We start from the raw sequence: 57,671 nt of genomic DNA, 5'->3' as shown, positions 1-57,671 counted from the left end.
GTGCCCGGCGGCACCGGCAACTCCGGCTACAAGATGCTGTGGGGCGACCGCCCCTGGAGCGAGTCCCTGAAGGCGATCCTGACCGACTACGGCATCGGCGGCAGCGCCCGGCTGCGCCGCCTGGACCTGGCCCGCCTCGCCGAGACCCGCAACCACGTGTATCTGGGGGCCTGTTCGGGTGTGATCGCCGACGCGCTGCTCACCGCCCGGGACCTGCCGCTGACCGGGCGGGAGCGCTACGCCCGCGCCTTCGCCGACACGGCCGCCGGCTACCCGCCGTACCCGGGCCGGGTCACCGTCGACGGCCGCGTGGTGCACGAGGGCCCCACGGTCCTCGCCAACGTCGGCGGCGGGCGCTACCGCGGCGGCCGGTTCCTGGTCCTGCCCGACTCGCTGCTCGACGACGGACTGCTCGACGTCTGTGTGATCGGCGGCGCCGTCCCGGCGGCCGAGGTACCCGAACTGACCCTCACCGCACGGCACATGGACCACCCGGCGACCGTCTACGCCCGCGGGCGCACGATCACCGTCGAGCGCACCGACGGCCGCCGCCTCCCGCTGGAACACGACGGCGAGTACCAGCACGGCATCGGCGCCACCGCCACCTTCGAGGTGCTCCCCGGAGCCCTGCCGGTATGGGCGCCCGCCACCCCCTGAACCACCTGTCCGAAGAACCGAAGAAGCACGTCACCTGAGGAGATCGCCCGCATGAGCGACCTGACCACCACCGTCACCCGCTACCTCGACATCTGGAACGAGGCCGACGCCGACAAGCGCGCCGCGGCCATCGCCGAGCTGTTCACCGCCGACGCCCCGTACATCGACCCGCTCGTCGCGGTCGAGGGCCACGAGGGCTTCGGAGCCGTGGTGGCCGGCGCCCGCGACCAGTTCAAGGGCCTCGGCTTCGAGCTGCACGGCACCGTCGACGCCCACCACCAGCAGGCCCGCTTCCAGTGGGGCCTGGTGACGGAGCCGGGCGCCGAACCGGTCGCCATCGGCTTCGACGTCCTCGTCACCGACGAGGAGGGCAGGATCAAGGCCGTCTACGGCTTCCTGGACAAGGTCCCGGCCGCGTAACACCGCCCACGCACCCGCGGGAGCACCGGACGCGACGGTGCTCCCGCGGCCGCGTTCCCCTGGACGTCCAGCCGCACGCACGGAAGGTGTACCGCCATGACCGCCGTCCTAGCGGAGAGCGTCGCCCGGGCGCTGTGCGCCGACTGGGCCGAGCAGGCCCGCACCCCGCCCCGGGCCGCCCGCGGCCGCACCCCCGCCGACACCCCGCTGCGGGAACTCTCGCACTGGGCCGCGACCCTGCGCCCGCAGGACATCCCGTGCCGGGTGCTGAAGCTCGCCGCGAGCCAGGTGCTGTCGCAGATCTCCTCCATCCGCGCCGGCCTCCAACACCCGCTCGGCAGACGGCTGGTGGCTGCCTTCGGGCACCCCATGCAGCGCGATCCACGGCAGGCGGCCGGCGTCTTCGCCGCGCTCGGCTCCTGGCTCAACCTGGACGACACCGCGTACGCCGGACACCTGTCGAACTCCACGGTCGCCGTCCCGCTCGCCTTCGCCTACGCCCGTCAGCTGGACGGGCTCTCGCTGCTCACCGCGGTGGTCGCGGCCAACGAGTGCGCGGCCCGGATCACCGCCTCCGCCACCCTCGGACCCCTGCGCGGCCAGAGCGCCGTACACACCCATCTGGCCGGCGCGGTGGCCGGCCGGCTGCACTGCGACCGGGCTCCGGCGACCCTGTTCGAGAACGCCTTCGGGCTGGCCTTCGCGATGCCCAACTGGCCGCTGATGCGGGCCTTCCTGGCCAGCGACGCCCGGCTGTTCAACACCTTCACCCCGGTGCGCACCGCGATGGACGCCTGCGACGCCGCGTACGCGGGGCTGCGCGGGGCGCCGGACATCATGGAGCACAGCGACGGCTTCCTGGCCCGCTTCGCGACCGTGCCGCTGCCCCAGGCGGTGGCCAAGGGGCTCGGCCGCCGCTGGCACACGGACACCCTGTCCTTCAAGATGCACCCGGGCGGCCCCGGCATCGACGCGGCCGTCGACTGCGCGGCCGAGATCCACCGGGAACTCGGCGCCGTACGGCCGCGCGACGTGGCCGAGGTGGTGGTCGAGGCGTCCCTGTACACACTGTTCGCGGGGGAGCGGGCCGCCCGGTACGTGACCGGCCCCGGCTCCCCGCTGGGCGCGCTGGTCCTGGACGTGCCCTACCCGGTCGCCACCACCCTGCTCACCGGCGGATTCGGCGTGGACGACTTCTCCCCGCCGTATCTGGACGACCCCGACCGCTGGGCGCTGGCCAAGCGGATCCGGCTGGAGCACGACACGGAGATGACCCGCGAACTCTTCCTGTCCGACGCGCCGTTCGGGGAAGCGGTGCGCGAGGCGGGGGAGCGGGCCGTGCCGTGGCTGCGCGGCTTCGGCGGCGACGAACTGGTGGATCTGGTGGGCGTGCTGGAGAGCGACGGCCGGGATTTCTCCCGGTCCACGAAGGCGACCGGCGCCCGGGTCACGGTACGGCTGACGGACGGCCGTACGGTCTCGCGCACCCGGCTGATCCCGGTCGGCGCCGCAGGTCCGGAGACCCGGGCCGGCCATGCCGAGCTGGTGCGGGAGAAGTTCCTGTCGGTGGGCGGCGCCCAGGAGGTCGCCGACACCGTGGACCGGCTGCACCGGATGCGTCCGCACGCGGTACGCCGCTGGGTCGAGACGGCGTTCCTGGACTGAGGGAACGGCCACGGCACCTCGACGGCCGACGGCACCACCGTCACTTCACCAGGACCCGCCGGCCCGCCGTACCACCGCTCCCTCCACCGGCCGGCGCAGCGCCGCCACGAACTTGTACCGCGACCCCCGGTACACCGACCGCACCCACTCCACCGGTGTCCCCTCGGCGTCCCGCGAATGCCGGGACAGCAACAGCATCGGCAACCCCACGTCCGTGGCGAGCAACTGCGCCTCGCGCGGGGTCGACAGCGAGGTCTCGATGGTCTCGTCGGCCTCCGCGAGATGGACGCCGTACACCTCGGCGAGCGCGGTGTAGAGCGAGGGGTACGTGGTCAGGGAGGCGCGCAGACCGGGAAAGCGGCGCACGGAGAGATGGGTGGTCTCGATCGCCATGGGGTCGCCGCTGGCCAGCCGCAGCCGCTCGATGCGCAGCACCCGTTCGCCGATCCCGATGCCGAGCAGGCCCGCGAGCCGCTCGTCGGCCGGTACCTCCCCGATGTCCAGCACCTGTGAGGCGGGCGTGAGTCCCTGCGCCCGCATGTCCTCGGTGTGCGAGGTGAGCTGGAGCGTGCGGTACAGCTTGGGCTGGGCGACGAAGGTGCCCTTGCCCTGGATCCGGTCGAGGCGGCCCTCGCCGACCAGTTCCTGCAGCGCCTGCCGGACGGTGGTCCGTGAGGTGTCGAAGCGGACGGCGAGCAGCCGCTCGGCCGGCATGGCCGAGCCGGGCTGCAGTTCCTCGGCCATGGCGAGCAGCCGCTGTTTGATCCGGTAGTACTTCGGCACGCGCGCGGTGCGGCCGGACGCCCCTCTGTGCGGCTGGGCGCTGCTGACGTCGGTGGTCATGCCTGCCTTCCCGGCTGTGTCGACGGTCTCCCGTTATAGCGACCAACTGCCCTATGGTCTAGTCCAACTCGCTACCGCCGGCGCGGTCCAGCCGGATGCCCGGGCGAAAGGGGAGGATCCGGACGGACGCACTCCGGTGACGTTCTCGTAACGGCCGGAATCGCCTTCCGGGGCCACCCTTGACACCCCGAAAGGTCTAGGCCAAGCTCCACCGTACTGGTCTACACCATTAGTGGCCAGGTCCCGAGCCCTACGTGCAACAGCGTCGTACGCAGGTCACCGCCGAGGGCGTGGGGGGTTAGAGGCATCCCTGAGGAGGGTGGCGTGAAGCGCAAGCTCGCTGCCGCGATCGTGATCGCGGGCATGATGGTCTCCGTTGCGGCGTGTGGCGGAAACAGCGGCAAGGACGCGGGACCGGGCAGCTGGAAGGGCCAGACGCTGACGGTCTGGACCATGGACGGCTCCGCGCCGCCACAGTGGACCAAGGACGTCCAGGCCGCCTTCGAGAAGAAGACCGGCGCGAAGGTCAAGTTCGAGATCCAGAAGTGGGACGGGATCCAGCAGAAGATCACCACCGCCCTCTCCGAGGACAACCCGCCGGACGTCCTGGAGGTCGGCAACACCCAGACCCCCGCCTACGCGGCCACCGGCGGTCTCGCCGACCTCGCCGACGTCAAGAAGGAGACCGGTGCCGACTGGACTCCGTCGGTCTCCCAGTCCTCCGTGTTCGAGGGCAAGCAGTACGCCGCCCCCTGGTACTTCGCCAACCGCGTCGTCATCTACAACAAGGCGATCTGGGCGAAGGCCGGCATCACGTCCACCCCGAAGACCCGCGACGAGTTCTTCAAGGACCTCGACACCATCGGCAAGAAGACCGACGCCGAGCCGCTCTATCTGCCGGGCCAGAACTGGTACTTCCTCGACGGCCTGATCATCGGCCAGGGCGGCGAGCTGGTGAAGAAGCAGGGCGGCAAGTACGTCTCCAGCCTCGCCGACCCGAAGGTCTCCGCCGCCATGGAGATCTACAAGAAGTACGCCTCCTACTCCAAGGCCCCCAAGGACAAGGACGAGGCCACCCCGCAGCAGGCCACGATCTTCGCCAAGGGCAAGACCGGCGCCATCATCGGCATGGGCTGGGAGGCCGGGACCGCCATCCAGACCAACAAGTCCATCGAGAAGGACCTCGGCTACTTCACCATCCCGGGCGCGACGGCCGACAAGCCCGAGGGCGTCTTCCTCGGCGGCTCCAACCTCGCCGTCGCCCAGAACAGCAAGAAGCAGTCCCTGGCCAAGGAGTTCCTGAAGGTCGCCCTGTCCGACCAGTACGAGGGTGAACTGGCCAAGCTCAACGGCATCGTCCCCAACAAGACGTCCCTGCAGAGCAACCTCAAGGGCAACGCCGCCGCCGAGGCCGCCGCGCCCGCCGCAGCGGGCGGCGGCACCACCCCGCTGATCCCGGAGTGGGCCGCGGTGGAGAACACCCCGAATCCGATCAAGTCCTACATGACCGCGGTGCTCACCGGCAAGGACCCGGCGGCGGCCGCCAAGGACGTCGAGGGTGAGATCAACAAGCGCCTGGCCCAGCAGAACTGATGACCCGCCGGGGGCGCCACGACGGGCGCCCCCGGCTCCGTGTCCCGTCCGCACGTACGGCACACGGAGTTCGTACGGCCACGGAAGAGATGGCAATTGATGTCAGTGCAGACCGAAGGCACGGACACGGCCGGGGAGCCCGCTGTCCGCAAGGCCCGGATACCGGGGCCGCCGCGGGGTGCGGACCGTGACTCCGGGTCCCCGTCCCGCCGCGGCGTTGCCGCCCCCTACCTGCTCCTGCTGCCCGCACTGCTGGCCACGGTGGTCCTGCTCGGCTGGCCCCTGGTCAAGAACGGCATGCTGTCGTTCCAGAACCTCAACCCGCGGCAGCTCATCCAGCACCTCACCGAGTGGAACGGCGTCGACAACTACAAGGAGGTCCTGACCGGTTCGGACTTCTGGAAGGTCGTCGAGCGCTCGGTCTTCTTCACCGCCGCCAACGTGGTCCTGATCATGGCGTTCGGCACCCTGATCGGGCTGCTGCTGGCCCGCCTCGGCAAGAAGATGCGGCTCACGCTCCTGGTGGGCCTCGTCCTCGCCTGGGCCATGCCCTACATCGCGGCCACCACCGTCTACCAGTGGCTGTTCGCCCAGCGCTTCGGCGTCGTCAACTGGGTCCTGGACAAGCTGGGTTGGCACTCCATGGCCGACTACAACTGGATGGGCAGCCAGTTCTCCACCTTCTCCGTGATCGTCCTGCTCATCGTGTGGCAGTCGGTCCCGTTCGTCGCGATCAACCTGTACGCCGCCACCACTACCATCCCCAAGGAGCTGTACGAGGCCGCCGCCCTGGACGGCGCCGGCGCCTGGCAGAGCTTCACCTCCGTGACCCTGCCCTTTCTGCGGCCGTTCCTCTACTCCACGACCTTCCTTGAGGTCATCTGGGTCTTCAAGGCGTTCCCGCAGGTCTTCGCCATCAACGAGGGCGGCCCCGACCGCCTCACCGAGACCCTGCCGATCTACGCCTATGTCGAGGGCGTCGGCAACCAGCACTTCGGAGTCGGCGCGGCGATCTCCTTCCTGACCATCCTGGCGCTGCTCGTCATCACCTCGTACTACCTGCGCATGGTGCTCAAGCAAGAGGAGGACGAGCTGTGAAGCGCTCGCTCTTCGGCCGTATCTGGCCCAACGCGACCGCCGTCATCCTCTTCGCCGGCTTCGTGTTCCCCGTCTACTGGATGTTCGCGACGGCCTTCAAGCCCACCAACGACATCATCTCCGAGAACCCGGTGTGGTTCCCGACGAACGTCACCTTCAGCCACTTCACGAGGGCGGTCCACGCCGACCACTTCTGGACGCTGGTCCTCAACTCGGTCACCGTCACGGTCTGTTCGGTGCTGGTCTCGCTCGTCATCGCCCTGTTCGCCGCGTTCGCGCTGGCGCGGATGCGGTTCCGGGGGCGACGCGGGCTCATCGTGACCTTCATGCTGGCGCAGATGGCCCCCTGGGAGGTCATGATCATCGCCATCTACATGATCGTCCGTGACAACGACATGCTCAACAGCCTGGTCCCGCTCACCGTCTTCTACACGATGATGGTGCTGCCCCTCACCATCCTGACGCTGCGCGGCTACGTCGCCGCCGTGCCGAAGGAGCTGGAGGAGTCGGCGATGGTCGACGGCTGCACCCGTATGCAGGCCTTCCGCAAGGTGATCTTCCCGCTGCTGGCGCCCGGCCTCATGGCCACCTCGCTGTTCGGGTTCATCACCGCATGGAACGAGTTCCCGCTCGTCCTGATCCTCAACAAGGACATCGAGAAGCAGACGCTGCCGCTGTGGCTGTCGCAGTTCCAGACCGCCTTCGGCGACGACTGGGGCGCCACGATGGCCGCCTCGTCCCTGTTCGCGCTGCCCATCCTGATCCTCTTCATCTTCCTGCAACGCAAGGCTGTCAGCGGTCTGACCGACGGCGCCGTGAAGGGATGACGCCCCGATGACCACACTCGCCACCACCGCGTCCGACAGCGGAGGCGCCGCGGGCGGCACCCTCACCCGCGACGCCCTCGCGGTCCTCCAGCCCGGGTTCGACGGCACCACCGCGCCCGACTGGGTGCGCCGCCGCCTCGGTGAGGGACTCGCCTCCGTCGCCCTGTTCGGCCGCAACGTCATCACCGAGGAGCAAGTCACCACGCTCACCGCGCAGTTGCGGGCCGAGCGGGAAGACCTGCTCGTCGCCATCGACGAGGAGAGCGGCGACGTCACCCGCCTCGACGTGCGCACCGGCTCCTCCTTCCCCGGCAACCACGCCCTCGGCGCCGTGGACGACCCCGACCTCACCCGCGCCGTCTCCCGCGAGCTGGGCCGGCGCCTGGCCGCCTGCGGCGTCAACTTCGACTGGGCGCCCTCCGCCGACGTCAACGCCAACCCCGACAACCCCGTCATCGGCGTCCGCTCCTTCGGCGCGAGCACCGATCTGGTCGCCCGGCACACCGCCGCCTGGGTGGAGGGCCTCCAGTCCACCGGCGTAGCGGCCTGCACCAAGCACTTCCCGGGCCACGGCGACACCAACGTCGACTCCCACCACGCCGTACCCCGCATCGACGTCGACGCCGACACCCTCTACGCCCGCGAACTCCCGCCGTTCCGTGCGGCCATCGCCGTCGGCACCCGGGCGATCATGAGCGCGCACATCCTCGTGCCCGCCCTCGACCCGGACCGCCCCGGCACCCTGTCCCGCCGCATCCTCACCGAGCTGCTGCGTGACGAACTCGGCTACCAGGGCCTGATCGTCACCGACGGCATGGAGATGCGCGCGATCTCCGGCACCTACGGCCTGGCGAACGGCGTGGTCCTCGCGATCGCGGCCGGCGCCGACGCCATCTGCGTCGGTGGCGGACTGTGCGACGAGGGTACGGTCCTGGGGCTCAGGGACGCGCTCGTGGCCGCCGTACGCTCCGGCGAACTGCCCGAGGAACGGCTCGCCGACGCGGCTGCCCGGGTGCGCGACCTGGCCCGCTGGACCGCCCAGGCGCACAGCGGGGTGGACACCGAGCCGCAGCCGGAGATCGGCCTGGTCGCGGCCCGCCGCGCGCTGCGGGTGACCCGGTCCGGCGCCGCCGCACCGCTCACCGCACCGGTCCATGTCGCCCAGTTCGAGCCGGCCCGCAACATCGCCGTCGGCGACCAGACCCCTTGGGGCGTCGCCGCCGAGCTGGAGCGGCTGCTGCCCGGCACCGAATCCGCCTCCTTCTCCGGCGAGGGAGCCGGTGAAGCGGCACTCGCCGCCTTGCGGGGCCGCCGGATCGTCGCCGTGGTCCGCGACGAGCACCGGCACCCCTGGATGGGCGCCGCCCTCGACACCCTGCTCACCGCCCGCCCCGACACCGTCGTCGTGGAGATGGGCCTGCCGCAGGCCGCCCCGCGCGGCGCCCTGCACATCGCCACCTACGGCGCCGCCCGAGTCTGCTCGGTGGCGGCCGCCGAGGCGGTCGTAGCGGGCTGACCCACGGGCCCATCGGCCGCCCGCCGGCGCGGGCGGCCCACTCGACCTTGCTCTTTTCCCGGATCCCAACCGCCCTTGTGTTCCAGAGGAATCGCATGCAAACGCCCCACCCCTTCCTCCACCGAGCCGCCTCCACACGCCCCTACTTCAGCGCCGACGGCGAGACCTACCTCGCCCCGCCCCCCTGCGCGACCTCGCGAAGTCCCACCCCCTGCGGGTGCTGTCCGAAGCGGACTTCGCCTTCTGGCAGACATACGGCTACGTCGTCGTCCGTGAGGCCATAACCCCAGGCGAGGCCAAGCAACTCCTCGACTTCGCCTGGCAGTTCCAGGGCCTCGACCCGGACCGCCCCGAAACCTGGTACGAGGAGCCGGAGTTCCGCTCCGAACTCGACCAGCACCTGTTCATCTACGGCTTCGTCGAGGCCTACCATCACCAGCTCCTCTGGGACAGCCGCCAGACGCAGCGGGTCTACGACGCCTTCGTGGACGTCTGGGACTGCGAGGAGCTGTGGGTCACCCTGGACCGGCTCAACCTCAACCCGCCCAACATACGCACCCGTTCCCGCTCCCTGATCGAACCCACCGACGACGGCTTCGACATCGAACTGCACTGGGACGTCGACACCACTCTCGCCGTCCTGCCGCAGCGCGTGCAGGGCATCATCGCCCTGGGCGACACCCGGCCCGAGCTCGGCGGCTTCCAGTGCGCGCCGGAGCTCTTCCGCCGCTTCGAGGAGTGGCGCGTGACCCAGCCGTCCGGCCGCGACCCCGTCCGGCCCGGCACCGACCGGGCCGAATTCCCGGTGATCCGCCCCGACCTCCAGGCCGGCGACCTGCTCATCTTCAACGGGCTGCTGGCGCACGGCGTCGCACCGAACCTCTCTGACAACGGTGTCCGAGCCGTCCAGTACCTGTCGATGATGCCCGCCCTGGAGGAGCACACCGCCCTGCGCGACTCCCGCGTCGAATCCTGGCGCACCCTCGCCACCCCCGAGTGGAACGCCACCCTCCTCGGCGACGCCCGTGAGCCCGAGGCCGACCGCTACGGCCCCGCCACGCTCACCCCACTCGGCCGGAGACTGCTCGGACTGGACTCCTGGGCCGCCATCGCGGAAGAGGCACAGTGAACCGCATCTGCCTCTGCCTGCCCACCAACCGGGCCTGCTCCGCCGCCATCGCCGCCCTCCACGCCGAGGCCGCCTATGCCACCGACCGCTTCGGCGTCGACGTCCAGCTCCTGATCCTCGATTCCTCCGACGACCGCACCCGCGGCGGACACGCCCGGACCGTCGCCGCCCTGCAACCGGTCCCGCACGTGACCGTCCACCACCTCGACGAGTACGCCCAACGCATCTTCCTGCTCCGGACGATCGAACGTGCGGGCCTGCCCGACCCCGACCGGCTGCTCCGCCTGATGCTCCCGCCCACCGTCTCCTACGGCGCCTGCACCAACCGCGCCTTCCTGCTGGCCGCCGCCCTCGGCTGCACCTCGCTGCACCGCCGGGACTCCGACAGCGCCTACCAATTCCAAGCCGGGCAACCGGTGTTCCCGGTCCACCACGAGCTGCCCCACCTCGGCCGTCCCGCCAACGAAGCGGCCGGCGCGGTCACCCGCACCGACCTCCCCCCGGAGCTGCGGCAACGCCCGGTCTCCCTCGCCGGAGCCTCCTTCATCGGTGAACTCTCCGTGGACATAGGGGAGATACAGCGGCTGGACGAGGGTGTGTACCACGACGTGGTCAGCCTGTGGGCACCCGTCGACTGGCCGGAGGAACGCAAACGGCGGCTGGTCGAGGAGTCCTTCACCGGCGCGGGCACGGCACCCTTCACCGAAGACCACTCCACCCTCACCCTGGTCGACCCCATGCGTGTCGACATGTGCAACATCGCCTTCGACCGCGCGGTGTACGAGCGGATCCCCCTGCCACCCGCCACCGACACCATCGGCAGCGACTACTTCCTCCTCCACCTGATCCACGACGCCCGCCTCCCCGGCATTCTCCACAACCGCCACATCGAGAACTTCCACACCCCCGAACGCCGTACCGGCACTGGATTCCCCGCCTATCAGCGGCGGTTCGTGAAGTTCCTGCTGTCGATGCTCTACTTCCACGACGTCTACGGCCGCATGGCCACCGAAGGCACCGGTCTGCTGGACGAGCGGCATCAGATACGGGCGGGCCGGATCGTGGAGCTCCTGAGGGAGAGCACGGCCCTGGACCGCACCGAGAACGTCTGGCGCCTGGACCGGATAGACACCGCGTACCGCAAGCTCGGCGGTCGCTACGCCGAATTCGGCGACCGACTCGCCGATGAACGAGGCCGGTTACTGGACGAGGCCGAGTCGGACATCGAGGCGTTCGCGGACTTGGCAGAGGCATGGTCCACGCTTGTCGAGGCGGCTCGGGCATGAGCGCCCCGAAGAGGCGCGGGGAACGGCGCGAGCAGCCACCACGAACCCGCACCGGACCACTCGGCGCAGCTCTCACCACAGAACTCGCCTCAGCCGACACCGACCGCATCATCTACGACCTCACCGGCATAGAGCACCAATACGACGCGCTGCTGAGTGAGTTGCCCGGAACCCACATCCGCTTCGCCCTCAAGGCCTGCCCCGTCGACGAGGTCCTGCGCACCCTCGCAGCCCGCGGCGCCGGCTTCGACGCCGCCGGCCCCGCCGAAATCACCCAAGCCCTCAACGCCGGCGCGCAGCCAACCCGCATCCACTACGGCAACACCGTCAAGTCCGACCAGGACATCGCCGAAGCCCACCGCCTGGGTGTCCGTACCTTCGCCACCGACAGCGTCGAGGACGTCACCGCCATCGCCGCGCACGCGCCCCGCGCCAGGGTGTTCTGCCGTCTCGCCACCAGCGGCGAGGGCGCGCTGTGGGGCCTGAACCGCAAGTTCGGCTGCGCTCCCGACGACGCCGTCCGTGTGCTGGCCACGGCTCGCGCGGCCGGTCTCACCCCGGCCGGCCTGTCCGTGCACGTCGGCTCCCAGCAGATGACCGCGGAGGGCTGGCAGCAGGCCCTCGACACCCTCGCCGAGACGCTGACGGCGCTGGCCGGGCGGGGGATCGTACCCGACCACGTCAACCTCGGCGGCGGCCTGCCCGCGCTCGGTTACCAGGACCGGCACGGCAACCCGCTCGACCCGCCCCTCGACAAGATCTTCACCGTGCTCCGCGAGGGCATGGACCATCTGCGCGCCCTCACCTCCGCCCCGCTCGCCTTCGTCATGGAACCCGGCCGCCATCTGGTCGCCGACCACGGCGCCGTACGCGCCCACGTCTCCCGGCTGACCCGCCGCCGCCAACCGGACGGAACCGAGGTCCACTGGCTCTACCTGAGCTGCGGCAAGTTCAACGGCCTGTACGAAATGGACCAGTTGACGCACCGGATGGTCTTCCCGGACCGCCCCGGAGCACAGGAGTACGTCTCCGCCGTCGTCGCCGGCCCCACCTGCGACAGCGACGACACCTACGGCGACGGCCGGCACCCGGTGCGCGTCCCCGCGTCCCTCACCTCCGGCGACCCGGTCTGGATCCTCTCCGCCGGCGCCTACGCCACCAGCTATATGACCCAGGGCTTCAACGGCATCCGCCCGCTGCCGTGCGTCTGCGTACGCGGCCAGGAAGGACAGCACTGACATGCGAGACCTCATACGGGCCGTCACCGAGGCCGACTGGCCCCAGGTCGCGGCCCTGGAGGCCGAGGCGTACGCGGACACCTCGCTCACCGAGGGCGAGGCCGCGCTGCGCTCCCGGGCCGCGGCGGGCACCTGCTTCGTCCTGGACCGCGACGGCCGGATCGCGGGCTATGCACTGGCCCTGCCCTACCCGAGGTTCCACTACCCCGACCTGACCCGGGCCGAGCTGACGGTCCACCGCTCCGCCAACCTCCATCTGCACGACCTCGTCATCGCTGCGCCTCTACGGCGCAGAGGGCTGGGCACCCGGCTGGTCGGCCACCTGAAGGACGCGGCCCGCAGCCGCGGCTTCGAGACCATGTCGCTGATCGCGGTCGCCGGCAAGGAACCGTTCTGGCGGGCCAACGGCTACCGCCCGCATCACGAGGCGCGGCTGCCCGCCGGTTACGGCAGCGGCGCGGTGTACATGTCGGCGCGGCTGGTCGCACTGTGGGAGGCGAGCTGATGGCCACGGCCTCCTTCCGGCGCGCCAAGTGGTCGATCGCCGCGCTCTTCTGCTTCCTCGGCTTCCAGTACGGCACCTGGGTCTCCCGCCTCCCCGCGCTCAAGACCCGGCTGGACCTGGGAGCCGGGGAGGTGGGCCTGCTGCTGATGGCCTGCGGGGCCGGCGCGGCGGCCTCCTTCCCGCTGGTCGCCGTCCTGATGCGCCGCCTCGGCTCCCGCCGGCTGTCCCTGGCCTCGGCCGGGTGCCTGATCGCCGTACTGGGGGCCCTGCCCGCCGTACCCGACTACCCGCTGGCGCTGCTGGCCGTGTGCGCGGACGGGGTCGCGGTCGGCTGCCTCAACGTGGCCATGAACGCGCAGGGAGCCGCGCTGGAGCATTCGTACGACCGCACCGCCATGTCCCAGCTGCACGCCACGTTCAGCGCGGGCCTGCTCGCCGCCGCTCTGCTCAGCTCCGGTGTGACGACGCTGACCACCTCCGTCCCGGCCCATTTCGCGCTGGCCGGCGCCCTGTTGCTGCTCCTGCTCGCGGCCGCCCGTCCCGCCCTGCTGACCCACACGGAACCGGACAGGCCCAACCAGCCACGGAGCACGGGCCGTTGGACCCTTCCCTCCTGGACGACCCTGCTCATGGGCTGCGCCATGGCCTTTGGCACGATCACGGAGGGCGCCATGAACGACTGGTCGACGCTCTATCTGAAGGACGAGGTCAAGGCGTCCGCGACGGTGGCGCCGCTGGGCATCGCGGTCGTCTCCGTGATGATGCTGCTGGCCCGCCTGCGCGCGGACCGCTGGCGCACGCGCTTCGGTGACGGCCGGGTGGTCCGGGCCGGCAGCGCGGTGGCCGCCGCCGGCCTGGCCCTCGCTCTGGCGGCCGGCGGGGTGGTCCCGACGCTGCTCGGCTTCGCCTGCGTCGGCCTCGGTGCGACCGCCGTCACCCCGTGCGTCTACGTCGCCGCGGCCGGCCACGGCTCCGACGCCCTGGCGCTGGTCGCCGCGATGGGCACCACGGGCCTGCTGGCGGGCCCCGCCCTGATCGGCTTCGTGGCGGGCGCGACGACCCTGACCCTGGGCATGACCACGGTTGCCGTGTCGGCCCTGATCGTCACGGTGACGGCGTTCTGGATCCCCTGGGCCGACCGCGTCTCCGTGACAGCCGCTCCCGGGGCTTCAGTTCCGGCGCACGAGAACGCGTAGGGCCCTGGCCGGCGGGGGGCTCACGGAACCGCGCAGCACCCCGGCGCCGCGCGCCTGCACCGCGTCCGCGGTGAGCAGTTCGATCTCGACCAGCGCGCGCACGAGCCGCCGTCCGGGAGCGGGGACCAGCGTGGGCAGCTCCCAGGCGGCCAGCAACGAGGCGCGGGCGGTGGCGACCTGGTCCGCCACCAGCGCGTCCAAGCCGCCGGAGTGGCCCGCCGCCAGGTCGGCCGCGTCGAGCGAGAAGCGTTCCAGGGTGGCCACCGGGATGCCCACGTGGCCCTCCCGCAGGTCCTCGGCGAGGTCGTTGACGAAGTCGAGCCGCTGGCTGCCGTCGAGGAACGTCCGGCACGCGGCCCGGTACCGCCGGTCGTCGTCCTCCGGTCCGAGCAGGTCCGCGACCAGCATGAAGGCGGGGAACGAGTACGCGTCCAGATAGGCCTGATAGTCGGCCTCGGTGGCGAAGCCGGCGAAGTGCAGTTCGGCCGTGGCGGTCTCCAGATAGGTCTCCACGGTCTCGCGCAGCCGAGGCCGGACGGACACGGTGTGCACGAGCGCGCGCAGCAGCGGGGTGTCACTCGTCCCGGTCTTCAACGCCTCCCGCACGCGCTGCTCCCAGTCGGTCCAGGCCGCCTCGCGCTGCGGCAGCGGCCCGGTGTCCAGGAGGTTGTCCCCGTGGTGCATCACGGCGGTCATCGCCACCACGTGCGCCAGCAACTGCCCCGGCAGCAGCAGCCTGGCGGCCACGTAGGCGGTGCGCCGGTATCTCCGCACCAGCCGGCGCTGCCGGTCGTAGTCCGCACGCAGTCCTGGATCCCGGACGCCGGCCGCGTCCAGACTCTTCGTCCACCCTCGCATGAGCCGATCGTAGGGCCGGCCCGGCGCACGTCACCGGACGGCGATCACATTGGTGGCCTTCTTGCCTACGACGTCGAAAAGCACCCGCTGCCCCTCGCGTGTGGTCTGCGTCTCCATGCCCGAGAACGGGCGCAGTTCGCCGTCCTCACCGGTGATGATGCCCACGCCGTCCGCGTCGTTGTACACGGCGATCCTTCCGAGCGGCATCGTCCAGTCCTCCGTGGCTCGGTCGTGAATCTCCTGATGTCCCCCGGTGAGCAGAGCATCACCCGCCGTGTCCGACGGTGGAAGAGGCCTGCGGCGCGTCGGCCAGTGTTTGACTGGATGTCAACCGACTTCCCGCAGACCGGGACACCGGCTCCGCGCCGCCCACGGCCGTTCGATCAGGACGAACCGATTCGGGTCGTCGGCCACGGCATGGACAAACCCCGCTCCGGCAATGCCGGGGCGGGGTCCTCTGTGCCGGACGGTCCGGGTTCCTAGATGTCCCGGAAGGTCTCGATCTGCGCTCCGATCGAGTTCAGGCGCTCGGCGAGATCCTCGTAACCCCGGTTGATGACATACACGTTGCGCAGCACCGACGTGCCCTCGGCCGCCATCATCGCCAGCAGGACGACCACGGCGGGGCGGAGGGCCGGCGGGCACATCATCTCGGCGGCGCGCCAGCGGGTCGGCCCCTCGACCAGGACGCGATGCGGATCCAGCAACTGCAGGCGGCCACCGAGGCGGTTGAGGTCCGTGAGGTAGATCGCCCGGTTGTCGTAGACCCAGTCGTGGATCAGGGTCTTGCCCTGCGCGACCGCCGCGATGGCCGCGAAGAACGGGACGTTGTCGATGTTCAGGCCCGGGAAGGGCATGGGGTGGATCTTGTCGATGGGGGCTTCGAGCTTGGAGGGGCGGACCGTGAGGTCCACCAGGCGCGTACGGCCGTTGTCCGCGCAGTACTCGGGGCTGCGGTCGTGGTCGAGGCCCATCTCCTCCAGGACCGCCAGCTCGATCTCCAGGAACTCGATCGGCACCCGGCGCACCGTCAGCTCCGACTCGGTCACCACGGCGGCGGCCAGGAGGCTCATCGCCTCGACCGGGTCCTCGGAGGGGGAGTAGTCCACGTCGACGTCGATGTTCGGCACGCCGTGCACGGTGAGCGTGGTGGTGCCGATGCCCTCGACCTTGACGCCGAGCGCCTCCAGGAAGAAGCACAGGTCCTGGACCATGTAGTTGGAGGAGGCGTTGCGGATGACCGTGACGCCGTCGTACCGGGCGGCGGCCAGCAGCGCGTTCTCGGTCACGGTGTCGCCGCGCTCCGTCAGCACGATCGGGCGGTCGGGCCGGACCGTGCGGTCGACCTGCGCGTGGTACTGGCCCTCGGTGGCCGCGATGTCCAGGCCGAAGCGGCGCAGCGCGATCATGTGCGGCTCGATGGTCCGGGTGCCGAGGTCGCAGCCACCGGCGTACGGCAGCTTGAAGGCGTCCATGCGGTGCAGCAGCGGGCCGAGGAACATGATGATCGAGCGGGTGCGTACGGCGGCGTCCGCGTCGATCGCCGCCATCTCCAGCTCGGCCGGCGGCACCAGCTCCAGGTCGACGCCGTCGTTGATCCAGCGCGTGCGCACCCCGATGGAGTTCAGCACCTCCAGCAGGCGGTACACCTCCTCGATGCGGGCCACTCGGCGCAGCACCGTGCGGCCCTTGTTGAGCAGTGAGGCGCACAGCAGCGCCACGCAGGCGTTCTTGCTGGTCTTCACGTCGATGGCGCCGGACAGCCGGCGACCGCCGACGACTCGCAGATGCATCGGCCCCGCGTACCCCAGCGACACGATCTCGCTGTCCAGGGCTTCACCGATCCGCGCGATCATCTCAAGGCTGATGTTCTGGTTCCCGCGCTCGATGCGGTTCACCGCGCTCTGACTGGTGCCGAGCGCCTCCGCGAGCTGCGTCTGTGTCCAGCCTCGGTGTTGCCGGGCGTCACGAATGAGCTTGCCGATGCGTACGAGGTAGTCGTCTGCCATGAGGCTGAGGCTATCTCAGATATGAGATGGCTCCCGTCAGGGGGGTCCATTCGAGTGACGTGACGTCAGTGACGCCTGGCGACTTACATGCAACTTTGCCCGAAAGGTCCATCTAAATCATCCAATATCGTACGAAACCTGGTACGAGATGCTGTTCGGCGCACGAGGGTCGCTGCGCGAGGATCGGCGCAACTGCCTGCGTCGGTCGCGTGTTGAGCGGACATTCATCGCCCGTTTATCAGGGTCTCCTGAGCCGCCCACGAGGAGAAGGGGGTCTGGCCCTGGTGTGTCGTCCGCGCCGCGCCCCCGCCCGCGCATGACCATTCCGCGCCCATGTACTAGAGTTATCTCGACATCGAGATATCTGCCGGGCGCACCGCAGCCGTCACCCACTAAGGGTTACCTAACTTAGCCTTACCTTAGCGGATTGGCCAGACCGGCGTGGCGGCAGGATTGACGGTGGTACGCGCACATCAATGAAGGAGACTGTCGTGTCGGCGAACAGCTTCGACGCCCGCAGCACGCTGCAGGTGGGCGACGAGTCGTACGAGATCTTCCGGCTGGACAAGGTGGAGGGCTCGGCCCGCCTGCCGTACAGCCTCAAGGTCCTGCTGGAGAATCTGCTCCGCACGGAGGACGGCGCGAACATCACCGCCGACCACATCCGCGCCCTCGGCGACTGGGACTCCCAGGCCCAGCCCAGCCAGGAGATCCAGTTCACGCCGGCCCGCGTGATCATGCAGGACTTCACCGGCGTGCCCTGTGTCGTGGACCTCGCCACGATGCGTGAGGCCGTGAAGGAGCTCGGCGGCGACCCCGCCAAGATCAACCCGCTGGCGCCGGCCGAACTGGTCATCGACCACTCCGTCATCGCCGACAAGTTCGGCACGAACGACGCCTTCAAGCAGAACGTCGAGCTGGAGTACGGCCGCAACAAGGAGCGCTACCAGTTCCTGCGCTGGGGCCAGACCGCCTTCGACGAGTTCAAGGTCGTCCCGCCGGGCACCGGCATCGTCCACCAGGTGAACATCGAGCACCTCGCCCGTGTCGTCATGGTCCGCGACGGCAAGGCCTACCCGGACACCCTGGTCGGCACCGACTCGCACACCACCATGGTCAACGGCCTCGGCGTCCTCGGCTGGGGCGTCGGCGGCATCGAGGCCGAGGCCGCCATGCTCGGCCAGCCGGTCTCCATGCTCATCCCGCGCGTCGTCGGCTTCAAGCTCACCGGTGAGCTGCAGCCGGGTACGACGGCCACGGACCTCGTGCTGACCATCACCGAGATGCTGCGCAAGCACGGCGTCGTCGGCAAGTTCGTCGAGTTCTACGGCGAGGGTGTGGCGGCCACGAGCCTCGCCAACCGCGCCACCATCGGCAACATGTCGCCGGAGTTCGGCTCCACCGCCGCGATCTTCCCGATCGACGACGAGACCCTGAACTACCTGCGCCTGACCGGCCGTTCGGACCAGCAGGTCGCGCTCGTCGAGGCCTACGCCAAGCAGCAGGGCCTCTGGCTGGACCCGAAGGCCGAGCCCGACTTCTCCGAGAAGCTCGAGCTGGACCTCTCCACGGTCGTCCCGTCCATCGCCGGCCCGAAGCGCCCGCAGGACCGCATCGTCCTCGCGAACGCCGCCGCGCAGTTCAAGCTGGACGTCCGCAACTACGTGGAGGAGGCCGACGAGGCGGGCAAGGAGTCCTTCCCGGCCTCCGACGCCCCGGCCGTCCACCCCAACGGCTTCCCGTCCAACCCGGTTCCGGTCACCGCCCCCGACGGCACGACCTACGAGCTGGACCACGGTGCGGTGACCGTCGCGGCCATCACCTCCTGCACCAACACGTCCAACCCGTACGTCATGATCGGCGCCGCCCTGGTCGCCAAGAAGGCGGTCGAGAAGGGCCTGACCCGCAAGCCGTGGGTCAAGTCCACCCTCGCCCCGGGTTCGAAGGTCGTCACCGACTACTTCGAGAAGTCCGGCCTCACCCCGTACCTGGACAAGCTGGGCTTCAACCTCGTCGGCTACGGCTGCACCACCTGCATCGGCAACTCCGGCCCGCTGCCGGAGGAGGTCTCCAAGGCCGTCAACGACCACGACCTCGCGGTCACCTCGGTCCTGTCCGGCAACCGCAACTTCGAGGGCCGGATCAACCCCGACGTCAAGATGAACTACCTGGCGTCCCCGCCGCTGGTCGTCGCGTACGCCATCGCGGGCTCCATGAAGGTGGACATCACCCGTGACGCCCTGGGCACCGACCAGGACGGCAACCCGGTCTACCTGAAGGACATCTGGCCGACCGAGGCCGAGGTCAACGACGTCGTCGCCAACGCCATCGGCGAGGACATGTTCGAGAAGTCCTACGCCGACGTCTTCGCCGGCGACGCCCAGTGGCAGTCGCTCCCGGTCCCGACCGGCAACACCTTCGAGTGGGACGCCGAGTCCACCTACGTCCGCAAGCCCCCGTACTTCGAGGGCATGGGCATGGAGCCGGCCCCGGTCACCGACATCGCCGGCGCCCGAGTCCTCGCCAAGCTGGGCGACTCGGTCACCACCGACCACATCTCCCCGGCCGGCGCCATCAAGGCCGACACCCCGGCCGGCAAGTACCTCACCGAGCACGGTGTGGAGCGTCGTGACTTCAACTCCTACGGCTCCCGCCGAGGCAACCACGAGGTCATGATCCGCGGTACGTTCGCCAACATCCGCCTGCGCAACCAGATCGCGCCGGGCACCGAGGGCGGCTACACCCGCGACTTCACGCAGGAGGGCGGCCCGGTCGCCTTCATCTACGACGCCTCGCAGAACTACCAGGCCGCCGGCACCCCGCTGGTCGTCCTGGCCGGCAAGGAGTACGGCTCCGGCTCGTCCCGCGACTGGGCCGCCAAGGGCACCGCGCTCCTCGGCGTGAAGGCCGTCATCGCCGAGTCGTACGAGCGCATCCACCGCTCGAACCTCATCGGTATGGGCGTCCTGCCGCTGCAGTTCCCGGAGGGTGCCTCGGCCGAGTCCCTCGGCCTGACCGGTGAGGAGACCTTCTCCTTCGCCGGTGTGACCGAGCTGAACGACGGCACCACGCCGCGCACGGTCAAGGTCACCACCGACACGGGCGTCGAGTTCGACGCGGTCGTCCGCATCGACACCCCCGGTGAGGCCGACTACTACCGCAACGGCGGCATCATGCAGTACGTGCTGCGGAACCTGATCCGCAAGTAAGGCGGTACGGCACAGCAGTCGAGGGCCGCATCCCCGGTGCCGGGGGTGCGGCCCTGTGCCGTACCCGACGAGGTCATCGCCCCGGCTCAGGTGGAACACAGCCTTCCCCCAGCGGACCGGTACAGCATTGCTGCATGTCGGCAAGAGCGAGGAGAGGAGCCCCGAGATGACTCGCCGCCTCCTGTCCCGCACCCGCCGTCCACCCCGCCCCCTCCGCACCAGCCTGCCGCTCCTGCTCACCGCGATCCTCGTCTGCGTGTGCGGCGGGCTCGGGCTCACCACCGTCCTCGCCCAACACGCCTATCTGACAGCCGAGTTGGACGGCCGGGTGAGTGACGCCGCCGAGTACGGGGTGACCGGTGCCGCGCGCCGCCCCGAACGCCCCGCCGACCTCACCTTCCTCGGTACCGGCGGCCATCCCTGCGGACTCCTCGCCGCCCGGTTCGACACCGGCGGCGAGGTCCTGACCGCCGCGGTCGTCCGCCCCGACGACCGGCCCCGCGCGCTCACCGCGGCCCAGCGCTCCGCCCTCACCGGAGTCCCCGACGAGGCGCGGCCCACACCCGTACCGTCCCCGGCCTCGGCACCTACCGTGTCACCGCCCTCGACGCGAGCGGCATCCGCGTCCTGGCCGGCCTGCCCCCGGACGACCTACGGCACACCCTCGGCGGACTCGTCCGGATCGAGGCCGCGGCCGGCGGCGTCGCACTCGCTCTCGCGGGCGGCGGCTGCGCTCTCGCCGTACGGCGGCACCTGCGCCCGTTCCGCCGGGTCGCCGCCACCGCCGCCCGGATCGCCCGGGCGCCGCTCGAACCGGACCGGCCCGCCGTCCTCGCCCGCGTCCCCGCACCCGACGCCGACCCCGGCCAGGTCGGTGCCGCCCTCAACCGGATGATCGACCAGGTCGAGGCCTCGTCCGCCGAACGCCGGCGCAGCGAGGAACGGATGCGCCGCTTCATCGCCGACGCCGGCCACGAGCTGCGCACCCCGCTCGCCTCCATCGCCGGCTACGCCGAGCTGATGAACCGCGGCCTCGGGCCGGGCACCGCCGATCCCGCCTGGCGCCGGATCGGCGCGGAGTCGGCCCGGATGACCGGCCTGGTCGAGGCCTCGTCCGCCGAACGCCGGCGCAGCGAGGAACGGATGCGCCGCTTCATCGCCGACGCCGGCCACGAACTGCGCACCCCGCTCGCCTCCATCGCCGGCTACGCCGAGCTGATGAACCGCGGCCTCGGGCCGGGCACCGCCGATCCCGCCTGGCGCCGGATCGGCGCGGAGTCGGCCCGGATGACCGGCCTGGTCGAGAACCTGCTGCTGCTCGCCCGCCTCACCGAGGGCCGGTCCCCGCAGTCGGCCGAGGTGGACCTCGCGGTGGTGGTCGCGGAGGCGGTACGGGACGCCCGCACGGCCGGTGCGGATCATGTGTGGCGGGTCGAACTCCCCCTGGAGTTCCCCCTCCTGGTCACGGGCGACGGCCCACGCCTGCGGCAGGCGGTGGCCGCCCTGCTGGCCAACGCCCGTGTGCACACCCCGCCCGGTACGACGGTCAGCGTCGCCGTCGAGACCTCCGCCGGCCACCACACCCTCCGGGTCCGCGACGACGGTCCCGGCATTCCACGCGACCTCCTCCCCGCGGTCTTCGATCCCTTCACCCGCGCCGACGCCTCCCGCACCCGCACGGGCCTCAGCGAGGGCGGCTCGGGCCTGGGGCTGGCCGTGGCGGCGGCGATCACCCACGCCCACGGCGGTACCGTCCATGTGGACAGCGTCCCCGGCCGGACGGAGTTCACGGCGGAGTTCCCCGCGTCCGACCCTTCGTTCCCGCCGTCCGGACGGCCGGCGCCGGCCCGCCCACCCGCCACCGGACGCCAGGCCTCCCGCCCGCTCGGCAGCTCCGCCTGACCCGCGGTACGCGTCGGTCCGCCTCACTCCGCGAGCAGCGCGTCCAGGTCCGGCACCGTCAGCTCGGCCCAGATCACCTTGCCCTGCGGGGTGTACCGGGTGCCCCAGCGCTCGGCCAGTTGCGAGACCAGGAACAGGCCCCGTCCACCCTCGTCGGTCGTCGCCGCGTACCGCAGATGCGGCGAGGTGCTGCTGCCGTCGGCGACCTCGCAGATCAGTGTGCGGTCATGGATCAGCCGCACATGGATCGGGTCGGAGCCGTAGCGGATGGCATTGGTGATCAGCTCGCTCAGCACGAGTTCCATGCCGAAGCCCAGCTCGGACAGGCCCCATTGCGCCAGCTTGTCGGACACGGCGGCGCGCATCCCCGACACGGCGGCCGGGTCGCGCGGCACGTCCCAGTCGGCGACCCGCTCGGCCGGCAGCGCCCGGGTGCGCGCGATGAGCAGGGCGACGTCGTCCCTGGGGCGCTCGGGCAGCAGCTCCTCCAGCACCGCCTGGCAGCTCTCCTCCGGCGGCCGGTCGGGGTGCCCCGCCAGCGACCGGCGCAGCAGCTCCATCCCCACGTCCAGATCGCGCGAGCGGTCCTCGACCAGGCCGTCGGTGTACAACGCGAGCTGGCTGCCCTCCGCCAGCTCGAACTCGGCCGCCTGGAACGGCATACCGCCGAGGCCCAGCGGCGGCCCGGCCGGCAGATCGGGGAAGACGACACTGCCGTCCGGCGCGACCAGCGCGGGCGTCAGATGCCCGGCCCGCGCCATCACACAACGCCGCGTCACCGGGTCATAGATCGCGTACACGCAGGTCGCACCCACGATCTCGCCGTTCGTCTCCGCGCAGGCCTCGTCCTGGTCGATGCGGCCGACCAGGTCGTCCAGATGGCTGAGCAGCTCGTCGGGCGGCAGGTCGAGGGTGGAGAAGTTGTGCACCGCGGTCCGCAGCCGGCCCATCGTCGCGGCGGCGTGCAGACCGTGCCCGACGACATCGCCGACGGCCAGTGCCACCCGGCTCCCCGGCAGCGGGATCACGTCGAACCAGTCGCCGCTCACACCCGACTGGGCGGGGAGATAGCGGTAGGCCACGTCGAGGGCGCTCTGCGCGGGCAGTGCCCGCGGCAGCAGACTGCGCTGGAGGGTCACGGCCAGCGCGTGCTCGCGGGTGTACCGGCGCGCGTTGTCGATGCTGACCGCGGCGCGCGCCACCAGCTCCTCCGCCAGCGACAGTTCCTCCTCGTCGAAGGGCTCCCGTTTGGAACGCCAGAAGTTGGCCATGCCCAGCACGACGCCGCGGGCCTGGATGGGGGCGGAGATGAGCGAGTGGATGCCGTAGTCCAGTATCTGCCGGGCGCGCTGCGGATCCTGCTCGCGCCAGCCGCCCGCGGTCGCCAGATCGGTCACCAGCTCGGTGCGGCCGGCGCTGTAGCCGCGGGCCTGCGGGGTGGAGGGCAGGAAGTCGATCAGCCGGCCCTTCTCGTAGAGCGGGTGATCGTCCCGGATGCCGCTCACCGCGACGCGACGCATGTCCGTCGCCGTGGGAGCCGGTTCCTCGCCGTGCAGCACGGCGTCGGCCAGGTCCACGGTGACGAAGTCGGCGAAGCGGGGTACGGCCACCCGCGCCAGCTCGTCGGCCGTCCGCATCACGTCGAGGCTGCTGCCGATGCCCAGGCCCGCGTCGTACAGCAGCTCCAGCCGCTCCCGGGTCACCTCCGCCCGGCCGGTGACGGCCTGCAGTTCGGTGCAGTCCCGGAGTGTCACCACGGTCGCGTACAGGCCGCTCGCCCGGTCCGTGGGCCGCTGGTTGACCGCCAGCAGCCGGCCCCCGGCGAAGTGCACCTCGTCGGAGGCGTCGCGCCCGGAGGCGAGCAGCTCCACCGTCGCGGGATCGAGGCCCCCCAGCTCCCGCACGGTGCGCCCCTCGGTATCGGGGGGCAGCTCCAGCAGGCGTCTGGCCTCGTCGTTCACCAGCAGCAGCCGCCCGTCCTCCCCGACGATGAGCACGCCCTCACGCACCGAGTGCAGCACCGTGTCGTGGTGCTCGTACATACGGGTCATCTCGTCCGGTGCCAGGCTGTGCGTCTGCCGTCGCAGTCGCCGGCCCACCAGCGCCGTACCGCCGGTCGACACCACCAGCGCTCCGGCCCCGGCGGCCAGGATGATCGGCAGCTGACGGTCCACCTCGCTGGTCACGTTGATGACCTTGAGCCCGGCGGAGACGAGGGCCGTGACCTTGCCGTGGGTGTCGTAGATGGGAACGGTCGCCTGTTCCTCGTGGCCGAGCGGGCCGTGGACCGTCTCGGTGTAGACCTTCCCGGCCAGGGACGGTCCGATCTCGCCCACGAACCGGTGTCCGATCTTGCTCGGCATGGGATGGGTGTAGCGGATGCCCTTGGTGTTCATGACCACGATGAAGTCGACACCCGCGGACCTGCGTGCCGCCTCGGTGAGGGGCTGGAGCACCTTGGACGGGTCGGGGGTGCTCAGCGCCTGCAGTACGCCGGGAGAGTGCGCGAAGGTCTGCGCGACGGCGATGGACCGGCGCCGGGCCTCGCTGCTGGTGTCACGCTGCGACTGCAGGACGAGAGCGATGACGCCGCAGACCACGAGCAGTACCACGAGGGCCGCCTGCAGAAGGAAGACCTGCCCCCAGACGCTGCGCGGGCTCGTGCCGGCCTTGAAGCGCCAGAAGCTACGCCTGAATCGGGCGAATGCATCCGACATGCGGCATTTGTAGCACTGGTTGGTCTCGCTGCCTATGGCTGGTCCGGTAAGCGGACACATATTCACCGCCTCGCGCATCACACGAGGAAACTCTCGCCCCTCAGGTTGCGAGCCCGCAGGGCCTCTTTCCCAGTCTGCTCCGCCCGGTCCGCTCGGGCGCTCTGGTGACGAAGGACACAGTCCGGGACAACGTTGTCTTGGTCTGCGCATGCCTCTACCGCTGCAATCGACAACGATGTCAGGCCACTTGGGTAGCCCGACCGAATGATCCCGGCCGTGTGTCTGGCGGGGCGTACGCGGTCTTCCGTGGTACCGGTGACGCACGTTACCGTCCTGCGGCTTGTGCGACCTGTGGTGCGCGACCGGTCCGTCAGGAGGAAGGGCCGCGCCATGCGTTTCAGACCCTTGTCCCTGCTGCTGGCCGCCGCGCTCACGCTCGGCGGCGGCACCCCCGCCCTCGCAAAGACCGCCGCACCCCCCGGCCTCGTCAAGGACCCCACCCGGTACGTCGATCCGCTGATCGGCACCAGCAACGGCGGCGATGTCTTCCCGGGCGCCGTCGTGCCCTTCGGCATGCTGTCCTGGAGCCCCGAGAACACCCGGGGGGACGCCACCAGGACCGCCGCGCCCGGCGGCTACCAGTACGACGCCACCCGCATCCGGGGCTTCAGCCTCACCCACATGTCCGGCACCGGCTGCGCCGGCGGCAGCGGCGACGTCCCCTTCTTCCCGTACACCGGCGAGGTCACCTCGTCCCCGGCGAGCGACACGAAGGACGCCGTCTACGCCTCCGGTTTCAGCCACCGCGACGAGACCGCCGAGCCCGGCCACTACCGGGTGGGACTGGCCTCCGGGGTCACCGCCGACCTCACCGCCACCGCGCGCACCGGCTCGGCCCGCTTCACCTTCCCGCCCGGCAAGCCCGCCTCGCTGCTGGTGCGCACCTCCGGCTCCGAGGTGGGATCGGCGGATTCGGCCGTCACGATCGACCCGGACACCCGCACCGTCTCCGGCTCGGTCACCTCCGGCGACTTCTGCGGCTACCTCGACCCGGAAGGCCGGCGCGCCTACTACACCCTGTACTTCACCGCCCGCTTCGACCGGCCCTTCAAGACCGCCGGCACCTGGCAGGACGACAAGCTCAGCCCCGGGTCACTGGCGGCGACCGGCGGCACCGGAGGCTTCGCGCACGGCGGGCGGCCCGTCGCGGGCAAGGGCGCCGGCGGCTACGTCGCGTTCGCGCCCGGCACCGGTCCGGTCAACGTCAGGGTGGGCATCTCCTACGTCAGCAAGCAGGCCGCCGAGGCCAACCTCGCCGCCGAGAACCCGCCCGGCCGCTCCTTCGAGGCGGTCGAGGGCGCGGCCCGCCGGGCCTGGCGCGAGCGGCTCGGCGCCGTCCGTGTCGGCGGCGGCACGGACGCCGACCGCACCACCTTCTACACCGCGCTCTACCACGCGCTGCTGCACCCGAACGTCATCAGCGACGCCGACGGCAGGTACCGGGGCGCCGACGCAGGGGTGCACAGGGCCGACCGTCGCCAGCATGCCCAGTACGGCACCTTCTCCGGCTGGGACGTCTACCGTGACCAGCTGCAACTGCTCACCCTGCTCGATCCGCGCACCGGCTCCGACATCGCCCAGTCGCTGTACGAGCTGGCCCGGCAGAACGGCGGGACCTGGGACCGCTGGTTGCACGGCGCGAGCGGCACCCATGTCATGAACGGCGACCCCTCGCCGACCGCGCTGGCCGGCATCCGTGCCTTCGGCGGCACCGACTTCGACCTGCGCGGCGCGCTGGACTCGCTGGTGAAGGCGGCAACCGTCCCCACCGAGCAGGACCTCTCCCCGGCGGGCAAGCCGGTGCTGTCCGCCGGCCAGCGGCCCTCGCTCGACAAGTACCTCAGGCTGCACTACATGCCGAGCGTCTCCAATGCCTGGGGCGGCGCCGCCGAGACCCTGGAGATGTCCACCGCCGACTTCTCCCTGTCCCAACTCGCGGCGGCGGCAGGGGAGAGGGACACGGCGGCCACGTTCGCCCGCCGGGCCCAGTGGTGGCAGAACAGCTTCGACATCGCGGCCGACCGGAGCGGCGGCTACATCGCCGGCCGCAAGGCCGACGGCAGCTGGGTCACCGGCTTCACCCCGGACACGGGCAACGGCTTCGTCGAGGGTACGGCGGCCCAGTACACCTGGATGGTCCCGCACGACCCGGCGGGCCTGTTCGCCGCGCTGGGCGGCCGCGACAAGGCACTCGCCCGGCTGGACGACTTCTTCCACACGGCCGACGGCGGCTGGGCCCTCACCGGCCAGGGCGGCACCAAGTCCGAGCTGGACAACGAGCCGTCGATCAACGTCCCCTACCTCTACGACTACGCGGGCGCCCCGTACAAGACCCAGGAGACCGTGCGGGCCGCGATGCGGCAGCTGTGGTCGACCGCGCCCGGCGGCATCCCGGGCAACGACGACCTCGGCGCGATGTCCTCCTGGTACGTCTTCTCGGCCCTCGGCATGTACCCGCAGGTGCCGTCCCGTGCCGAACTGGTCCTTGCCTCCCCCCTGTTCGAGCGTGTGGAGATCAGCCGGCCACAGGGCAACGACATCTCCATCCGCGCGACCGGCGCGGCGCCCGACGCCCCGTACATCGAGTCCCTGAGCGTCAACGGCCGTACCAGCGACCGCCCTTGGCTGCCGGCGTCCTTCGTCCGTGACGGCGGCCGGCTCGACTACACCCTGTCCGCCGCCCCGGAGCGGGACTGGGGCGCGGACAGCCCGCCGCCGTCGTTCCGCGAGGGCGAGCAGCCCTACCAGATCGGTGTCGGCCCCACCGCCGCCACGCTCGCACCCGGTGACAGCACCAGGATCGGATTACGCGCGCTGTCCCTGAACGGCGGCACCGGCCCCGATGTGCGCTTCCGGGTGGACACCCCGCCCGGCGTCACGGCCACGCCCGCCGAGGGCACGGTCGGCGGCGGCGCCCAGGAGATCACCCTCACCGCAGCCAAGGACGCCGAGCAGGGCTTCTCCGACGTCAAGGTGGCGGTGACCTCGGGCGACACGTCGTACGAGCAGCCGATCGCGCTCACGGTGGCCGCCCCCGGCACCCTCCTCGCCGCCTGCGACACGACCGGTGTCTCCGACGACACGGGTGTCCACGACGAGGCCGACTACGACGGCGGCGGCAGGAGCTACTCCCGCCAGGCCCTCACCGCGGCCGGCCTGACCCCGGGCGGGCGGTCCACGATCGACGGCCTCGTCTTCACCTGGCCGAACTCACCCGACGGCCGCCCGGACAACGCCTCCGGAGCCGGCCAGACCATCGAACTGCCCGCGCCCACAAGAAAGTTGTCCTTCCTCGGCAGTGCGGTCAACGGCAACCAGCAGGCGGCGGCGACCGTCACCTACACCGACGGCACGACCGGTACCGTCGACCTCTCCTTCACCGACTGGACCGTCGGCGGCGGAGCCGGCACCGTCCAGTACGGCAACGAGGTCGTCGCCAGGACGCCGTACCGCAATGTCGCGGGCGCCGGCGAGGACCCGGTGCCCGCCTATGTCTTCGCCACCAAGCCGTTCACGGCCCCGGACGGCAGGACCATCGCGAGCGTCAGGCTCCCGAGGAACGGGGACCTGCACGTGTTCACCCTGGCCACCGGCTGAACCGCGGCACGGGAGAGCGGCCGTCCCTCGCGCGAGGGACGGCCGCTCTCCCGTGTCCGTCGGGCGTTGTGTCCGTCAGGCCAGCAGTTCCACCTCCGCCAGCGTCGACTCGCCGTCCAGGACCAGCCGGTACTTGGAGTACGTGCCCGGCGAGGCGATGGTGAACGCCCGGGTCTGGTGGTCCCAGGGGAAGGATTCGCCGGAGCGGTGGTCCAGGTTCTGCCAGGTGGTGCCGTCCGTGGAGCCCTGGAGGGTCCAGCCGGTCGGTGCCTTGGTGTGGTCGGCCGAGGAGGTCAGCGTGTACTGGGCGGGCTCGACGGCGTGGTCGACGGGCAGGTCGACCGAGGTGACCGTCGCGTCCGTCGCCGACGTGTTGTCGAACAGCGGCCCGTCGCCCTTCAGGACGTCCGAACGGGGCGCCGGCACCTTGTCGTCCTGGGTGATGGAGACCGGGGCCGCGCCCTTGCCCGTGCCCCATCTGGAGGGCTGGGCGCCCATGGCGAACTCCAGCACGCCGCCCCTGGCCAGCAGCGAGTGGGGGAGCGAAGTGGAGTTCCAGGGGCGGCCGTTGAACGTCACACCCTGGATGTAGACGTTCTTCGCGCTGTTCAGCGGCGCCTTGACGACCAGGTCACGCCCGTTCTCCAGGTGCACGGTGACCTTCTTGAACAGCGGGGAGCCGATGGAGTAGTCGCCGCTGCCCATGACCAGCGGGTAGAAGCCGAGCGCGGAGAAGAGGTACCAGCCCGACTGCTCGCCGTTGTCCTCGTCGCCGTGGTAACCCTGCCCGATCTCGCTGCCGGCGTAGAGCCGGGAGAGGATCTCGCGGACCGTCGCCTGTGTCTTCCAGGGCTCGCCGGCCGCGTCGTACATGTACGGGATGTGGTGCGCGGGCTGGTTGGACTGGCCGAGCATGCCCATGCGGACGTCACGCGCCTCGGTCATCTCGTGGATGACACCGCCGTAGGAGCCGACGAACTCCGGGGAGGCCGTCTCCGGGGTGGAGAAGAACGCGTCCAGCTTGTCCGCGAGCCCCTGCCGGCCGCCGTAGAGATTGGCCAGGCCCCGGCTGTCCTGGGGAACGGTGAAGGCGTCGCCCCAGCCGTTGGTCTCGGTGTAGTCGTATCCCCACACGCGCGGGTCGTACTTCGAGGAGTCGAGCCGCCAGTTTCCGTTCCCGTCGCGGCCCTGGAAGAAGCCCGCCTTGGAGTCGAACAGGTTCACATAGTCCCGGGCGCGGTTGAGGAAGTACTCGGACTCGTCCTTGTAGTGCTTCTCGCCCGTCTTCTTGTACAGAGCCGCACCCATCTGAGCGATGCCGTAGTCGTTGACGTAGCCCTCCATCGCCCAGGACAGGCCCTCGGTGGTGGCGGTGCTGGTGTAGCCGAGGAACGGTGAGGTGGTCATGCCCTTGCGGCCCACGCCCGACATCGGCGGGACGACGGTCGCGTTCTTCAGCGCCGCCTGGTACGCCGCCTTCGCGTCGAACCTCACGCCCTTGACGTAGGCGTCGGCGAACGCCACGTCCGAGGAGGTGCCGGTCATCAGGTCGGCGTAACCGGGTGAGGACCAGCGGGAGGTCCAGCCGCCGTCCTTGTACTGCTGCACGAACCCGTCGATCATCTCGCCCGCCTGAGAGGGCGTCAGGAACGAGTACGCCGGCCACGTGGTCCGGTAGGTGTCCCAGAAGCCGTTGTTGACGTACACCTTGCCGTCGACGATCTTCGCGCCGGTGTGCGTCGGCGTGTCCTGGCTCTGCATCGGGGAGAACGGGGAGGCGTACTGGTAGGTGTCCCCGACCTTCTCGAAGCCCGAGTTCGGGTACAGGTACAGCCGGTACATGCTGGAGTACAGCGTGGTCAGCTGGTCCGGGGTCGCGCCCTCCACCTCGACCTTGCCGAGCAGCTTGTCCCAGGCGTGCTGCGCCTGGGACTTCACCGTGTCGAAGGAGGTGCCGTCCGGGATTTCCTGGCGCAGGTTGTCCTTCGCCTGGTCGACGCTGATCAGCGAGGTCGCCAGGCGCAGTGTGACCGTGTGGTCCGAGCCCGCGTCGAACCGCAGATAGCCCTTGACCCCGCTGGATCCGCTGTCGGTCACCGGCTTGTCGAACTCGCCGTACACGAACAGCCGGGTCGCGCCGGTCGACAGGCCCGACTTCACGTCCGAGAAGCCGGTGACGGTCCCGTTCTCCTTGTCGAGGGTCAGCCCCGCCTGCTCGGTGATGTTGTCGAAGAGCACGCTCGCGTCGTCGCCGGGGTAGGTGAAGCGGAGCATCGCCGCATGGTCGGTCGGGGTCATCTCGGCCTTGAGTCCGTTCTCGAACCGGACCCCGTAGTAGTACGGCCGCGCGGTCTCGTTCTCGTGCCGGAACGGCAGCTGCCGTGCCTCGGGGCCGGTGTCCGGGGTGCCCGACGCGGCCGACGGCATCACCTGGAAGGTCTGCCGGTCACCCATCCACGGGCTCGGCTCATGGCTCGCGCTGAACGCCTGGATCGTCGGCAGGTTGTCGTCGTTGTTCGCCCGCGCGTACTCGTACAGCCAGCTCAGCGAGGACGCGTTGGTCACCGGCGTCCAGAAGTTGAAACCGTGCGGAAGGGCCGTCGCCGGGAAGTTGTTGCCGCGCGAGAAGCTGCCGCTGGAGTTGGTGCCGCGCGTGGTCAGCGCGTAGTCCGACAGATGCGCCTGCGGCTTCTCGGCGGGTACCGGCTTGAGCGCCACGTCGTCGATCCAGCCCCGGAACTTCGCCGGCCCGCCGGGGGAGTCGTACGCGACCAGGATCCGGGCGACCGTCTTGCCGGCCGCCACCGAGCCGATCCGCGAGACCACGTTGTTCCACTGGTTGACGTACAGCGACTTCGAGGCGCCCTGGCCGCGCGGCGACAACGGGAATCCGTGCTGGTCCAGCGCGCCCAGATCGCTCAGATAGGTGCCGTCGGTGAAGGCCAGGTCGAGGGAGACGTTCGTGGCGTCGTAGTCCCGGTCGCCGTCGGCCATCGACGGGAAGACGCGGTACGACAGCTGGGTGTCGGCGCCGACCTTCACGTTCACGTCGAAGACCTTGTTGTACGAGTACGCCCGGCCGCCCGCCGTGTGCCGTCCGGCGTAGCGCAGGGCCCTCGTTCCGGTGAAGCCGGCCCGTGCCTTGGCCGTCGGTGAGGCGGTCGGGCCCTTGTCGACCAGCGTCAGCATGTCCTGCGGCACCGGGCCGCCCCCGCCGCCGGTGGAGAACTGCACATCGGCGAGCTGCAGGATGCCGGCGGCGCCGTTGTTCTTCGTGATCTCCAGCCGGAAGTGCTGGTACTCGGCCGGCTCGGCCAGGTCGTAGGACTTGGTCTGGAAGCGCTGGTCGAAGCTTTCGCCCGAGCGGGTGTCGACCGTCTTCCAGTCCTTGCCGTCGGTGGAGCCGAGCAGCGTCCAGTCCCTCGGGTCGCGCTCGGCGTAGTCGTTGGCCGAGGTGAGCGCGTACGTCCGCAGCTTGATGGGCTGGTCGAGGTCGAACTCCACCCAGCCGGTGGGGGCGAAGGTCAGCCATTTGGTACCGGGCTCGCCGTCGACCAGGTTCTCCTTCACCTCGTCGGCGCCCGTGTTCTCGCCGCTCGCCCGGACATCCGTGACATGGTCGGTCACATTGCCAGGAATGCCGGTGCTGTAGCCGCCGTCGACCCCCGAGGCGCGCTTCTCGCCGTCCGGCCCGGTGTCGACGGTGTTCAGCCAGTCGGGGGCCGGATCGCCCGCCTCGAACGAAGATGCGAACTCCCGGTCGGCGGCCGGAGCCTTGGCGGGCAGGGCGACCGCCGCGCCCTGTGCGCCGGCGGCCATGACAAAGGCGGCCGTGAGGACGACCGCCGGACCCCATCTGTGCCGAGTTCTCCGCTGCATCTACGGATTCCCCTCCTGCGCCCTCTCCGGACAACGTTGTCAACTACGAGACGCAGGCACCAGTAGGTCGTCAAGTGGCCCGTGATGTCAAGGGTGTTGGGTGTGGCATTCAGGGACTTATGCCGCGAATGTTTGTGCCAGGCGACCCACAGGGGGCCCATATTTCCTGGAGGTCTCAACTCGGAAAAGACCCATGGCGAACCCTGCATTCGATCTTGCTCAGCCGACCGAAAGTGGACTATACCTGTCGGCACTTCCAGCACGACCCCTGCACGACCCAGCACTACCCGACCGCGGTGCCGGGGAGGATCCGGTTCACCGCTTAGGGGATGTCCTCCGGGCCAGGTCGGTGGGAAGTAACGGCGCATTGTGGCCGACAGGAGCGGGGGGTGGTGCGTGCAGCTGCAGGGCGGAGGAGGGCGTCGGCGCTGAGCGTCGGCAACCGACGACAACGCGGCAGGTGCGCGTGCCGGTCCCCGCGTCACCGGCATGATCCAGAAGATCACCCCCTAGTCCTGGAGAAGGCGAGGACTTGAGCATGGGATCCACCTCGAACCACGGTGCCGAAGGCGTCGGCCGTCGTGATCTGATCAAGCGGTCGGCCGCGCTCGGCCTGGTCGCGGCCCCGGGAATGGGCCTGCTGTCCGCCTGCGCGAGCAGCGGCGGGGGCGGCCAGACCAAGGACAAGGCGGGGAAGAAGACCGCCAAGAACCCGCTCGGGGTCAATGACACGGCCAAGATGGAATTCGTCCTCTTCGACGGCGGCTTCGGCCAGGAGTACGCCCAGGACGCGGTGAAGATCTACGAGAAGGACTTTCCCAAGGTCCAGGTGAAGTTCTCCGCCACCCAGAAGATCCAGTCCACCCTCCAGCCCCGCTTCAACCAGGGCAACCCGCCGGACCTCATCGACAACTCCGGCGCCGAACAGATGGACATGGGTGTCCTGGTCGGCAAGAACCAGCTGTCCGACCTCACCCCGCTGCTGGACGCGCCGTCGTACGACGACCCGAGCAAGAAGGTCCGCGACACCCTGCGCCCCGGCATCGTGGAGATGGGCCAGTTCGACGGCAAGCCGGTCTGGATCCTGTACTACGCCTACACGGTGTACGGCGTCTGGTACTCGCAGAAGGCCCTGGACTCGCTCGGCGTGGAGTACCCGAAGACCTGGGACGAGATGCTCCAGGTGTGCGAGAAGGCCAAGAAGAAGGGCATGGCGGGCTGGACGTACGCGGGCAAGTACCCGTACTACCTCCCCTTCTCGCTCTACCCGATGATCGGCAAGGTCGGCGGGCGCGAGGTGCTCGACGCCATCGACAACCTGGAGCCGAACGCCTGGAATCACCCGGCGGTCAAGGCCTGCTTCGAGGCGTACTACGAGCTGTTCAAGAAGGGCTACATCCTCAAGGGCACCCCGGGCCTCGACCACATCCAGTCGCAGACCGCCTGGGCCAAGGGCGAGGCGCTGTTCATCCCGAACGGCTCCTGGGTGGAGAACGAGTCGGCCAACGTCATCCCCAAGGACTTCAACCTTGCGGTGTCGGCGCCGTCCGGCATCGACAGCGGCGACAAGCTGCCCTTCGGCACCATCTGGGCCTCCGGCGGTGAGCCCTTCATCGTCCCGGCCAAGGCCGCGAACGCAGAGGGCGGCATGGAGCAGCTGCGCATCATGCTCTCCGAGGCGTCCTCCAAGAACTTCACCGCCAAGGTGAAGTCGCTGACCGCCTACAACGGCGGCACCACCGGCATCACCCTCACCCCGGGTCTGAAGTCCGGTGTGGCGGCGCTGAAGCTGGCCGGATCCAACGTGGTGAATCCGCGGCTGCAGGACTGGTACGTGCAGCTGCAGAAGGAGAAGATCGGGGTGGCCGGTCTCGGCGAGATGATGGCCGGCCGGCTCACCCCGGCCGAGGCCATCAAGAAGATCCAGGGATTCGCCGACGAGGCGGCCAAGGACTCCTCGATCAAGCACTACAAGCACCAGTAACCAGCACCCTCTCAACGCACCGGAGTGGCGATGCAGCACGGCAAGTACCGGTTCATCGTGGGGTTTCTGGTTCTGCCCCTGGGACTGTACGCGCTTTTCGTGGTGTGGCCGTTCATCCAGTCCATCTATTACTCGTTCACGGACTGGACCGGCCTGAGCCCCGAATTCAAGATGGTCGGCTTCGACAACTACACGAGGATGCTCCACGACGACATCTTCTGGAAGTCGTTGCAGCACAGTCTGCTGTTCGCCCTGGTGCTCCCGCTGGTGACGATCAGTCTGGCGCTGTTCTTCGCCTTCATGATCAATGTGGGCGGACGCCGGAGGAAGGGCGGCCCTGTGATCTCCGGGGTCCGGGGCTCGTCCTTCTACAAGATCGTGTACTTCTTCCCGCAGGTACTGTCCATCGCGATCGTCGCGCTGCTGTTCGCCTTCGCCTACAACCCGGACAGCGGCGCGATCAACTCCCTGCTGCGCGGGATCGGCCTCGACAACGTCCAGCCGCTGTGGCTGGGCGACCCGAGCCTCGCGCTGTGGTGTGTGATGGCTGTGCTGGTGTGGTCCACGACCGGCTTCTTCGTGGTCCTGTTCTCGGCGGGCATGGCCTCCATCCCGACGGAGCTGTACGAGTCGGCGCTGCTCGACGGCGCGGGCCGGGCCACCACCTTCTTCCGCATCACCCTGCCGCTGCTGTGGGACACCGTGCAGTCCGGCTGGGTCTACATGGGCATCCTCGCGCTCGGCGCCGAGTCCTTCGCGGTCGTACAGATCATGACGACCGGCCCCGGCGGCCCCGACTACTCGACCACGGTGATGGTCCTGTACGTGTACCAGAAGGCGTTCCGGGACGGTCAGGCCGCCTACGCCACCACCATCGGCGTCGCCCTGCTCGTCGTCACCCTCGCCTTCGCGGCGATCGTGATGCGGCTGGGCCGTCGCGAGCGGCTGGAGTTCTGAACCGATGAAGACGACCGAGACCCCCGCACCGCGGCCGGCCGAGTCCGGCGCCAGTGTCTCCAAGGCCGACGCGCCCGCCCCGAAGCCCGACCGGCAGAAGAAGGAGGGCGGTGTCCTCAACGTCTTCTCGCACGGCGTGCTGATCATCTGGGCGATCATGGTGGTCACGCCGCTGCTGTGGGCGGTGATGACGTCCTTCAAGTCGGACAGCTCGATCTTCGGCTCGCCCTGGTCGCTGCCGGACAAGCTGCACTTCGACAACTGGTCGCGGGCCTGGACCCAGGCCAACATGAGCGACTACTTCCTCAACACCGTCCTGGTGGTCGGCGGCTCGCTCATCGGCACCCTGGTGCTCGGCTCCATGGCGGCCTACGTCCTCGCCCGCTTCGACTTCCCGGGAAACCGCTTCATCTACTACCTGTTCGTCGGCGGCATGAGTTTCCCGATCATGCTCGCGTTGGTCCCGCTGTTCTATGTCGTGAACAACATGGGCATGCTGAACACGATCCATGGACTGATCCTGGTCTACATCGCGTACTCGCTGCCGTTCACGGTCTTCTTCCTCACGGCCTTCTTCCGCACCCTGCCCACCTCGGTGGCGGAGGCGGCCTTCGTGGACGGCGCTTCGCACACGCGTACGTTCTTCCAGATCATGCTCCCGATGGCCAAACCGGGCCTGATCAGCGTGGGCATCTTCAACTTCCTGGGGCAGTGGAACCAGTACATGCTGCCCACGGTCCTGAACACCGACCCCGACAAGAAGGTGCTCACCCAGGGCCTGGTCCAGCTCGCGGTCAGCCAGGGCTACAAGGGTGACTGGTCCGGTCTCTTCGCCGGTCTGGTGATGGCCATGCTGCCGGTGCTCGGGGCGTACATCGTCTTCCAGCGCCAGGTCGTCCAGGGCCTGACCGCGGGCGCGCTGAAGTAGGGCCGCGGGGGAGCTGGAACAGCACCGTGAGCCCGGCGGGGTGACGCCCCGCGTCCGTCCGTACGCATGCCGCTTCCGTCTCCGGGGCGGCATGCGCGCGTGTTTCCGGAGGCCTCGAAACGGTTCAACCTCTTGACGTAAGCAGCCCCGAACGGCTCAGCTTAGAGTTCACTAGTTGGACATACGCGGGGCCTCGCCGAAGCGGCCTCGCGCTCAGGAGGTCGTCGTGGAGACTCCAGGGTCGCAGTCGTCGCTGCACCGAGCCAACCTGGAGCGGGTCGTACGGGCCGTACGCTTGGCCGGGTCCCTCACACAGGCGGAGATCGCGCGGACGACCGGTCTGTCCGCCGCGACGGTCTCCAACATCGTGCGGGAACTGAAGGACGGCGGAACCGTCGAGGTCACGCCCACGTCGGCGGGCGGGCGGCGAGCCCGCAGCGTCAGCCTGAGCGGCGACGCCGGCATTGTGATCGGCGTCGACTTCGGGCACACCCACATGCGCGTCGCGATCGGCAACCTCGCCCATCAGGTGCTGGCCGAGGAGTCCGAGCCGCTGGACGTCGACGCCTCCGCCGCGCAGGGCTTCGACCGGGCGGAACAGCTGGTCAGCCGCCTGATCGCGGCCACCGGGGTGAATCCCTCCAAGGTGGCCGGGGTGGGCCTCGGCGTGCCGGGTCCGATCGACGTGGAGTCGGGCACGCTGGGGTCCACCGCGATCCTGCCGGGCTGGACCGGCGCCAAGCCCGCCGAAGAGCTGCGCGAGCGGCTCGGCGTGCCCGTGCACGTGGACAACGACGCCAACCTCGGCGCCCTCGGCGAGCTGGTCTGGGGCAGCGGAAAGGGCGTCCGGGACCTCGCATACATCAAGGTCGCGAGCGGTGTCGGCGCCGGTCTGGTGATCGACGGGAAGATCTACCGCGGCCCGGGCGGCACCGCCGGGGAAATCGGACATATTACACTCGATGAATCCGGCCCGGTCTGCCGTTGTGGAAACCGCGGCTGCCTGGAGACCTTCGCGGCCGCACGCTATGTGCTCCCGCTGCTCCAGCCCAGCCACGGCCCCGACCTCACCATGGAGGGCGTCGTACGGCTGGCCAGGGACGGTGACCCGGGCTGTCGTCGCGTGATCGCCGATGTCGGCCGCCATATCGGCTCTGGAGTGGCCAATCTCTGCAACCTGCTGAATCCGAGCCGGGTGGTCCTCGGCGGTGATCTCGCCGAGGCCGGTGAGCTGGTGCTCGGCCCGATCAGGGAGTCCGTCGGCCGCTACGCCATCCCCAGCGCGGCGCGCCAACTGTCCGTTCTCCCGGGGGCACTTGGGGGCCGTGCCGAGGTGCTCGGGGCGCTCGCCCTGGCCCTCAGCGAGATGGGCGATTCGACTCTTTTGGACGGATCGCTGTCTGTTGCGGCCCCTGCCTTCACTTAGAGAACGGATGGCACCGTTGCCATCTCGTTAAGGATTTACTTCTTGACGTCGCACGTGTGGCCGAGTTGACTTCCAGCCACCTCGGCCGCAACGACGCGGCCTCGTCAGGGAGGTTTGTGAAGTGAACGCACGTATGCGTCGTGCCGCCGTTGCCGTAGCCGCCGGTGCGATGGCGGTCTCGCTGGCCGCCTGTGGCAGTGCCAAGGAGTCGAAGGGCGGCAGCTCTTCCTCCTCGTCCTCCGCCAAGAAGGGCGACAACATCAAGGTCGGTCTTCTCCTTCCGGAGAACAAGACCGCGCGTTACGAGAAGTTCGACCGGCCGCTGATCGAGAAGAAGATCAAGGAGCTGACGAACAACAAGGCGACCATCTCGTACAACAACGCCCACCAGGACGCGAACCTGCAGGCCCAGCAGGTCGACACCATGATCACCAACAAGGTGGACGTCCTGATCGTGGACGCGGTGGACGCCAAGGCCATCCAGAACTCCGTGCAGAAGGCCGTGGACGCCGGCATCAAGGTCGTCGCCTACGACCGCCTGGCCGAGGGCCCGATCAGCGCCTACACCTCGTTCGACAACGAGAAGGTCGGCGAGACCCAGGGCCAGGCCCTGCTGACGGCGCTGGGCAGCAAGGCCAACAAGTCCTCCAAGATCGTCATGGTCAACGGCTCGGTCACCGACCCGAACGCCGCCCAGTTCAAGGCGGGCGCCCACAAGGTCCTCGGGGACAAGGTCACGATCGCCAAGGAGTACGACACCAAGGAGTGGTCGCCGGACAACGCCAACTCCGAGATGGAGGCGGCGATCTCCGCGGTCGGCAAGAACAACATCGCGGGTGTCTACTCCGCCAACGACGGCATGGCCGGCGGTATCATCACCGCCCTGAGCGCCGCGGGCATCAAGGTCCCGGTCACCGGCCAGGACGCCGAGCTGGCCGGTGTGCAGCGCATCGTCGCCGGTACGCAGTACATGAGCGTCTACAAGCCGTACGCCCCCGAGGCCGACGCCGCCGCCGAGATGGCCGTCGCGCTCGCCCAGGGCAAGGCGCTGGACTCCGTCGCCAAGGACAAGGTCTCCAGCAACTCCCAGAAGGACGTCTCCTCGGTCCTCGTCCCGGTCACCGCGCTGACCAAGGACAACATCAAGGACACCGTCATCAAGGACGGTATCTACACGGTCGCCGACATCTGCACCGCCGACTACAAGGCGGCCTGCGACAAGCTCGGCCTCAAGTAAGCGGCGTCAAGTCCCTTCCCGTACACGGGCGTTCGTCCTTGAATGCCCGTAGGGAAGCCCGACTGGCCGCCTCCGGCTCCTCCGGCGTCCCGCGATCACACAGCCCCGCAAGCTCGGCGCGGGGCGCCGGACGGAACTCCCCCAAATCTTTCTGCACAACCTCCCGCCGGGTCAGGCGGCGAAGGAGATGGTTCACGTGTCCGCTACGCCCGTGCTGGCGTTGCGCGGGGTCTCCAAGCGGTTCGGTGCCGTTCAGGCGCTCACCGACGTAGAGCTTGAGGTCCACGCCGGTGAGGTGGTCGCCCTGGTGGGCGACAACGGCGCCGGAAAGTCCACGCTGGTCAAGACGATCGCCGGCGTGCACCCGATCGACGAGGGTGTCATCGAGTGGGAAGGCAAGCCCGTCACCATCAGCCGTCCGCACGACGCCCAGGCCCTGGGCATCGCTACGGTCTACCAGGACCTCGCGCTGTGCGACAACATCGACGTCGTCGGCAATCTGTTCCTCGGCCGTGAGCTGAGGAAGTGGGGCGTCCTGGACGAGGTCGAGATGGAGCGCCGCTCCCGCGAGCTGCTGACCACGCTCTCGATCCGCATCCCCAGCGTCCGCATCCCGATCGCCTCGCTCTCCGGCGGTCAGCGCCAGACCGTGGCCATCGCCCGCTCCATGCTCGGCGAGCCCAAGCTGGTGATCCTCGACGAGCCCACCGCCGCCCTCGGCGTCGAGCAGACCGCCCAGGTCCTCGACCTGGTGGAGCGCCTGCGCGAGCGCGGCCACGCCGTCATCCTCATCAGCCACAACATGGCGGACGTGAAGGCGGTGGCCGACAAGGTCGCCGTCCTGCGCCTCGGCCGCAACAACGGCGTCTTCGAGGTCAAGGCGACCTCGCAGGAGGAGATCATCTCCGCCATCACCGGCGCCACCGACAACGCCGTGACCCGCCGTGCCGCGCGCACGTCCAGCGCGAACGGGGAGGCTTCCCAGTGAGCATCGACAAGACCTCCGCGAACCTCGACGAGACGCCGTCCCAGGACGACCCCGTCGTCGAGAACCCCGAGGCCGCGGCCGCCGCGGTCACCGCGGTCGACCCCCGCCTGCTGGTCCAGCAGGAGGGCCTGCTCGGCTACTGGCACGAGTTCAAGCGCAAGATGAAGGCCGGTGAGCTGGGCTCCCTCCCGGTCGTCCTGGGCCTCGCGATCATCTGCGTCATCTTCCAGGTGCTGAACTCCGAGTTCCTGTCCGCGCAGAACATCAACGACATCACGATCACGATGGTCGGCACGGGCATGATCTCGGTCGGCATCGTCTTCGTGCTGCTGCTCGGCGAGATCGACCTGTCGGTCGGCTCGGTCAGCGGCGCGGCCAGCGCCCTCGCCGGTGTCCTCGCGGTCAACCAGGGCTGGCCCGAGTGGACGGCCGTACTCGTCGCCATCGCCGCCGGCATCGCCATCGGCGCGCTGCACGGCTTCTTCTTCGCGGTGCTCGGCGCCCCCGCCTTCGCCGTCACGCTGGCCGGTCTGCTGTTCTGGCTGGGCTTCATGCTGAAGGTGCTGGGCGCGGACGGCACGATCAACCTCGACCCGAACGGCCTGGTCGGCAAGCTGACCACGTACTACTTCTCGGACGTGGCCGCCGCCTACGGGCTCGCCGTCGTCGTGGTCGCCGTGTTCTTCCTCACCTCCTTCCTGAGCAACCGGCGCCGGCAGGCCGCGGGCATCCCGTTCCGGCCGCTCAGCGACACGATCCTGCGGACCGTGCTGCTCGCGGTGATCTCCTTCGCCGCGGGCTACATGTACAACCAGTACAAGGGCCTGCCGCTGGCCACGGTGATCTTCCTCGCATTCCTGATCGCCACGGACTTCGTGCTGCGCCGTACCTCCTACGGCCGCAAGATCTTCGCGCTCGGCGGCAGCGTGGAGGCGTCCCGCCGTGCGGGTATCAACGTCACCGCGGTGCGGATCTCCGTGTTCGCGATCTCGGGTGGTTTCGCGGCGATCGGCGGTCTGTTCCTGGCGTCGAAGATCGCTTCGGCGAACCAGAGCGCCGGTACGGGTGACCTGCTGATGAACGCGATCGCCGCCGCGGTCATCGGTGGTACGTCGCTGTTCGGTGGTCGCGGTCGTACGTGGAACGCGCTGCTCGGTGTGCTGGTGATCGTCTCGATCCAGTACGGGCTGCAGCTGGAGTCCATTGCCGAGCCGGTCAAGTACATGATCACTGCGGCTGTGCTGTTGACCACGGTGGTGATCGACTCCATCACCCGTAAGACGCAGAAGACGGCCGGTCGCGCATAACGCGGTCTCGCCGTAGGGGCGCGGGTTGTCCTGCGCGTGCCGGTCCGTTGTGGCCGGTCGCGCAGTTCCCCGCGCCCCTTCGCACGTCGCCCGGCGCCTGAACATTAGACTCGGGCGAGCCCGGCGAAAGCTCGATCAGCTCTACTGCAAGGAGGCACGGGTGCCGCTGCTGACCCGCATCAGGGGACCGCGCGATCTGGACCGGCTCAGCCTGGAGCAGCTGGACCAGCTGGCGGGGGAGATCCGGACCTTCCTCGTCGACGCCGTCTCCAAGACCGGCGGCCACCTCGGCCCCAACCTCGGTGTGGTGGAGCTGACCATCGCCCTGCACCGGGTCTTCGACTCGCCGAAGGACAAGGTGCTCTGGGACACCGGCCACCAGTCCTATGTGCACAAGCTGCTCACCGGACGGCAGGACTTCTCCCAGCTGAAGAAGAAGGGCGGCCTGTCCGGATACCCCTCGCAGGCCGAGTCCGAGCACGACGTCATCGAGAACAGCCACGCGTCGACCGTGCTCGGCTGGGCCGACGGCATCGCCAAGGCCAACCAGCTGAAGAAACGGGACAGCCATGTCGTCGCCGTCATCGGTGACGGCGCCCTCACGGGTGGTATGGCCTGGGAGGCCCTCAACAACATCGCCGACGCCAAGGACCGCCCGCTGGTCATCGTCGTCAACGACAACGAGCGGTCGTACGCCCCGACCATCGGCGGTCTCGCCAACCACCTGGCCACGCTCCGCACGACCGACGGCTACGAGCGGTTCCTCGCCCGCGGCAAGGACATCCTGGAGCGCACCCCGGTCGTCGGCCGGCCGCTGTACGAGACCCTGCACGGTGCCAAGAAGGGCCTGAAGGACTTCATCGCCCCGCAGGGCATGTTCGAGGACCTGGGACTGAAGTACGTCGGGCCCATCGACGGCCACGACATCGAGGCGCTGGAGTCCGCCCTGGCCCGGGCCAAGCGGTTCGGCGGGCCGGTCATCGTGCACTGCCTCACCGAGAAGGGCCGCGGGTACCAGCCCGCGCTGCAGGACGAGGCCGACCGGTTCCACGGCATCGGGCCCATCCACCCCGACACCGGCCTGCCGGTCAAGGCCTCGGGCGCCGACTGGACCTCCGTCTTCGGCGACGAGATGGTCGAGCTGGGCAAGGAACGCGACGACATCGTGGCGATCACGGCGGCCATGCTGCAGCCGGTCGGCCTGAAGAAGTTCGCCGACACCTTCCCGGACCGGATCTACGACGTCGGCATCGCCGAGCAGCACGCCGCCGTCTCCGCCGCCGGCCTCGCGCACGGCGGGCTGCACCCCGTCTTCGCCGTGTACGCCACCTTCCTCAACCGTGCCTTCGACCAGGTCCTCATGGACGTGGCCCTGCACAGGTGCGGGGTGACCTTCGTGCTCGACCGGGCCGGTGTCACCGGTACCGACGGCGCCTCCCACAACGGCATGTGGGACATGTCGATCCTGCAGGTCGTGCCGGGGCTCAGGCTGGCCGCCCCGCGTGACGCCGAGCAGGTGCGCGCCCAGCTGAGGGAAGCCGTCGCCGTCGACGACGCGCCGACCGTGGTGCGCTTCTCCAAGGGTGCCGTCGGCCCCGCCGTACCCGCCGTGGGCCGGGTCGGCGGCATGGACGTGCTGCGTGAGCCCGGCACCGACACGCCGGACGTGCTGCTGGTCTCGGTCGGCGCCCTCGCCCCGATGTGCCTGGAGATCGCCGGCCTGCTCGACAAGCAGGGCATCTCCACCACCGTCGTCGACCCGCGCTGGGTCAAGCCCGTCGACGAGGCCATGGCCCCGCTGGCCGAGCGGCACCGGGTCGTCGTCACCGTCGAGGACAACAGCCGTGTCGGCGGTGTCGGCTCGGCGGTCGCCCAGGCCCTGCGCGACGCGGGCGTGGACGTGCCGCTGCGCGACTTCGGCATCCCGCCGCGCTTCCTCGACCACGCCGCCCGCGGCGAGGTCCTCGCCGAGATCGGACTCACCGCCCCGGACATCGCCCGCCAGGTCACCGGGCTGGTGTCCAGGCTGGACGGACGGTACGACCGCACGGCGGACGCCGTGGACGCCGTGGACTCCGTGGAACCCGCGCGCGACTAGGACACGTGTTCCTGCGGGCCGGTTCCGCCACTCCTCCAGGTGGCGGAACCGGCCCGCTTGCGTGAACCTGCCAGTGCCGGGCATACGCTTCCCGACCCTCTCGATCACGTCGAGCCATGTCGAGGACGACAAGCGTGGGAGGTAGGCACGTGAGCAGCGCGCTGTTCAGGACGAAGAACGTCGAGCAGTCCATCCAGGACACCGAGGAACCGGAGCATTCGCTCAAGAAGTCCCTGTCCGCGCTCGACCTGACCGTCTTCGGCGTCGGCGTCATCATCGGTACCGGCATCTTCGTCCTCACCGGACAGGTCGCCAAGAACAACGCCGGTCCGGCGGTGTCCCTGGCCTTCGTGGCGGCCGGTGTGGTCTGCGGGCTCGCCGCCCTCTGCTACGCCGAGTTCGCGTCCACGGTCCCCGTGGCGGGCTCGGCGTACACGTTCAGCTACGCCTCCCTGGGCGAGCTGCCCGCCTGGATCATCGGTTGGGACCTGGTCCTGGAGTTCGCGCTGGGTACGGCGGTGGTGGCGGTCGGCTGGTCCGGCTACATCCGCTCCCTGCTGGACAACGCCGGCTGGCATCTGCCGGACTACCTGGCCGGGCGGGACAACGCCGCCGGCTTCGGCTTCGACATCCTCGCCGCCGCCCTGGTGCTGGTGCTCACCGGCATCCTCGTCCTCGGCATGAAGCTGTCGGCCCGGATCACCTCGCTCGTCGTCGCCATCAAGGTGGCCGTCGTCCTCATCGTGATCGTCGCCGGCGCCTTCTTCATCAAGGGCGACAACTACAAGCCGTTCATCCCGCCGTCCCAGGCGGTGCCGGCGGGCGGGAATCTCAAGGCCCCGCTCATCCAGCTGATGTTCGGCTGGGCACCCTCCAACTTCGGCGTCATGGGCATCTTCACGGCCGCCTCGGTGGTGTTCTTCGCCTTCATCGGCTTCGACATCGTGGCCACGGCCGCCGAGGAGACCCGCAACCCGCAGCGGGACATGCCGCGCGGCATCCTGGGCTCTCTCTTCATCTGCACCGTGCTGTACGTGGCCGTCTCCATCGTCGTCACGGGCATGGAGAAGTACTCGAAACTGTCGGTGGAGGCCCCGCTCGCCGACGCCTTCAAGTCCATCGGGCACCCCTGGTACGCGGGCGTGATCAGCTTCGGCGCGGCGGTCGGCCTGACCACCGTGTGCATGATCCTTCTCCTCGGCCAGACCCGGGTCTTCTTCGCGATGAGCCGCGACGGACTGCTGCCGCGCTTCTTCTCCCGGGTCCACCCGCGCTTCAAGACGCCGCACCGGCCGACCGTCCTGCTCGGCGTGATCATCGCCGTCGTCGCCGGGTTCACCAGCCTGAGCGAGCTGGCCGAGCTGGTGAACATCGGCACGCTCTTCGCGTTCGTGGTCGTCGCGATCAGCGTGCTCATCCTGCGCCGGACCCGCCCGGACCTGCCGCGCGCCTTCCGCACCCCGTGGGTCCCCGTGATCCCGGTCCTGTCGGTGTGCGCCTCGCTGTGGCTGATGCTCAACCTGCCCGCCGAGACCTGGCTGCGGTTCGCCATCTGGATGGTGATCGGCTTCTTCGTCTACTTCCTCTACGGCCGTACGCACAGCCGCCTGGCCCTGCGGGACAAGGCCGCGCAGCAGACCGCCGGCGGCACTCCGTGACCGCGCCTCTCGCTGCATCGGCCTCGCCTCCGGCTTCGGCGGGAAGCGCGGGGCTGGCCGGCGTGCCGGCCGTGCCTGCCGCCCTGCCCGGCCCGCACACCCCGTAGTCACGAGATCCGGTACCAGGACGGTCACCCGGACGGCGTACCGGACGAGACCGCTGCCGCCCCTCCTCGCGGTCCTGGCCTGCGTCATCCGGCTGCCGTCCTTCGTCCGCCCACTGTGGAACCCCGACGAGGGTTGTGCCGTGTACGTCACCGTCGGGCCGTATGAGGCGGCGTTCGCGGTGTGCGGTACCGGCTCGCCGGCCCCGCTGCGGGTGCCGGCTGTCCTCGGCCGGGGGGTGACGACGGGATCAGGCCCGTGTGTCAGTCCCGTACCGAGCGCGGCCCGGTGACCTGCGCGCCGTGTTCCTGGACCCGGCGGCGCAGTTCGCGGTCGGCCGTGACGACCAGGCACGGGCGGTCGCCGGCCGCTGCCGCGAGGGCCACGATGTGGTCGTCGCCGCTGCCGGGCGCCTCCTCGACTCGTACCCCGGGCACCGAGGCCACACCCCGCGCCGCGCCCTCCACCACCAGGACCATCTCCAGCGGACCGGGCAGGCCGACCACACCGGACCGGGCGAAGGGCACCAGCCGGTCGCGCAGGCGCTCGGCGGCACCGCGGCGGTCGCGCCACCAGCCGTCGGGCACCGACCCGACGACGTTCGCGCCGTCGACGATGAGCAGGGGGAGGGGCGATGCGCCCGCCGTGCCCGGAGTGTCCGTCATTTTCGGTAACAACCCTGTTTCGTCGCGTTCATGGCCGGCTCAGTCTGCCAGGGGTTGCCCCGCCCATCGGCGGGTGATCTCGGCGATCGCGTCGGTCGCTCGCTCGGCGGGCCGTCCGCCGGCCCGGATCGTGGGGGAGAACTCGACGTGCAGGAACGGCACATGGTCGGTGTCGGCGACCTGGCCCTGCACGTTGGTGCGGCCCTCCAGCGGACAGGACCGCACCCAGGCCGGGCACACCCGGAAGCCGTGGTCGCGCAGGGCGTCGGCCAGTTCGCGGCCCTCCGGCCGGGCCGCCGTACCGGCGCCGGTGGAGGCGATCACGTCGTAGCCGGGCGCGGCGGAGGCGGCGAAGCCGTGCAGCTGGATCCCGGGCATGCCGCGGCGGGCCAGTTCGGCGCAGATGGCGTGGAAGACGGTGTCCCGACGGTGCGCCACATCCGCGGAATTGCCGACTCCGGCTTTGCGATGTGCACCTGCGACGATCAGGATGCCGCCGGGGGAGCCACGCAGCACGCGCACGCCCAGCTGCTCGGTCCCCAGGTCGAAGCCGGGATGGGGAACCTGTACCGACCAGCGCGGGCGGTGCTCCAGATCGATGTAGACCCGGCCCCAGCCGCGCGGCGTCACGGCCGTGTCGGTGCGGTCGGCCACCTCGGTGTAGCGATGGCCGGAGGGCCGGTCGGCGACCGTGCGCACACTGAAGTCCCGCTGTGAAAGGCGCTGTTCAGCTTGTTCGCGGTGACCGTCGAGCAACAGGCCGATGGCCGTGGCGATGCCGTCCCGGTCTGCCTGGCCGGGCTGGACATAGCCCCGGTCGGGGCCGAACCGGCTCGTGTAGCCGGCCACCTCGCGCGCCAGGTCGATCTGTGCGGCCCCCTTCGGGGCGGGTCGGCCGGGGTCGTCGAAGGCGCCGCCCGTGCGGTGGAGCAGGGCGGTCAGCACCCCGGCGAGACCGGCGATGACCAGCAGAAGTGTTGCGATCGTTATGGCGCGTGAGCGATGGGCTCTCATGGTTGTACCAAGATATCTTGGTGAACGGACGCCGTGGCCGGACCCTGCTGTCCCTGCTGACCCCGCTGCCCTGACGGGTGGGGCATTTGTCTTAACTTGTTCATCAGTTAAGCAATGTTGCCTAGATCACGTACGACTTACGGCAACTTAACCCTCCTCTTATCTATCTGAGGTTTCCGGATGCCTTCTTACCTTCAGTGCATCCGGACCACAGTCAAGAGAGGACCGTCCTGTGGCGTCATCGCCCCCGGCGCGGCAGCACCGAGCCCGTCGCCGAGCCGACATGTCACTGATCGGCGGCATACGCCCACCGATCGCGGTCCTCTCGGCGCTGCTGCTGACGCTCGCCGGCATCACGGCACTCGTGCTCGGCCGTGTCGACGACGCCGGCGTGCCGAGGGCGGTCATGACGTCCCAGCAGCACTTCGCGGAGGACGGCGCCGTTGCGCTGCGCGCCTCCATCGACGAGTCCGTCACCGACGTCACCCGCTCCGCCGCGCTGTTCGGCGCCGGGCAGCCGGTCTCCGGTGACGCGGTCCTCGACAAGCTCGGCAGCACCTACCAGAAGTGGATGGGCACCGCCGTCGTCGAGATCCGCACCGGCAAGCTGGTCGCGGCCCGCGGTGAGACGGTGCCGCTGACCTCCGTGGACCTCTCCTCGCTCAAGGGCGAGGACGGGCTGACCCCGCGCATGGTGCGGATGAGGAACGGCGAGGTACGGCTGCTGTCCTTCGGGCTGCTGACCTGGCCGGACAAACCCCAGTTGCTGCTGGTCGCCTCCCGGAACCTGAAGTTCCCCGGCATCAGCCTCGGCCGGTTCCGCTCCATCGCCGTGGCCGACTCGGACGGCGCGATCCTCAGCGGCGACGGCATCGCCGAACCGGAGTCGGCGCGCAACAGCGCCGACCGCGAGGACATCAAGGACTCCACCAAGCAGCTCAAGGACTTCGCCCAGCGGGCCGCCCGCAAGGCGGAGCAGGATCCGCGCAGCAGCAAGGAGCCCGGCACCGGCGGCTACCCGGGGGTCAGTGGCAGCCTGCTCGGCGGGAAACGGGCCGGCGACCGGTCCGTCGCCGGCTACGCCACCCTCGCCGCGGCCGAGCCCGGCGACACCACCACCGCCGGCGGGCTCGGGCTGTCCGTGGTCGCCATGGTCAAGGTGACCGAGAAGTCCGGCGGAACCCAGTCCCCGGTGTTCGGACTGGCGGCGGGCGGCACGCTGCTCCTCGTCGGCGCACTGGCCGTGGCGGTGCTGCTGGGCACCGTGCAACGCCCGCTCATCCGGCTGTTCCTGGAGTCCCGCCGGCTCACCCGCGGCGATCTGACCCGGCCCGTCATCGTCCCCGGCTACGGCGAGGCCCACCGCATCGGCGGCGCCCTGGAGCGGCTGCGCCGCCAGCTGCTCGGCGAGAGCGCCGAGGCCACCGGCCCCGCCGGGCGCCCGACCGGGCCGCGCCGGGTGGGCACCGGCGCCCTCCTCGCGGCCTGTGCGGCCCTGCTGCTCGCCTGGTCCGCACCGCTGATGCTGCTGGTCAACCGCGCCGACAGCACGGCCGACGTACCCCGGCAACTCGTCAACGACCAGCGCGAACGCACCGACACGCTCAGCGACCGGGTACGCCGCGCGCTCAACGAGGGGGACGCCGACCTGGAGTCGGTCGCCTCCCTCATCGGCGACAAGACCTCACCCGAGGCCATGAAGGAGGTGCTGGAGCACACCTACAACGAGAACAGGCGCTACCGCTCCCTCTACGTCGTCGACTCCCGCGGCGACATCCAGGCCCGCGAGGGCAAGGACCCGAAGGTGATCAAGTCGGACCGCGTCTCCGGCAAGCCCCTCAGGCTGCTGGGCCACGGCGGCAAGGAACCCGTGGTCGTCGCCGCCGCCGAGATCCCCGGCCGTAGCGGGGCCCAGCTGGTCGGCGAGTTCCGCGTCGAGTTCTTCAACGCGCTGCTGACCCGGCCGGGTCTCGGCGTGGTCCGGCTCGTGGACGACCGGCACCGGGTCATCGCCGGCAACACCGGCTTCCTCGCCTTCCAGTCGCTGCCCGACCAGCACCTGAAGGACCTGGTCGCGGCCGGCGCCCAGCGGCTCGGCAAGAAGGCGCGGCCCCACGGTGTGCTGTACCGCCAGAACGGGATACGGATCGCTGCCGCCGCGCCGTTCTCCGGCAGCGGCTCGGCCGAGTCGCTGCGCTGGAGCGTGGTCAGCTGGCAGCCCGTGGACCGGCTCGCCATCCCCGAGTACGACGCCCGGAACCGCACCGTCCTCGCCGGTCTGCTCGGCGCCGCCGCGGCCGTCGCCTGCCTGGGCTGGCTGCACATCGTGGTGGCCCGGCCGCTGAGCAACCTGGCCGACCGCGCCGAGGCGCTGGCCGCAGGCGACCGCAGGACGGTGCTCTTCCCACAGCACCACGACGAGGTCGGCGCCGTCACCCGCTCCCTGGAACTCATCCGGCGGCAACTGCAGGACCAGAGCCGCCGGCAGCCCCGCCGCACCCCGTCCCCACCCCCGTCCGAGCAGTACACAAGGAACTGATCACCCGTGCTCTTCCTCTACACCGTGCTGCTGGTCGGCTGCGCGATCCTGCTCATAGCGGGCGTCGTGGAACAGCGGCGGCACTTCGTCAACCTGGAACACATCCCCACCCGGGTCCTGGTCAACGGCATCCGCGGCAAGTCCTCCATCACCCGGCTGTGCGCGGGCGCACTGCGCGGCGGCGACCTGGTCACCGTCGCCAAGACCACCGGCACCGCGGCCCGGTTCATCCACCCGGACGCCACCGAGGAGCCGGTCTACCGCAAGTTCGGCATCGCCAACGTGGTCGAGCAGATCGGCATCGTGCGGCGTGCCGCCGCGTACAAGCCGGACGCGCTGGTCATGGAGTGCATGGCCGTCATGCCGGCCCTGCAGGAGATCAACCAGTCCAAGCTGATCCGCTCCACCATCGGCGTGCTGTGCAACGTCCGCGAGGACCACCTCGCCGAGATGGGTCCCACCCTCGACGACGTGGCCCGCTCGCTGTGCCGCTCGATGCCCGAGGACGGCATCTGCGTCACCGCCGAGAAGGACCGCTTCCACATCCTGCAGAAGGAGGCGGACGCCCGTAACTGCAAGCTGGTCTACGCCGATCCCGAGACGGTCACCGACGAGGAGCTGCGCGGATTCAGCTGGTTCACCTTCAAGGAGAACGTGGCCATCGCCCTCACCGTCGCCGAACTCCTCGGCGTCGACCGCGAGACGGCCCTGCAGGGCATGTACGACGCCCCGCCGGACCCCGGTGTCCTCTCCGTCGAGCGCTGTCTGACGCCCGAGGGCAAGAGGCTGCGCTTCGCCAACGTCTTCGCGGCCAACGACCCCGAGTCGACGCTGATGAACATCAACCAGCTGCTGGACCTCGGCGCCATCCACCGCCCGCTCAACGTGGTCATCAACTGCCGCCCCGACCGCGTCGAACGCAACGGGCAGATGGGCGAGATCATCCCCGGCCTCGACCCCGAGCGCGTCTTCGTCATCGGCCATCCTGCCAAGTCCGCCATCGACGCCATCCCGGCCGAGTTCCGCTCCCGCGCCGTCGACCTCGGCGGCGACAAGCGCGACCCCGAGGAGTTCATGGCCGAGCTGCTGGACCGGCTCGGCCCCGACACCTCGCTGGTCGCGATCGGCAACATCCACGGCCAGGGCGAGGTCCTGCTGGAGCACCTCGCCGAACTGCCGCCCGACGAGAGTGCGGACGACCCCGCCGCCGCGCCCCCGGTCGGCCGCGCCGATGCGGCACCCGCCGTCGTCGGGCACGTCGAGACGATGCAGCTGTACGTCCCCCGCACCGACCCCTACCAGCGCTACCCGGAGGCGTACGAGGCGCGGTACGCGCAGGCGCAGCCGTACGTCCCGCAGCTCCCCGCACAGACCTCGTACGAGACGTCGTACACGACCTCGCACGACACCTGGACCGAGCCGCGGGCACACCACGGCGACCGGCCCGCTCCCGCCGTGCCCCAGGCACCCGGCGACGACGGACCGGCGGCCGAACAGCCCCGGTCCCGCGGTCTGTTCGAACCCCGTGTCCCGCCCCAGCCCTCCGCCGACGACAGCCGGCAGTGGCACAGCCCTGGAGAACCGCGTTGATCCCCTCCGTCCTCACCCCCGAGATCGCCGCGATCGGCATCGGCCTGGGACTGATGTTCTCGCTCATGTGCTACCTGACGACCAACCTGTCGCCGGGCGGCATGATCACTCCGGGCTGGCTCGCCCTCACGCTCATCGAGGACCTGCAGCGCGCCGCGCTCGTCGTCGGTGTGACCGTCCTGACCTACCTCGCCACGCTGCTCCTGCAGAAGTTCGTGATCCTGTACGGCAAGCGGCTCTTCGCGGCCGTCGTACTCAGCGGCGTGCTCATCCAGGCCACCGTGATCATCGTGCTGCAGAGGGAGTTCCCGCTGCTGTACGCGAACCAGACGCTCGGCTTCATCGTCCCCGGCCTGATCGGCTACCAGCTGGTCCGCCAGCCCAAGGGCGCGACCCTGCTGTCCGTCGGCTCGGTCACCCTCGCCACCTACGTGGTGCTGACCTCCGGCATCCTCCTCGGCGCCATGCCGACCGCCTGAACCGCCCGTATCCACGCACTCCTGGAGCCCCCACCATGCCGAAGCGCAAAGGCCGCCCCGTCGTCCACGCGGTGACGGTCCTGGCCCTGCTCGCGGGCAGCGCCTACTTCACCTACGAGCTGCGCAAGGACGAGAAGGCGAAGCTCCCGGCCACCCGGACGATCACCGAGAACCCGAACGGCCTGGGCGGGGCGAGCGGCAAGCAGACCTGGGAGCGGCTGAACAACCCGGCGCGCTCGGTGCTGCGCGACGGCAAGGGCGCGGTCATCGCCACCTTCACGGACGGCGCCCGTACGGCCACCCTCAAGGGCCCGACGCGGACCTTCGGCGAGCCCGCCAACACCACCACCAAGGTGGTCACCGACGACTGGGTCCGCCTCACGCCGGAGACATGGACCAAGGGGGCCGAGAAGCAGCAGTGGTTCAAGGACTGGTTCAAGCAGTACTACGGGAGCGAGGAGGACGACGTCTTCGCGTTCGCCTTCCAGTACACCCAGGGCGCCCCGGTCAAGAAGGACGACCAGGGCATCCAGTACGCCGGCCACGCGAACTACGGTCCCCTCAAGGCCGACGGCGTCGACCGCTACGAGCAGACCGACTTCTACGACTACCTGGGCATCCCGTACACCTTCCGGGACGGCGTCACGGTGTACCCGCAGAAGGACCGCCTGCGCTCCGTGGACTGCTCCGGCTATCTGCGCCTGGTCTACGGCTACCGGGCCCGCTACCCGCTGATGTCCGACAACACCCACGGCGACGGGCTGCCGCGCACCGCGGACGGCATGGCCCGCGGCAAGGAGGGCGTGGACATCATCAAGCTCCAGGGCCCGGGCCCCTGGTACGTGCGGCCGAAGAACACCGACGTCCTGCAGCCCGGCGATCTGCTGTTCTTCAAGATGGACCACCGCACCGCCGACCACATGGACCACTCCGCGATCTACCTCGGCCCGGACACCGAGGGCCACAAGGTCTTCATCTCCAGCCGCAAGGAGCAGAACGGCCCCACCATCGGCGACCAGGGCGGTGTCTCGCGCCTCGACGGCAACGGCTTCTACGCCGGGCTGTTCCGCAGCGCGAAGCGGCTGTGAGCAGCCGGGCGCACAGGGCCGTGCCAGGGCGGGGTACGGCTGCTCGCGCAGAAGGAGAAGGGCGCTGGGGACTTGGCGGAACCTCAAGGGCCGCGAGGTGCGACGGGCTCGCGGCGGTCACGGGGGAGTCCCGCCTCATCGAGCGGTACGACCGGCGCCAGGAGCAGGCGGGCGCCCCGCCGGCCCTCACCCTACGACCCTCTGCCGCACCGACTCCTCGGACGACCTGTGCGCCTGGCGTCCCGGCGGCGAGCCGGTCACCGCGCTCCCCTCGGCCGGTTCCGGACCGGTCCCGGAGGTTCGCCGCGCACTCGACGGCCACGGTGCCCGGTGGACCGGACCGAGTCGGGCCCTCGACTCCCCGTGGACGCACGGGTGTCGCAGCCGATACGGGGGTGCGGGGGCGGAGCCCCCGGAACGCGGACGCCGGGTGCCCGCACCCCGACAGGAGTGCGGGCACCCGGCGTTGATCAGCGAAGCGTTACGCCGGGATGCTCGCCACGCCCGGGGCCAGGAACTTCTTGCCGTTCACGCGCTCCGAGACGCCCTCGCGGTCCAGGTACGGCGTGATGCCGCCCAGGTGGAAGGGCCAGCCGGCGCCCGTGATCAGGCACAGGTCGATGTCCTGGGCCTCGGCGACGACACCCTCGTCGAGCATGAGCCCGATCTCCTGCGCCACCGCGTCCAGGACGCGCTCGCGGACCTGCTCCTCGGTGAGGACGGAGTCGCCCTGCTTCAGCAGCGCGGCGACCTCCGGGTCCAGCTCCGGCTTGCCGCTGTCGTAGACGTAGAAGCCGCGCTTGCCCGCCTTGACGACGGCGGCGAGGTTCGGGGAGACCGTGAAGCGGTCCGGGAAGGCCCGGTTCAGGGTCTCGGAGACGTGCAGACCGATGGCCGGACCGACCAGCTCCAGGAGCACGAGCGGGGACATCGGCAGACCCAGCGGCTCGACCGCCTTCTCCGCGACCTCGACCGGGGTGCCCTCGTCGATGACGTTCTGGATCTCGCCCATGAAGCGGGTCAGGATGCGGTTCACGACGAACGCCGGGGCGTCCTTGACCAGAACCGCGGTCTTCTTCAGCTTCTTGGCGACGGCGAACGCCGTGGCCAGGGAGGCGTCGTCGGTCTTCTCACCGCGGACGATCTCCAGCAGCGGGAGGACCGCGACCGGGTTGAAGAAGTGGAAGCCCACGACCCGCTCGGGGTGCTTGAGCTTCGCCGCCATCTCCGTCACCGACAGCGAGGAGGTGTTGGTCGCGAGGATCGCGTGCGCCGGGGCGACCGCCTCGACCTCCGCGAACACCTGCTGCTTGACACCGATCTCCTCGAACACGGCCTCGATGACGAAGTCCGCGTCGGAGAAGCCCTCGGCCTTGTCCAGGACACCGGTGACCAGCGCCTTGAGGCGGTTCGCCTTGTCCTGGTTGATACGGCCCTTGCCGAGCAGCTTGTCGATCTCGGCGTGGACATAGCCCACACCCTTGTCGACGCGCTCCTGGTCGATGTCGGTCAGCACGACCGGCACCTCCAGGCGGCGCAGGAAGAGCAGGGCGAGCTGGCTGGCCATCAGACCGGCGCCGACGACACCCACCTTGGTCACGGGACGCGCGAGGTTCTTGTCGGGCGCACCGGCAGGCCGCTTGCCGCGCTTCTGCACCAGGTTGAACGCGTAGATGCCGGCGCGGAGTTCGCCACCCATGATCAGGTCGGCGAGGGCCTGGTCCTCGGCGTCGTAACCCTGCTGCAGGTCGCCGTTCTTGGCGGCGGCGATGATGTCGAGGGCGCGGTAGGCGGCCGGGGCGGCGCCGTGCACCTTGCCGTCGGCGATGAAGCGGCCCTTGGCGACGGCCTGGTCCCAGGCCTCACCGCGGTCGATCACCGGGCGCTCGACCTCGATGTCGCCCTTCAGCACCTGGGCCGTCCAGAGCAGCGACTGCTCCAGGAAGTCGGCGCCCTCGAAGATGGCGTCGGCGATGCCCAGGTCGAAGACCTGCTGGCCCTTGAGCTGCTTGTTCTGGTTGAGGCTGTTCTCGATGATCACCGAGACGGCCTTGTCGGCACCGATCAGGTTCGGCAGCAGCGTGCAGCCGCCCCAGCCCGGGACCAGGCCCAGGAACACCTCGGGGAGGGAGAACGCCGGGATGGCCTTCGAGACGGTGCGGTACGTGCAGTGCAGACCGACCTCGACGCCACCGCCCATCGCGGCGCCGTTGTAGTACGCGAAGGTCGGCACGGCCACGCCCGCGAGGCGCTTGAAGACCTCGTGGCCGCCCTTGCCGATGGCGAGCGCGTCCTCGTGCTTCTTCAGCAGCTCGACGCCCTTGAGGTCGGCGCCGACCGCGAAGATGAACGGCTTGCCGGTGACACCGGCACCGACGATCGCGCCCTCGGCCGCCTCCTTCTCGACCTGGTCGATCGCGGCGTTGAGGTTCGCCAGCGAGGCCGGGCCGAAGGTGGTCGGCTTGGTGTGGTCCAGGCCGTTGTCCAGGGTGATCAGCGCGAAGCGGCCGGCCCCGAACGGCAGGTCGAAGTGGCGGACGTGCGCGGACGTCACGACCTCGTCGGGGAACAGCTCGGCCGCACCCTTCAACAGCTCAGCGGTGGTGCTCACTTGTCCCCCTCGAAGTGCGGGTTCTCCCAGATGACCGTCGCGCCCATGCCGAAGCCGACGCACATGGTGGTCAGGCCGTAGCGGACGTTCGGCTGCTCCTCGAACTGGCGGGCCAGCTGCGTCATCAGACGCACACCCGACGAGGCCAGCGGGTGACCGTAGGCGATCGCGCCGCCGTACTGGTTGACGCGCGCGTCGTCGTCCGCGATGCCGTAGTGGTCGAGGAAGGCCAGCACCTGCACGGCGAAGGCCTCGTTGATCTCGAACAGACCGATGTCACCGATGCCCAGCCCCGCCTTGGCAAGGGCCTTCTCGGTCGCCGGGATCGGGCCGTAGCCCATGACCTCCGGCTCGACGCCCGCGAAGGCGTACGAGACGAGGCGCATCTTGACCGGCAGGTTGTTCTCGCGGGCGAAGTCCTCGGAGGCGATGATCGAGGCGGTCGCACCGTCGTTCAGACCGGCCGCGTTACCGGCCGTGACCCGGCCGTGGACGCGGAACGGGGTCTTGAGGCCGGACAGGCTCTCCAGGGTGGTGCCCGGGCGCATCGGCTCGTCGGCCGTCACCAGGCCCCAGCCGGTCTCGCCGGCCTCCGCGTTCGTCCGGCGCACCGAGATCGGCACCAGGTCCTGCTGGATCTTGCCGTTGGCGTACGCCTTGGCGGCCTTCTCCTGCGAGCGCACCGCGTACTCGTCGGCGCGCAGCTTGGTGATCTGCGGGTAGCGGTCGTGCAGGTTCTCCGCGGTCATGCCCATGAACAGGGCGGACTCGTCGACCAGCTTCTCGCTCACGAACCGCGGGTTCGGGTCCACGCCCTCGCCCATCGGGTGACGGCCCATGTGCTCGACGCCACCGGCGATGACGGCGTCGTAGGCGCCGAAGGCGATGGAGCCGGCGGTGGTGGTGACGGCGGTGAGGGCGCCGGCACACATGCGGTCGATCGAGTAGCCCGGGACGGACTGGGGGAGACCGGCGAGGATGCCGGCCGTACGACCGAGGGTCAGGCCCTGGTCACCGATCTGCGTGGTCGCGGCGATGGCGACCTCGTCGATCTTCTTCGGGTCCAGACCGGGGTTGCGGCGCAGCAGCTCCCGGATCGCCTTCACGACGAGGTCGTCGGCGCGGGTCTCGTGGTAGATGCCCTTCGGGCCCGCCTTGCCGAAGGGGGTGCGGACGCCGTCGACGAAGACGACGTCCCTGACGGTACGAGGCACGATGGCTCTCCTCCAGGGTGCGGGACGCTGAGCGCTTGCTTAAGCCCATGCTACTTGCGAGTAATGTAGCTGCCCAGCCCTCTCCGCCGTAGCGGTGAAGGTCACACCACGGCGGCGTGCGGCATGGCTTGATCTCGACGTCGGTGGCGCCCCGAAGGGGCGCGGGGAACCGCGCGAGCGACCACGAACGACCCGCGGGCGCCGAACGCGATCAAGCCCTACGGCGGTTAGGCACCCTCGTTCTTGGCCAGCGCAGCGACCAGCACCGGCGTCACCTGCTCCACCTGCCACGGACGCGCGCCGTATCCCGCCAGCGCGGCCCCCACGGACTCGGTGTCGACCACCTTCGGCGGCTCCCAGCAGATACGCCGGACCGTGTCCGGGGACACCAGGTTCTCCTGGGGCATGGTGAGCTCCTCGGCGAGAGCCGTCACGCCCGCCCGGGCCGCGGACAACCGCGCCGCCGCTGCGGGATCCTTGTCGGCCCACGCCCGTGGCGGCGGCGGTCCGGTGACCGGCTGCCCCGGCTGGGGCAGCTGTGACTCGGTCAGAGCCTTCGCACGGTCCACGGCCGTCTGCCACTGCTCCAGCTGCCGCCGCCCCATCCGATGCCCGAACCCGTTCAGCGCCGCGAGCGCATGGACGTTGGCCGGAAGAGCCAGCGCCGCCTCCACGATGGCGGCGTCACTGAGCACCTTGCCCGGCGACACGTCCCGGCGCTGCGCGATCCGGTCCCGCGTCTCCCACAGCTCCCGTACGACGCCGAGCTGCCGGCGCCTGCGCACCTTGTGCATGCCCGACGTGCGCCGCCAGGGATCCTTCCTCGGCTCGGCGGGCGGCGCGGCCGCGATCGCGTCGAACTCCTGCAGGGCCCACTCCAGCTTGCCCTGCCGGTCCAGCTCCTTCTCCAGCGCGTCGCGCAGGTCGACGAGGAGTTCCACGTCGAGCGCGGCATAGCGCAGCCAGGGCTCGGGCAGCGGCCGGGTCGACCAGTCGACGGCGGAGTGGCCCTTCTCGAGGACGAAGCCCAGCACGTTCTCGACCATGGCGCCGAGGCCGACCCGGGGGAACCCGGCGAGCCGGCCGGCCAGCTCCGTGTCGAAGAGCCGGGCCGGGATCATGCCTATTTCCCGCAGACAGGGCAGGTCCTGGGTGGCGGCGTGCAGCACCCACTCGACGCCGGACAGCGCCTCACCGAGCGCGGACAGGTCAGGGCAGGCCACCGGGTCGATCAGCGCGCTCCCGGCGCCCTGGCGGCGCAGCTGCACCAGGTAGGCGCGCTGGCCGTAGCGGTAGCCGGAGGCCCGCTCGGCGTCGACGGCGACCGGGCCGGAGCCCGCAGCGAAGGCGGCGATCACCTCGGCGAGGGCGGTTTCGCCGGCGATCACGGGCGGAATGCCCTCGCGGGGTTCGAGCAGCGGAGTCGGCGCCCCCATCACAGAAGATCCGGCGTCGTCCGGAGGGGTGCCTCCGGTGGTGCGCAGGGAGCCGTCTGCTGCGGTGTCTTGGGCGTCGGTCACCTGTCAAGGGTATCCGTGTGTGGACGGCGCCCGTCGACGGAACGTTCCGTCGACGGGCG

Annotated in this window: 38 protein-coding genes and 3 pseudogenes (1 of these 41 running past the window's edge); 30 read left to right on the top strand and 11 right to left on the bottom strand. The window is 70.1% G+C overall.

Annotation, left to right across the window (positions count from 1 at the left end):
- The 3 genes from AV521_RS39140 to AV521_RS39130 all read left to right on the top strand — a co-directional run.
- Positions 1-657, top strand: partial view of a diacylglycerol kinase family protein gene (locus AV521_RS39140; RefSeq protein WP_076095755.1) — the 3' portion only. The gene continues 306 nt to the left of window position 1, outside the view; 657 of the gene's 963 nt are visible here — the last part of the coding sequence; the start codon falls outside the window, past its left edge; the stop codon is at positions 655-657.
- Positions 658-708: 51 nt separating this feature from the next.
- The gene (locus AV521_RS39135) at positions 709-1,077 is read left to right on the top strand and encodes a nuclear transport factor 2 family protein (RefSeq protein ID WP_076095753.1); all 369 of its coding nucleotides are present in this window, start codon (positions 709-711) and stop codon (positions 1,075-1,077) included.
- Positions 1,078-1,173: 96 nt separating this feature from the next.
- Positions 1,174-2,742, top strand: coding sequence for an MmgE/PrpD family protein (locus AV521_RS39130; protein WP_079249624.1), 1,569 nt, complete (start codon positions 1,174-1,176; stop codon positions 2,740-2,742).
- Between the two features lie 45 nt (positions 2,743-2,787).
- Here AV521_RS39130 and AV521_RS39125 read toward each other — a convergent pair whose 3' ends face one another.
- The gene (locus tag AV521_RS39125; RefSeq protein WP_076095751.1) at positions 2,788-3,585 is read right to left on the bottom strand and encodes a GntR family transcriptional regulator; all 798 of its coding nucleotides are present in this window, start codon (positions 3,583-3,585) and stop codon (positions 2,788-2,790) included.
- Positions 3,586-3,909: 324 nt separating this feature from the next.
- On the opposite strand from AV521_RS39125, the gene AV521_RS39120 reads away from it, so the two are divergent.
- The 9 genes and pseudogenes from AV521_RS39120 to AV521_RS39080 all read left to right on the top strand — a co-directional run bounded on the left by AV521_RS39120 (position 3,910) and on the right by AV521_RS39080 (position 13,973).
- Positions 3,910-5,178, top strand: a complete 1,269-nt coding sequence (locus AV521_RS39120; protein WP_076095749.1) for an extracellular solute-binding protein — start codon at positions 3,910-3,912, stop codon at positions 5,176-5,178.
- Between the two features lie 99 nt (positions 5,179-5,277).
- On the top strand, positions 5,278-6,276 hold the full coding sequence (locus AV521_RS39115; RefSeq protein ID WP_076095747.1) for a carbohydrate ABC transporter permease: 999 nt from the start codon (positions 5,278-5,280) through the stop codon (positions 6,274-6,276).
- Complete coding sequence (locus tag AV521_RS39110) at positions 6,273-7,103, top strand: carbohydrate ABC transporter permease (RefSeq protein ID WP_076095745.1); 831 nt, start codon at positions 6,273-6,275, stop codon at positions 7,101-7,103. Before AV521_RS39115 ends, AV521_RS39110 begins: the two co-directional genes overlap by 4 nt.
- A 7-nt stretch (positions 7,104-7,110) precedes the next feature.
- Entirely contained in the window at positions 7,111-8,619 is a 1,509-nt protein-coding gene (locus tag AV521_RS39105; protein ID WP_076095743.1) for a glycoside hydrolase family 3 protein, read from the top strand.
- Between the two features lie 95 nt (positions 8,620-8,714).
- Positions 8,715-9,748: pseudogene (locus AV521_RS39100) on the top strand (phytanoyl-CoA dioxygenase family protein).
- Positions 9,745-11,034 carry a DUF6271 family protein gene (locus AV521_RS39095; protein WP_076095741.1) on the top strand — a complete coding sequence of 430 codons (1,290 nt, stop codon included), beginning with the start codon at positions 9,745-9,747 and terminating at the stop codon, positions 11,032-11,034. The pseudogene AV521_RS39100 and the gene AV521_RS39095 overlap by 4 nt, the downstream one beginning before the upstream one ends.
- Positions 11,031-12,272: a type III PLP-dependent enzyme gene (locus AV521_RS39090; RefSeq protein ID WP_076095740.1), complete on the top strand. Its 1,242-nt coding sequence runs from the start codon at positions 11,031-11,033 to the stop codon at positions 12,270-12,272. The genes AV521_RS39095 and AV521_RS39090 overlap by 4 nt, the downstream gene beginning before the upstream one ends.
- A 1-nt stretch (position 12,273) precedes the next feature.
- Entirely contained in the window at positions 12,274-12,777 is a 504-nt protein-coding gene (locus AV521_RS39085; RefSeq protein ID WP_076095738.1) for a GNAT family N-acetyltransferase, read from the top strand.
- The gene (locus tag AV521_RS39080; protein WP_076095809.1) at positions 12,777-13,973 is read left to right on the top strand and encodes an MFS transporter; all 1,197 of its coding nucleotides are present in this window, start codon (positions 12,777-12,779) and stop codon (positions 13,971-13,973) included. The genes AV521_RS39085 and AV521_RS39080 overlap by 1 nt, the downstream gene beginning before the upstream one ends.
- Here the strand turns inward: AV521_RS39080 and AV521_RS39075 are convergent.
- The 3 genes from AV521_RS39075 to AV521_RS39070 form a co-directional block, all read right to left on the bottom strand.
- Positions 13,947-14,831 (bottom strand): squalene/phytoene synthase family protein, encoded by an 885-nt coding sequence (locus AV521_RS39075; RefSeq protein ID WP_076095736.1) that lies wholly within the window; start codon positions 14,829-14,831, stop codon positions 13,947-13,949. The genes AV521_RS39080 and AV521_RS39075 overlap by 27 nt on opposite strands.
- Before the next feature lie 30 nt (positions 14,832-14,861).
- Positions 14,862-15,038, bottom strand: coding sequence for a cold-shock protein (locus AV521_RS49740; protein WP_179023728.1), 177 nt, complete (start codon positions 15,036-15,038; stop codon positions 14,862-14,864).
- A gap of 272 nt (positions 15,039-15,310) precedes the next feature.
- Positions 15,311-16,840: a UDP-N-acetylglucosamine 1-carboxyvinyltransferase gene (locus AV521_RS39070; protein WP_076095734.1), complete on the bottom strand. Its 1,530-nt coding sequence runs from the start codon at positions 16,838-16,840 to the stop codon at positions 15,311-15,313.
- 491 nt (positions 16,841-17,331) lie between these two features.
- Between AV521_RS39070 and acnA the strand changes: the two genes are divergently transcribed.
- The 4 genes and pseudogenes from acnA to AV521_RS39055 all read left to right on the top strand — a co-directional run.
- On the top strand, positions 17,332-20,049 hold the full coding sequence (gene acnA, locus AV521_RS39065; RefSeq protein WP_076095807.1) for an aconitate hydratase AcnA: 2,718 nt from the start codon (positions 17,332-17,334) through the stop codon (positions 20,047-20,049).
- Positions 20,050-20,215: 166 nt separating this feature from the next.
- Positions 20,216-20,944: a hypothetical protein gene (locus AV521_RS49735; RefSeq protein ID WP_076095732.1), complete on the top strand. Its 729-nt coding sequence runs from the start codon at positions 20,216-20,218 to the stop codon at positions 20,942-20,944.
- Positions 20,941-21,144 (top strand): annotated as a pseudogene (locus AV521_RS53020) (histidine kinase dimerization/phospho-acceptor domain-containing protein); the annotation flags it as partial. The gene AV521_RS49735 and the pseudogene AV521_RS53020, both read left to right, overlap by 4 nt.
- A gap of 27 nt (positions 21,145-21,171) precedes the next feature.
- A pseudogene (locus AV521_RS39055) lies at positions 21,172-21,951 on the top strand (sensor histidine kinase); the annotation flags it as partial.
- Positions 21,952-21,974: 23 nt separating this feature from the next.
- On the opposite strand, the gene AV521_RS39050 reads toward AV521_RS39055, so the two are convergent.
- A complete protein-coding gene (locus AV521_RS39050; RefSeq protein ID WP_079249623.1) occupies positions 21,975-24,668 on the bottom strand; it encodes a SpoIIE family protein phosphatase in 2,694 nt (897 codons plus the stop codon).
- A gap of 390 nt (positions 24,669-25,058) precedes the next feature.
- Between AV521_RS39050 and AV521_RS39045 the strand changes: the two genes are divergently transcribed.
- The gene (locus tag AV521_RS39045; RefSeq protein ID WP_076095729.1) at positions 25,059-28,325 is read left to right on the top strand and encodes a GH92 family glycosyl hydrolase; all 3,267 of its coding nucleotides are present in this window, start codon (positions 25,059-25,061) and stop codon (positions 28,323-28,325) included.
- Between the two features lie 75 nt (positions 28,326-28,400).
- Here AV521_RS39045 and AV521_RS39040 read toward each other — a convergent pair whose 3' ends face one another.
- Positions 28,401-32,204: a GH92 family glycosyl hydrolase gene (locus AV521_RS39040; RefSeq protein WP_179023723.1), complete on the bottom strand. Its 3,804-nt coding sequence runs from the start codon at positions 32,202-32,204 to the stop codon at positions 28,401-28,403.
- A 538-nt stretch (positions 32,205-32,742) separates the two neighbouring features.
- Here AV521_RS39040 and ngcE point away from each other — a divergent pair.
- The 9 genes from ngcE to AV521_RS38995 all read left to right on the top strand — a co-directional run bounded on the left by ngcE (position 32,743) and on the right by AV521_RS38995 (position 44,787).
- Entirely contained in the window at positions 32,743-34,188 is a 1,446-nt protein-coding gene (gene ngcE / locus AV521_RS39035; RefSeq protein ID WP_076095725.1) for an N-acetylglucosamine/diacetylchitobiose ABC transporter substrate-binding protein, read from the top strand.
- A gap of 30 nt (positions 34,189-34,218) precedes the next feature.
- Positions 34,219-35,145, top strand: coding sequence for a carbohydrate ABC transporter permease (locus tag AV521_RS39030; RefSeq protein WP_076095724.1), 927 nt, complete (start codon positions 34,219-34,221; stop codon positions 35,143-35,145).
- Positions 35,146-35,149: 4 nt separating this feature from the next.
- Positions 35,150-36,073 carry a carbohydrate ABC transporter permease gene (locus tag AV521_RS39025; RefSeq protein ID WP_076095722.1) on the top strand — a complete coding sequence of 308 codons (924 nt, stop codon included), beginning with the start codon at positions 35,150-35,152 and terminating at the stop codon, positions 36,071-36,073.
- 226 nt (positions 36,074-36,299) lie between these two features.
- The gene (locus AV521_RS39020) at positions 36,300-37,499 is read left to right on the top strand and encodes an ROK family transcriptional regulator (RefSeq protein ID WP_076095720.1); all 1,200 of its coding nucleotides are present in this window, start codon (positions 36,300-36,302) and stop codon (positions 37,497-37,499) included.
- 133 nt (positions 37,500-37,632) lie between these two features.
- Positions 37,633-38,736: a sugar ABC transporter substrate-binding protein gene (locus AV521_RS39015; protein ID WP_076095718.1), complete on the top strand. Its 1,104-nt coding sequence runs from the start codon at positions 37,633-37,635 to the stop codon at positions 38,734-38,736.
- A gap of 187 nt (positions 38,737-38,923) precedes the next feature.
- Positions 38,924-39,724, top strand: a complete 801-nt coding sequence (locus AV521_RS39010) for an ATP-binding cassette domain-containing protein (protein WP_076095715.1) — start codon at positions 38,924-38,926, stop codon at positions 39,722-39,724.
- Positions 39,721-41,031, top strand: coding sequence for a sugar ABC transporter permease (locus tag AV521_RS39005; RefSeq protein ID WP_076095713.1), 1,311 nt, complete (start codon positions 39,721-39,723; stop codon positions 41,029-41,031). The genes AV521_RS39010 and AV521_RS39005 overlap by 4 nt, the downstream gene beginning before the upstream one ends.
- A 160-nt stretch (positions 41,032-41,191) precedes the next feature.
- Entirely contained in the window at positions 41,192-43,129 is a 1,938-nt protein-coding gene (gene dxs / locus AV521_RS39000; protein ID WP_076095710.1) for a 1-deoxy-D-xylulose-5-phosphate synthase, read from the top strand.
- Between the two features lie 149 nt (positions 43,130-43,278).
- Positions 43,279-44,787 carry an amino acid permease gene (locus tag AV521_RS38995; protein WP_076095708.1) on the top strand — a complete coding sequence of 503 codons (1,509 nt, stop codon included), beginning with the start codon at positions 43,279-43,281 and terminating at the stop codon, positions 44,785-44,787.
- Between the two features lie 368 nt (positions 44,788-45,155).
- On the opposite strand, the gene AV521_RS38990 is transcribed toward AV521_RS38995, so the two are convergent.
- Together AV521_RS38990 and AV521_RS38985 are read right to left on the bottom strand one after the other, a co-directional pair.
- Complete coding sequence (locus AV521_RS38990; protein WP_076095706.1) at positions 45,156-45,557, bottom strand: NTP pyrophosphohydrolase; 402 nt, start codon at positions 45,555-45,557, stop codon at positions 45,156-45,158.
- A gap of 39 nt (positions 45,558-45,596) precedes the next feature.
- Positions 45,597-46,571, bottom strand: a complete 975-nt coding sequence (locus AV521_RS38985) for a hypothetical protein (RefSeq protein ID WP_076095704.1) — start codon at positions 46,569-46,571, stop codon at positions 45,597-45,599.
- A gap of 283 nt (positions 46,572-46,854) precedes the next feature.
- On the opposite strand from AV521_RS38985, the gene AV521_RS38980 reads away from it, so the two are divergent.
- The 4 genes from AV521_RS38980 to AV521_RS38965 are packed head-to-tail and all read left to right on the top strand — an operon-like array spanning position 46,855 to position 52,267.
- Positions 46,855-49,110, top strand: a complete 2,256-nt coding sequence (locus AV521_RS38980) for a cache and HAMP domain-containing protein (protein WP_076095702.1) — start codon at positions 46,855-46,857, stop codon at positions 49,108-49,110.
- A 6-nt stretch (positions 49,111-49,116) separates the two neighbouring features.
- Positions 49,117-50,700, top strand: coding sequence for a poly-gamma-glutamate synthase PgsB (gene pgsB, locus AV521_RS38975; protein ID WP_076095700.1), 1,584 nt, complete (start codon positions 49,117-49,119; stop codon positions 50,698-50,700).
- Entirely contained in the window at positions 50,697-51,179 is a 483-nt protein-coding gene (locus AV521_RS38970) for a poly-gamma-glutamate biosynthesis protein PgsC/CapC (protein WP_076095698.1), read from the top strand. Before pgsB ends, AV521_RS38970 begins: the two co-directional genes overlap by 4 nt.
- Positions 51,180-51,214: 35 nt before the next feature.
- Positions 51,215-52,267: an NlpC/P60 family protein gene (locus AV521_RS38965; protein WP_076095696.1), complete on the top strand. Its 1,053-nt coding sequence runs from the start codon at positions 51,215-51,217 to the stop codon at positions 52,265-52,267.
- 481 nt (positions 52,268-52,748) lie between these two features.
- Here AV521_RS38965 and AV521_RS38960 read toward each other — a convergent pair whose 3' ends face one another.
- From AV521_RS38960 to AV521_RS38950, 3 genes are all read right to left on the bottom strand, one after another.
- The gene (locus tag AV521_RS38960) at positions 52,749-54,878 is read right to left on the bottom strand and encodes a 3-hydroxyacyl-CoA dehydrogenase NAD-binding domain-containing protein (protein WP_076095694.1); all 2,130 of its coding nucleotides are present in this window, start codon (positions 54,876-54,878) and stop codon (positions 52,749-52,751) included.
- Positions 54,875-56,092: an acetyl-CoA C-acyltransferase gene (locus AV521_RS38955; protein WP_076095693.1), complete on the bottom strand. Its 1,218-nt coding sequence runs from the start codon at positions 56,090-56,092 to the stop codon at positions 54,875-54,877. Before AV521_RS38955 ends, AV521_RS38960 begins: the two co-directional genes overlap by 4 nt.
- Positions 56,093-56,319: 227 nt before the next feature.
- Positions 56,320-57,612, bottom strand: coding sequence for a ribonuclease D (locus AV521_RS38950; RefSeq protein ID WP_076095691.1), 1,293 nt, complete (start codon positions 57,610-57,612; stop codon positions 56,320-56,322).
- Positions 57,613-57,671 lie beyond the last annotated feature (59 nt).

This window comes from Streptomyces sp. IMTB 2501, assembly GCF_001953885.1.
Lineage (GTDB): Bacteria > Actinomycetota > Actinomycetes > Streptomycetales > Streptomycetaceae > Streptomyces.
This window is presented reverse-complemented; position numbering and strand designations above follow the sequence as displayed.

Excerpts from the sequence above, each read along its gene's own strand:
- AV521_RS49735 (WP_076095732.1), top strand. The coding sequence starts at position 20,216 with ATGACTCGCCGCCTCCTGTCCCGCACCCGCCGTCCACCCCGCCCCCTC.
- AV521_RS39130 (WP_079249624.1), top strand. The coding sequence starts at position 1,174 with ATGACCGCCGTCCTAGCGGAGAGCGTCGCCCGGGCGCTGTGCGCCGAC.
- AV521_RS39115 (WP_076095747.1), top strand. The coding sequence starts at position 5,278 with ATGTCAGTGCAGACCGAAGGCACGGACACGGCCGGGGAGCCCGCTGTC.
- AV521_RS39105 (WP_076095743.1), top strand. The coding sequence starts at position 7,111 with ATGACCACACTCGCCACCACCGCGTCCGACAGCGGAGGCGCCGCGGGC.
- AV521_RS49740 (WP_179023728.1), bottom strand. The coding sequence starts at position 15,038 with ATGCCGCTCGGAAGGATCGCCGTGTACAACGACGCGGACGGCGTGGGC.
- AV521_RS38990 (WP_076095706.1), bottom strand. The coding sequence starts at position 45,557 with ATGACGGACACTCCGGGCACGGCGGGCGCATCGCCCCTCCCCCTGCTC.
- AV521_RS38965 (WP_076095696.1), top strand. The coding sequence starts at position 51,215 with ATGCCGAAGCGCAAAGGCCGCCCCGTCGTCCACGCGGTGACGGTCCTG.
- AV521_RS39080 (WP_076095809.1), top strand. The coding sequence starts at position 12,777 with ATGGCCACGGCCTCCTTCCGGCGCGCCAAGTGGTCGATCGCCGCGCTC.
- AV521_RS39135 (WP_076095753.1), top strand. The coding sequence starts at position 709 with ATGAGCGACCTGACCACCACCGTCACCCGCTACCTCGACATCTGGAAC.
- AV521_RS39010 (WP_076095715.1), top strand. The coding sequence starts at position 38,924 with ATGGTTCACGTGTCCGCTACGCCCGTGCTGGCGTTGCGCGGGGTCTCC.
- AV521_RS39050 (WP_079249623.1), bottom strand. The coding sequence starts at position 24,668 with ATGTCGGATGCATTCGCCCGATTCAGGCGTAGCTTCTGGCGCTTCAAG.
- AV521_RS39040 (WP_179023723.1), bottom strand. The coding sequence starts at position 32,204 with ATGCAGCGGAGAACTCGGCACAGATGGGGTCCGGCGGTCGTCCTCACG.
- AV521_RS39090 (WP_076095740.1), top strand. The coding sequence starts at position 11,031 with ATGAGCGCCCCGAAGAGGCGCGGGGAACGGCGCGAGCAGCCACCACGA.
- AV521_RS39125 (WP_076095751.1), bottom strand. The coding sequence starts at position 3,585 with ATGACCACCGACGTCAGCAGCGCCCAGCCGCACAGAGGGGCGTCCGGC.
- AV521_RS39075 (WP_076095736.1), bottom strand. The coding sequence starts at position 14,831 with ATGCGAGGGTGGACGAAGAGTCTGGACGCGGCCGGCGTCCGGGATCCA.
- AV521_RS39070 (WP_076095734.1), bottom strand. The coding sequence starts at position 16,840 with ATGGCAGACGACTACCTCGTACGCATCGGCAAGCTCATTCGTGACGCC.
- ngcE (WP_076095725.1), top strand. The coding sequence starts at position 32,743 with ATGGGATCCACCTCGAACCACGGTGCCGAAGGCGTCGGCCGTCGTGAT.
- AV521_RS39085 (WP_076095738.1), top strand. The coding sequence starts at position 12,274 with ATGCGAGACCTCATACGGGCCGTCACCGAGGCCGACTGGCCCCAGGTC.
- AV521_RS38980 (WP_076095702.1), top strand. The coding sequence starts at position 46,855 with ATGTCACTGATCGGCGGCATACGCCCACCGATCGCGGTCCTCTCGGCG.
- AV521_RS39045 (WP_076095729.1), top strand. The coding sequence starts at position 25,059 with ATGCGTTTCAGACCCTTGTCCCTGCTGCTGGCCGCCGCGCTCACGCTC.
- AV521_RS39030 (WP_076095724.1), top strand. The coding sequence starts at position 34,219 with ATGCAGCACGGCAAGTACCGGTTCATCGTGGGGTTTCTGGTTCTGCCC.
- AV521_RS39015 (WP_076095718.1), top strand. The coding sequence starts at position 37,633 with ATGCGTCGTGCCGCCGTTGCCGTAGCCGCCGGTGCGATGGCGGTCTCG.
- AV521_RS38985 (WP_076095704.1), bottom strand. The coding sequence starts at position 46,571 with ATGAGAGCCCATCGCTCACGCGCCATAACGATCGCAACACTTCTGCTG.
- AV521_RS39025 (WP_076095722.1), top strand. The coding sequence starts at position 35,150 with ATGAAGACGACCGAGACCCCCGCACCGCGGCCGGCCGAGTCCGGCGCC.